This window comes from Acetobacter sp. (genome assembly GCF_047723915.1).
Lineage (GTDB): Bacteria > Pseudomonadota > Alphaproteobacteria > Acetobacterales > Acetobacteraceae > Acetobacter.
Genome location: NZ_JBDOBQ010000004.1, coordinates 1 through 55,826, shown reverse-complemented (window position 1 = coordinate 55,826; position 55,826 = coordinate 1). Strand labels below are relative to the sequence as shown.

Annotated in this window: 48 protein-coding genes and 2 tRNA genes; 36 read left to right on the top strand and 14 right to left on the bottom strand. The window is 60.2% G+C overall.

Features of this window, described 5'->3' with window-relative positions; translation table 11 throughout:
• Nucleotides 1-1,721: DEAD/DEAH box helicase (locus tag ABF990_RS04070; RefSeq protein ID WP_415506480.1), on the bottom strand; the 1,721-nt coding region annotated here is incomplete at its 3' end.
• A 170-nt stretch (nucleotides 1,722-1,891) separates the two neighbouring features.
• Nucleotides 1,892-2,347 carry a hypothetical protein gene (locus ABF990_RS04065; RefSeq protein WP_415499975.1) on the bottom strand — a complete coding sequence of 152 codons (456 nt, stop codon included), beginning with the start codon at nucleotides 2,345-2,347 and terminating at the stop codon, nucleotides 1,892-1,894.
• 170 nt (nucleotides 2,348-2,517) lie between these two features.
• Here ABF990_RS04065 and ABF990_RS04060 point away from each other — a divergent pair, with 170 nt between their 5' ends.
• The 27 genes from ABF990_RS04060 to ABF990_RS03930 all read left to right on the top strand — a co-directional run bounded on the left by ABF990_RS04060 (nucleotide 2,518) and on the right by ABF990_RS03930 (nucleotide 31,133).
• A complete protein-coding gene (locus ABF990_RS04060; RefSeq protein WP_415499974.1) occupies nucleotides 2,518-3,960 on the top strand; it encodes an NAD(P)H-hydrate dehydratase in 1,443 nt (480 codons plus the stop codon).
• A gap of 287 nt (nucleotides 3,961-4,247) precedes the next feature.
• Nucleotides 4,248-4,332: transfer RNA gene (locus tag ABF990_RS04055), tRNA-Leu, on the top strand.
• A 93-nt stretch (nucleotides 4,333-4,425) separates the two neighbouring features.
• Nucleotides 4,426-5,760, top strand: coding sequence for a trigger factor (tig, locus tag ABF990_RS04050; RefSeq protein ID WP_415490292.1), 1,335 nt, complete (start codon nucleotides 4,426-4,428; stop codon nucleotides 5,758-5,760).
• Nucleotides 5,761-5,934: 174 nt separating this feature from the next.
• Complete coding sequence (locus ABF990_RS04045) at nucleotides 5,935-6,597, top strand: ATP-dependent Clp protease proteolytic subunit (protein ID WP_415490293.1); 663 nt, start codon at nucleotides 5,935-5,937, stop codon at nucleotides 6,595-6,597.
• 119 nt (nucleotides 6,598-6,716) lie between these two features.
• A complete protein-coding gene (clpX, locus tag ABF990_RS04040; RefSeq protein ID WP_415490294.1) occupies nucleotides 6,717-7,982 on the top strand; it encodes an ATP-dependent Clp protease ATP-binding subunit ClpX in 1,266 nt (421 codons plus the stop codon).
• Nucleotides 7,983-8,184: 202 nt separating this feature from the next.
• On the top strand, nucleotides 8,185-10,674 hold the full coding sequence (gene lon, locus ABF990_RS04035) for an endopeptidase La (RefSeq protein ID WP_415490295.1): 2,490 nt from the start codon (nucleotides 8,185-8,187) through the stop codon (nucleotides 10,672-10,674).
• Nucleotides 10,675-10,836: 162 nt separating this feature from the next.
• On the top strand, nucleotides 10,837-11,124 hold the full coding sequence (locus ABF990_RS04030; RefSeq protein WP_025860057.1) for an HU family DNA-binding protein: 288 nt from the start codon (nucleotides 10,837-10,839) through the stop codon (nucleotides 11,122-11,124).
• 82 nt (nucleotides 11,125-11,206) lie between these two features.
• Nucleotides 11,207-11,281 (top strand) — tRNA-Val (locus ABF990_RS04025).
• Between the two features lie 232 nt (nucleotides 11,282-11,513).
• Nucleotides 11,514-11,879, top strand: coding sequence for an NADH-quinone oxidoreductase subunit A (locus tag ABF990_RS04020; RefSeq protein WP_415490297.1), 366 nt, complete (start codon nucleotides 11,514-11,516; stop codon nucleotides 11,877-11,879).
• A gap of 12 nt (nucleotides 11,880-11,891) precedes the next feature.
• Nucleotides 11,892-12,455, top strand: coding sequence for a NuoB/complex I 20 kDa subunit family protein (locus tag ABF990_RS04015; RefSeq protein WP_415490298.1), 564 nt, complete (start codon nucleotides 11,892-11,894; stop codon nucleotides 12,453-12,455).
• A complete protein-coding gene (locus ABF990_RS04010) occupies nucleotides 12,448-13,107 on the top strand; it encodes an NADH-quinone oxidoreductase subunit C (RefSeq protein ID WP_415499973.1) in 660 nt (219 codons plus the stop codon). Before ABF990_RS04015 ends, ABF990_RS04010 begins: the two co-directional genes overlap by 8 nt.
• Complete coding sequence (locus ABF990_RS04005) at nucleotides 13,107-14,390, top strand: NADH-quinone oxidoreductase subunit D (protein WP_415490300.1); 1,284 nt, start codon at nucleotides 13,107-13,109, stop codon at nucleotides 14,388-14,390. Before ABF990_RS04010 ends, ABF990_RS04005 begins: the two co-directional genes overlap by 1 nt.
• Complete coding sequence (locus ABF990_RS04000) at nucleotides 14,387-15,022, top strand: complex I 24 kDa subunit family protein (protein ID WP_415499971.1); 636 nt, start codon at nucleotides 14,387-14,389, stop codon at nucleotides 15,020-15,022. The genes ABF990_RS04005 and ABF990_RS04000 overlap by 4 nt, the downstream gene beginning before the upstream one ends.
• Before the next feature lie 15 nt (nucleotides 15,023-15,037).
• Complete coding sequence (nuoF, locus tag ABF990_RS03995) at nucleotides 15,038-16,366, top strand: NADH-quinone oxidoreductase subunit NuoF (RefSeq protein WP_415499970.1); 1,329 nt, start codon at nucleotides 15,038-15,040, stop codon at nucleotides 16,364-16,366.
• 6 nt (nucleotides 16,367-16,372) lie between these two features.
• Nucleotides 16,373-18,445, top strand: coding sequence for an NADH-quinone oxidoreductase subunit NuoG (gene nuoG / locus ABF990_RS03990; protein WP_415490303.1), 2,073 nt, complete (start codon nucleotides 16,373-16,375; stop codon nucleotides 18,443-18,445).
• Between the two features lie 5 nt (nucleotides 18,446-18,450).
• Entirely contained in the window at nucleotides 18,451-19,479 is a 1,029-nt protein-coding gene (gene nuoH, locus ABF990_RS03985) for an NADH-quinone oxidoreductase subunit NuoH (RefSeq protein ID WP_415490304.1), read from the top strand.
• Nucleotides 19,479-19,967, top strand: coding sequence for an NADH-quinone oxidoreductase subunit NuoI (gene nuoI / locus ABF990_RS03980; RefSeq protein WP_415499969.1), 489 nt, complete (start codon nucleotides 19,479-19,481; stop codon nucleotides 19,965-19,967). Before nuoH ends, nuoI begins: the two co-directional genes overlap by 1 nt.
• A 39-nt stretch (nucleotides 19,968-20,006) precedes the next feature.
• On the top strand, nucleotides 20,007-20,717 hold the full coding sequence (locus ABF990_RS03975; RefSeq protein WP_415499991.1) for an NADH-quinone oxidoreductase subunit J: 711 nt from the start codon (nucleotides 20,007-20,009) through the stop codon (nucleotides 20,715-20,717).
• Nucleotides 20,714-21,037 carry an NADH-quinone oxidoreductase subunit NuoK gene (nuoK, locus tag ABF990_RS03970; RefSeq protein WP_415490307.1) on the top strand — a complete coding sequence of 108 codons (324 nt, stop codon included), beginning with the start codon at nucleotides 20,714-20,716 and terminating at the stop codon, nucleotides 21,035-21,037. The genes ABF990_RS03975 and nuoK overlap by 4 nt, the downstream gene beginning before the upstream one ends.
• 7 nt (nucleotides 21,038-21,044) lie before the next feature.
• Entirely contained in the window at nucleotides 21,045-22,985 is a 1,941-nt protein-coding gene (gene nuoL / locus ABF990_RS03965) for an NADH-quinone oxidoreductase subunit L (RefSeq protein ID WP_415499968.1), read from the top strand.
• A gap of 71 nt (nucleotides 22,986-23,056) precedes the next feature.
• Entirely contained in the window at nucleotides 23,057-24,493 is a 1,437-nt protein-coding gene (nuoN, locus tag ABF990_RS03960; protein WP_415490342.1) for an NADH-quinone oxidoreductase subunit NuoN, read from the top strand.
• A gap of 26 nt (nucleotides 24,494-24,519) precedes the next feature.
• Nucleotides 24,520-25,266: a biotin--[acetyl-CoA-carboxylase] ligase gene (locus tag ABF990_RS03955; protein ID WP_415490309.1), complete on the top strand. Its 747-nt coding sequence runs from the start codon at nucleotides 24,520-24,522 to the stop codon at nucleotides 25,264-25,266.
• Nucleotides 25,267-25,268: 2 nt separating this feature from the next.
• Nucleotides 25,269-26,081, top strand: a complete 813-nt coding sequence (locus tag ABF990_RS03950) for a type III pantothenate kinase (protein ID WP_415490310.1) — start codon at nucleotides 25,269-25,271, stop codon at nucleotides 26,079-26,081.
• 9 nt (nucleotides 26,082-26,090) lie between these two features.
• The gene (locus ABF990_RS03945; RefSeq protein WP_415499967.1) at nucleotides 26,091-27,734 is read left to right on the top strand and encodes a ribonuclease J; all 1,644 of its coding nucleotides are present in this window, start codon (nucleotides 26,091-26,093) and stop codon (nucleotides 27,732-27,734) included.
• A gap of 150 nt (nucleotides 27,735-27,884) precedes the next feature.
• Nucleotides 27,885-29,201 carry a proline--tRNA ligase gene (proS, locus tag ABF990_RS03940; RefSeq protein ID WP_415499966.1) on the top strand — a complete coding sequence of 439 codons (1,317 nt, stop codon included), beginning with the start codon at nucleotides 27,885-27,887 and terminating at the stop codon, nucleotides 29,199-29,201.
• A 5-nt stretch (nucleotides 29,202-29,206) separates the two neighbouring features.
• Nucleotides 29,207-30,454: a lipoprotein-releasing ABC transporter permease subunit gene (locus ABF990_RS03935; RefSeq protein ID WP_415499965.1), complete on the top strand. Its 1,248-nt coding sequence runs from the start codon at nucleotides 29,207-29,209 to the stop codon at nucleotides 30,452-30,454.
• On the top strand, nucleotides 30,447-31,133 hold the full coding sequence (locus ABF990_RS03930; RefSeq protein ID WP_415499964.1) for an ABC transporter ATP-binding protein: 687 nt from the start codon (nucleotides 30,447-30,449) through the stop codon (nucleotides 31,131-31,133). The genes ABF990_RS03935 and ABF990_RS03930 overlap by 8 nt, the downstream gene beginning before the upstream one ends.
• A 31-nt stretch (nucleotides 31,134-31,164) precedes the next feature.
• On the opposite strand, the gene ABF990_RS03925 is transcribed toward ABF990_RS03930, so the two are convergent.
• Nucleotides 31,165-31,653: a glutathione peroxidase gene (locus ABF990_RS03925; RefSeq protein WP_415499963.1), complete on the bottom strand. Its 489-nt coding sequence runs from the start codon at nucleotides 31,651-31,653 to the stop codon at nucleotides 31,165-31,167.
• A 257-nt stretch (nucleotides 31,654-31,910) separates the two neighbouring features.
• On the opposite strand from ABF990_RS03925, the gene ABF990_RS03920 reads away from it, so the two are divergent.
• Entirely contained in the window at nucleotides 31,911-32,693 is a 783-nt protein-coding gene (locus tag ABF990_RS03920) for an IclR family transcriptional regulator (RefSeq protein WP_415499962.1), read from the top strand.
• Between the two features lie 17 nt (nucleotides 32,694-32,710).
• Nucleotides 32,711-33,601 carry a hypothetical protein gene (locus tag ABF990_RS03915; RefSeq protein WP_415499961.1) on the top strand — a complete coding sequence of 297 codons (891 nt, stop codon included), beginning with the start codon at nucleotides 32,711-32,713 and terminating at the stop codon, nucleotides 33,599-33,601.
• A 17-nt stretch (nucleotides 33,602-33,618) separates the two neighbouring features.
• On the opposite strand, the gene glmS is transcribed toward ABF990_RS03915, so the two are convergent.
• Nucleotides 33,619-35,442, bottom strand: coding sequence for a glutamine--fructose-6-phosphate transaminase (isomerizing) (glmS, locus tag ABF990_RS03910; RefSeq protein ID WP_415499960.1), 1,824 nt, complete (start codon nucleotides 35,440-35,442; stop codon nucleotides 33,619-33,621).
• Complete coding sequence (glmU, locus tag ABF990_RS03905; RefSeq protein ID WP_415499959.1) at nucleotides 35,442-36,788, bottom strand: bifunctional UDP-N-acetylglucosamine diphosphorylase/glucosamine-1-phosphate N-acetyltransferase GlmU; 1,347 nt, start codon at nucleotides 36,786-36,788, stop codon at nucleotides 35,442-35,444. The genes glmS and glmU overlap by 1 nt, the downstream gene beginning before the upstream one ends.
• A gap of 108 nt (nucleotides 36,789-36,896) precedes the next feature.
• Between glmU and gph the strand changes: the two genes are divergently transcribed.
• Nucleotides 36,897-37,616, top strand: a complete 720-nt coding sequence (gene gph / locus ABF990_RS03900) for a phosphoglycolate phosphatase (protein WP_415499958.1) — start codon at nucleotides 36,897-36,899, stop codon at nucleotides 37,614-37,616.
• Between the two features lie 78 nt (nucleotides 37,617-37,694).
• On the opposite strand, the gene ABF990_RS03895 is transcribed toward gph, so the two are convergent.
• The gene (locus ABF990_RS03895; protein WP_415499957.1) at nucleotides 37,695-39,053 is read right to left on the bottom strand and encodes a lipopolysaccharide biosynthesis protein; all 1,359 of its coding nucleotides are present in this window, start codon (nucleotides 39,051-39,053) and stop codon (nucleotides 37,695-37,697) included.
• A gap of 114 nt (nucleotides 39,054-39,167) precedes the next feature.
• Here ABF990_RS03895 and ABF990_RS03890 point away from each other — a divergent pair, with 114 nt between their 5' ends.
• The 4 genes from ABF990_RS03890 (at nucleotide 39,168) to ABF990_RS03875 (ending at nucleotide 44,415) form a co-directional block, all read left to right on the top strand.
• Nucleotides 39,168-40,211 carry a hypothetical protein gene (locus ABF990_RS03890; protein WP_415490323.1) on the top strand — a complete coding sequence of 348 codons (1,044 nt, stop codon included), beginning with the start codon at nucleotides 39,168-39,170 and terminating at the stop codon, nucleotides 40,209-40,211.
• On the top strand, nucleotides 40,208-41,416 hold the full coding sequence (locus ABF990_RS03885; protein WP_415490324.1) for a hypothetical protein: 1,209 nt from the start codon (nucleotides 40,208-40,210) through the stop codon (nucleotides 41,414-41,416). Before ABF990_RS03890 ends, ABF990_RS03885 begins: the two co-directional genes overlap by 4 nt.
• A gap of 167 nt (nucleotides 41,417-41,583) precedes the next feature.
• Nucleotides 41,584-43,086, top strand: coding sequence for a hypothetical protein (locus tag ABF990_RS03880; protein WP_415490325.1), 1,503 nt, complete (start codon nucleotides 41,584-41,586; stop codon nucleotides 43,084-43,086).
• Nucleotides 43,087-43,314: 228 nt separating this feature from the next.
• Nucleotides 43,315-44,415 (top strand): glycosyltransferase, encoded by a 1,101-nt coding sequence (locus ABF990_RS03875; RefSeq protein ID WP_415499956.1) that lies wholly within the window; start codon nucleotides 43,315-43,317, stop codon nucleotides 44,413-44,415.
• Between the two features lie 56 nt (nucleotides 44,416-44,471).
• Here the strand turns inward: ABF990_RS03875 and ABF990_RS03870 are convergent, their stop codons facing one another.
• The 5 genes from ABF990_RS03870 to ABF990_RS03850 are packed head-to-tail and all read right to left on the bottom strand — an operon-like array spanning nucleotide 44,472 to nucleotide 49,279.
• Nucleotides 44,472-45,269, bottom strand: a complete 798-nt coding sequence (locus ABF990_RS03870; RefSeq protein ID WP_415499955.1) for a nucleotidyltransferase family protein — start codon at nucleotides 45,267-45,269, stop codon at nucleotides 44,472-44,474.
• The gene (locus tag ABF990_RS03865; RefSeq protein WP_415490328.1) at nucleotides 45,266-46,048 is read right to left on the bottom strand and encodes a sterol desaturase family protein; all 783 of its coding nucleotides are present in this window, start codon (nucleotides 46,046-46,048) and stop codon (nucleotides 45,266-45,268) included. Before ABF990_RS03865 ends, ABF990_RS03870 begins: the two co-directional genes overlap by 4 nt.
• Complete coding sequence (locus ABF990_RS03860) at nucleotides 46,045-47,121, bottom strand: LptF/LptG family permease (RefSeq protein ID WP_415499954.1); 1,077 nt, start codon at nucleotides 47,119-47,121, stop codon at nucleotides 46,045-46,047. The genes ABF990_RS03865 and ABF990_RS03860 overlap by 4 nt, the downstream gene beginning before the upstream one ends.
• Before the next feature lie 50 nt (nucleotides 47,122-47,171).
• Nucleotides 47,172-48,356, bottom strand: a complete 1,185-nt coding sequence (locus tag ABF990_RS03855; RefSeq protein WP_415499953.1) for an LptF/LptG family permease — start codon at nucleotides 48,354-48,356, stop codon at nucleotides 47,172-47,174.
• Between the two features lie 8 nt (nucleotides 48,357-48,364).
• A complete protein-coding gene (locus ABF990_RS03850) occupies nucleotides 48,365-49,279 on the bottom strand; it encodes a metallophosphoesterase family protein (RefSeq protein WP_415499952.1) in 915 nt (304 codons plus the stop codon).
• A 129-nt stretch (nucleotides 49,280-49,408) separates the two neighbouring features.
• Here ABF990_RS03850 and ABF990_RS03845 point away from each other — a divergent pair, with 129 nt between their 5' ends.
• Both ABF990_RS03845 and ABF990_RS03840 read left to right on the top strand, forming a co-directional pair.
• Nucleotides 49,409-50,389, top strand: coding sequence for a diacylglycerol/lipid kinase family protein (locus ABF990_RS03845; protein WP_415499951.1), 981 nt, complete (start codon nucleotides 49,409-49,411; stop codon nucleotides 50,387-50,389).
• 35 nt (nucleotides 50,390-50,424) lie between these two features.
• Nucleotides 50,425-51,366 carry a hypothetical protein gene (locus tag ABF990_RS03840; protein WP_415490333.1) on the top strand — a complete coding sequence of 314 codons (942 nt, stop codon included), beginning with the start codon at nucleotides 50,425-50,427 and terminating at the stop codon, nucleotides 51,364-51,366.
• Here the strand turns inward: ABF990_RS03840 and spt are convergent.
• The 3 genes from spt to ABF990_RS03825 all read right to left on the bottom strand — a co-directional run bounded on the left by spt (nucleotide 51,363) and on the right by ABF990_RS03825 (nucleotide 54,734).
• Entirely contained in the window at nucleotides 51,363-52,586 is a 1,224-nt protein-coding gene (gene spt / locus ABF990_RS03835) for a serine palmitoyltransferase (RefSeq protein ID WP_415490334.1), read from the bottom strand. The two genes, ABF990_RS03840 and spt, sit on opposite strands and share 4 nt — an antisense overlap.
• A gap of 7 nt (nucleotides 52,587-52,593) precedes the next feature.
• A complete protein-coding gene (locus ABF990_RS03830; protein WP_207846473.1) occupies nucleotides 52,594-52,845 on the bottom strand; it encodes an acyl carrier protein in 252 nt (83 codons plus the stop codon).
• 122 nt (nucleotides 52,846-52,967) lie between these two features.
• The gene (locus tag ABF990_RS03825; protein ID WP_415490335.1) at nucleotides 52,968-54,734 is read right to left on the bottom strand and encodes a fatty acyl-AMP ligase; all 1,767 of its coding nucleotides are present in this window, start codon (nucleotides 54,732-54,734) and stop codon (nucleotides 52,968-52,970) included.
• Nucleotides 54,735-55,826 lie beyond the last annotated feature (1,092 nt).

Sequence of the window (55,826 nt, the reverse complement as noted above, 5' to 3'; positions counted from 1 at the left end):
CGATCCCGATCCCGATCCCGATCCCGATCCCGATCCCGATCCCGATCCCGATCCCGATCTTTGCCGCGTGCTGCCGGGTTTGCCGGGCGTTTGCCCTCGGCCCAGTCAAGCTGTTCCACCCCGTCCTGCGTCAGGCGGGGGAATTCCTTGCCGGTCAGTTGCTCAATGGCTTCCGCCAGCGCCTTGTCGTATGGGCTGGCCAGCGAATAGGCATGGCCCTCGCGCCCGGCGCGACCGGTACGGCCGATGCGGTGTACGTAGTCTTCGGGGTGGAATGGCAGGTCGAAATTGAAGACATGCGACAGGCCGCCGATATCGATGCCGCGTGCCGCCACATCCGAGCAGACCAGAACCTTCAGTTCACCGTTCTTGAATTTTTCCAGCGTCGCGAAACGGACGGATTGCGGCAGGTCGCCGTGTAGCGCTCCGGCCGAAAAACCGTGCTTGATCAGCGATTTGGTCAGCACATCCACATCGCGCTTGCGGTTGCAGAACACAATGGCGTTCTGCAGGCTGGGGTCGCGCAGGAGCAGGCGCAGTGTCTTGCGCTTGTCGTGCTCGTCCACGATCAGCAGGCCGGTGGTTATGGTAGTCGCGACCGAGGACTGGCGCGCCACCGTAATTTCCTTGGGGTTATGCAGGAACGCATCCGCAAGCTTGCGGATGGTCGGCGCCATGGTGGCGGAAAAGAACAGGGTCTGGCGTGTGGGCGGCAGCAGACCGACAATTTTTTCGATATCGGGAATAAAGCCCATATCGAGCATTCTGTCTGCTTCGTCGATCACCAGAATTTTGGTGTGGCTGAGCAGCAGACCGCCGCGCCCGAACAGGTCGAGCAGGCGGCCAGGGGTGGCGATCAGAACGTCCACGCCGCGATTGAGAACTTCTTTCTGCTCGGCCATGCTTTCGCCACCGATCAGCAGCGCATGGTTGAGCTTGAGATACTTGCCGTAATTGACAAAATTTTCCGCAACCTGCAGCGCCAGTTCACGCGTTGGTTCCAGAATCAGGGAACGTGGCATGCGCGCCCTGGCACGCGAGCCGCTCAGAATTTCGAGCATGGGCAGCGTGAAGGAAGCTGTCTTGCCGGTACCGGTCTGGGCAACGCCAAGCACGTCGCGCGCCATCAGCACAGCGGGAATGGCCTGTGCCTGAATGGGGGTCGGTGTCGTGTACCCCATGTCGGTAATGGCGTGCATGATGGGTTCGGACAGTTCGAGGTCCGCAAACGTTATCGACTCGGGCTGAACAGCGGCCATGGCCTCTGTCGCTTCCGCCTTTTCCAGCGTGGCAGGGGCTGGTGTCTCAACGGGTGCGGGCACAGCCGCCTGTTCATTGTCCTGATTTTCTTCCGGAGCGGCTGCCGCGTCAACGGTGCTTTCGGGCGCAGTCTCGACCACCTTTTTACGACGCGGCGCGGCTTTTTTCTTAGGTGCGGGTTCGACCGCTTCCACCGATTCGGGTTTGGCTGCCCGGGCTGTGCGGGTGGCTTTTGGCTTGGCGGGAGCTTTTTTCGGCGCGGGTTCAGCGCTTTTGACCGACTTCGCCCGGCTTTTGGCAGCAGGCTTGGGGGCTTTCGCCGCTGGGGCGGCGGCTGCAGGGGGCACGGGCTCGTTTTCCGTGCTGCCCGCTTCCACGATCGCAGATGTGTCGGGTGCCGCGGCTTTTTTGGGGCTGCGGGCTGTCGTCTTGCGGGTGCGGGCGGGTGCTTTTGCGGTCAATATGCTCTCGGAACTAAAACAGTCATTATCGGACGGGCTGGCCGGCATCTGTGCTCCGACCGAGACAAAAGCCGTCAGGCGGCAACGTCTCCAGCGCGCGATCAGGCGCTAGCCCGGATAAAGGTCTTTGTGCGTAAAAGCAAGTTTTTGGGGCAGTTGCCCTTGAATTTTCATGCAAACGGATGGCCGAGGCACGCAGACAGCACGGCCAGCATTCCCAGGGCGACAATCGCCAGGATCTGGGTGCGGATCGAGTCGAACACGGAAGCCTGCGGCCTGATCGCTCTGCGGGCTTTCTGGTAGGCGCCAAAATAGAGCCGTGCGAACAGTGCCGCCATCAGGATTCCGGCAAGCTGCATCAGGTTCGTGGTCCATGGCACGTTTGCAAACCCGCCCTCATGGACGATCAGCAGCCAGCCGGTCACCAGTGTGGTGGGAATGGCGTGCGTCAGCCCCTTGAAAAAGCGCGCCATGGTCTGGAGATGGACCGAATTGCGCTGGGTTGCATCCAGCAGGCCAAGGCTGGGCCGCAGCACGACAACCGCATAGATGCCCCCACCCACCCAGTAAATGATGCTGATGAGATGGAGTGCGAGAACAAGGCTCCAGAGAATGGAATGAGGCATGCAGACTCCGCTAGGCTTGCCGGTCGGTCACAGCGCCGGCGACAGGACAGGGGCCGGGGGCGGTAGCGGGGCGCCCGGCTGTTCTTGCTGTCTGATTGCCAATGTGGCGGTGCGGGTGCAAGGGGTATGTTCCGCGCACCGCTCATATTCCCCTGTCATGGAGATGTCCTGTGGAGCCTGTCCGCCCCTCCGTTCTTGGTGTTTACACGCCCGCTGACATGGCGCGGGTGGATACGCTGAGTGCGGCCACGATCCCGGTATCGGTGCTGATGGAGAATGCGGGGCGTGCCGTTGCCCGCGCGATCAGGCGGCATGTCAGGCCGCTGCGCACGCTTGTCCTGTGCGGGCCGGGCAATAATGGTGGAGATGGCTATGTGGCCGCCCGTCTTTTGTCTGATGCCGGGTGGCCAGTCGCGGTGGCGGAGATGGCTCCTCCGGCGCTGAACACCGCGTCCAGCGCCCCGGCCTGCCTGTATACGGGGCCCCGCGTGCCATTTGCCGTGGCCGAAGTCGCGCGGGCTGAGCTTGTGGTGGACGCCCTGTTTGGTGCCGGGCTGAGCCGGGATGTGGAGGGGGCCGCCGCCGATATGCTGCGGGCAGCCGCGCGACTGGTTGCGGTGGATATCCCTTCCGGCGTGGATGGCGCGACCGGGCAGGTGCGGGGCTATGCTCCCCAGGCTGAACTGACAGTGACGTTCCACCGGTTCAAGCCGGGGCATCTGCTCTATCCCGCCCGTGGGCTGATGGGGCGCCTGATTCTGGCCGATATCGGTATTCCCGACCGACTGGTGGAGCAGGTGCCTTTTACAGCATGGCGGAACGAGCCCGGCTTGTGGCGCCTGCCCGTTCCAGGCGCGGAAAGCCATAAATATTCTCGTGGTGTCGTCAGTATCTGTGCGGGGGGCAGTATGCCGGGCGCGGCGCGGTTGTGTGCGTCGGGCGCGCGGGCTGCCGGTGCGGGGTTGGTGCGGGTGGCAGCCGGAGGGGCAGCCCGGGATTACAGGCTCGGGCCCGCAGGTGTGATCGTGGACGACGCGCCGCTTGCCACCTTGCTGGAGGATGCGCGGCGGCATGTCTGGGTATGCGGGCCGGGTCTTGCACCCGATGAGGTCGCGCAAACCCTGCCGGTCTTGCTGGCGGCGGGGCGCTGTGTGCTGGCCGATGCCGGCGCGCTGAGTGCGGCGACTGACCGGCCGGAACAACTGAGGGGTGTTGCGGTCGTTACGCCGCATGTAGGTGAATTTACGCGTGTTTTCGGGCCGGTCGGCGCCAACCCGCCGGAGCGGGTGCGCGAGGCGGCAAGGCTGATTGACGCGGTTGTGGTTCTGAAAGGGGCCACAACCCTGATCGCCGCGCCGGATGGCAGGCTGGCCATCAACACGCATGCGACCCCGGCGCTGGGCACTGCCGGGTCGGGGGATACGCTCTCGGGCGTGATCGCGGCCCTTCTGGCAGCGGGTATGCCCATATGGGATGCCGCATGTGCGGGGGTGTGGCTGCATGGGGAGGCCGGGATAAAAGCCGCGGCCCAGACTGGTGGCTGGCCGCTGGTCGAGGATCTTGACCGCTATCTTGGCCCCGCGCGCCACGACGCCGCCGGCAGCAGAGGCTAATGTGGAGTATGCGGCGGTCCAGGCGGCCCCTGATGCGGGGCATATCATTGGGGGAGGGGTAAAAACCGGACGTGCGGGTTTTTTCGCCTTTTGCACGCCAGATCGTCTCTGCTTCTTGAGGGTTTGCGGCATGGGCGCGTCTGGCTGCCTGTTTGCGGCCTAAAAACCGGGCGATACACTTTTGCGCGCGACTTTTAACGCAGTCGCCACGGGAATAAGGCAGGGTCTCTTGCCGTGAGGCACGCTTTGAGCTAAGTCCACGCTTCTTGCGACGGCGAGCAATGCGCGCGGGCGTGGTGGAATTGGCAGACACGCCAGATTTAGGTTCTGGTGACGCAAGTCGTGGGGGTTCAAGTCCCTCCGCCCGTACCATCCAGGTTCATTCTCCCGTCCTGTTCCGCGACGGCCTTTCGGCATGACGTAGCGGGCTGTCTGAAGTTTTGTACCGAGAGGAAGGCCTGGCCGATGCAGGTAACCGAGACCCTTTCTGAAGGGCTGAAGCGTGGTTTCACCGTTACAGTTCCGGCCACGGAGCTTGAAGGCAAGCGCGATGCGCGCCTCAAGGACGTTGCCGCCAACCTGAACCTGCCGGGCTTCCGTCCGGGCAAGGTGCCGGTGTCCCTGGCCCGCCAGCGCTACGGTGCCGCGGTGTGGGGTGAGGTTCTGGAACAGGCGGTGTCCGACGCGATCCGCGCTGTTTTCGATGAACGTGGTCTCCGCCCGGCCGGGCAGCCGCAGGTCGATCTGGTGTCCGGTCAGGACGATGATGGCAAGGACCTTGAATTCAAGGTCGAAAGCGAAATCCTGCCCGAAATCACGGTGCCTGACCTGTCCGGTCTGACCCTGACGCGCCTGAAGGCCCCCGTCGCGGAAGACGCCATCGACAAGGCGATCGAAGATATTGCCAAGCGTGGTCGCACCTTCGAAGTGGTCGAGGAAGTGCGCCCCGTCGCCAAGGGTGACGTGATCGCGGTCGACTTCGTTGGCAAGCGCGATGGCGTGGCGTTCGACGGCGGCACGGCTGAAGACGTGAACATCGAAATCGGCGGCGAAGGCTTCATTCCCGGGTTTGCCGAACAGATCGAAGGCATGTCTCCGGGTGAGGAAAAAGTCATTACCGTGACTTTCCCCGAAGATTACGGCGCAGCGGAGCTTGCCGGCAAGGAAGCGACGTTCGACATCAAGGCCCGTCAGATCAAGAAGCCGGTGGATGCCGCGATCAACGACGATCTGGCCAAGCAGATCGGCTTTGAAAGCCTCGATCAGCTCAAGGACCTGATCCGCAAGCAGATCGAAGGTGAATACGACCAGCTTTCACGCCTGCGTATCAAGCGTGAACTGCTGGACGAACTGGCCACCAAGACGGATTTCGAAGCACCCGCCAACATGGTGGAAGCCGAATTCCAGCAGATCTGGACCCGTGTCGAAGCCGACCGCAAGGATGGCCAGATCGATGACGAGGACAAGGACAAGGACGAAGCCACCCTGCGCGCGGACTATCGCAAGATTGCCGAACGCCGTGTGAAACTTGGCCTTCTGCTGGCTGAAATCGGCACAAAGAACGGTATTGCCGTCAGTTCCGAGGAGCTGGCACGCGCTGTGCGTGCAGAAGCCATGCGCTACCAGGGGCAGGAGCAGCAGGTTTTCGAATTCTTCCAGAAGAATCCGCAGGCTGCGGAAACCCTGCGGGGACCGATCTTTGAAAACAAGGTCGTGGATTACCTGATCGAGTTGGCCAAGGTCACCGACAAGGAAGTGACCCCCGAAGAGCTTTCAGATATTCCACCCGCGGATATCTGAGAAAAACGGCTCTGTCCCGCCAGTGTGAACTGGCGGGACATTCTTTTTGGGGCATGTTTTTCTTTCGCGGGGGTGGCATCTTGCCACTTTATCTCTATCTTGAAGCTTGGAGCCCGAACCTGTTTTTCGCGTCGCGCGGAAAAGAGGGCAGGGAAGAGACAGTTTTGTACGGGAATGAGTGGTATGAGGGATCGTGATCCCGTTGAGGTTTTCAGCAACGCCCTGGTGCCCATGGTGGTCGAACAGACCTCACGCGGGGAGCGGGCTTTCGACATCTATTCCCGCCTGCTGCAGGAGCGGATCATTTTTCTGACCGGCCCGGTCTACGATCAGGTGGCTTCGCTGATTTCCGCGCAGCTTCTGTATCTGGAAAGCGTGAACCCGAACAAGGAAATCTCGTTCTATATCAACAGCCCCGGGGGCGTTGTCTCCGCCGGGCTCGCGATTTACGACACCATGCAGTATATCCGCAGCCCCGTCAGCACGGTGTGCATCGGCCAGGCGGCATCCATGGGGTCGCTGTTGCTGGCCGGTGGGGAAAAGGGGCGTCGTTTCGCTCTGCCGAACGCGCGTGTCATGGTGCATCAGCCGTCAGGCGGGGCGCAGGGGCAGGCGAGTGATATCGAGATCCAGGCTCGTGAGATCCTGATCATCCGTCAGCGCCTGAACGAGATCTACCGCGAGCATACGGGCCGCACGCTCGAGGAAATCGAGCAGAAGCTGGAGCGTGACACCTACATGTCCGCCGGCGAGGCCCAGTCTTTCGGTATCGTTGACGAAGTCATCAGCCACCACAAGGCGGTGGAAACGGGTAAGAAGGATAAAGACCATCCTTAAGCTGGTATACTATGAACTTCCTGTTACAATAAGGAAGCTCCCGGCTTGCCCGCAGGCGGGAGAAGTCTGGAGCCAGGCTCTCGATGCCGTGGGGCCAGGGATGATCGAGGGAGGGGGCGATGAATACAAAGTCCGGTGATTCCAAAAACACGCTGTATTGCTCGTTCTGCGGTAAATCGCAGCATGAGGTACGCAAGCTTATCGCCGGCCCTACGGTGTTCATCTGCGATGAATGTGTCGAACTCTGCATGGATATCATCCGTGAAGAGAACAAGACCACGCTGGTCAAGTCGCGCGAAGGGGTGCCAACCCCCAAGGAAATCTGCAAGGTTCTGGACGATTATGTCATCGGTCAGGTGCAGGCCAAGAAGGTCCTGTCCGTGGCGGTGCATAATCACTACAAGCGGCTGACGCAGGTTGCCAAGACGGGTGATATTGAAATTGCCAAGTCCAACATCCTGCTGATCGGACCGACAGGCTCGGGCAAGACCCTGCTGGCCCAGACACTTGCGCGCATTCTGGATGTGCCGTTCACCATGGCGGATGCCACCACGCTGACCGAAGCCGGTTACGTGGGTGAGGATGTCGAGAACATCATCCTCAAGCTGCTGCAGGCGTCTGACTATAATGTCGAACGCGCCCAGCGCGGGATTGTCTATATCGACGAGATCGACAAGATTTCCAAGAAATCCGACAATCCGTCCATCACCCGTGATGTCAGCGGTGAAGGCGTGCAGCAGGCGCTGCTCAAGCTGATGGAAGGCACGGTTGCCTCCGTGCCGCCGCAGGGTGGGCGCAAGCATCCGCAGCAGGAATTCCTTCAGGTCGACACCACCAACATGCTCTTTATCTGCGGTGGTGCGTTCGCGGGGCTGGACAAGATCATTTCCGCGCGCGGCAAGGGTACCAGCATCGGTTTCGGGGCGGATGTCCGTTCCCCTGACGAGCGCCGTACGGGTGCGATCCTGCATGACGTCGAGCCTGAGGATCTGATGAAGTTCGGGCTTATCCCCGAGTTTATCGGTCGTCTGCCGGTGCTTGCGACCTTGGGTGATCTGGACGAAGCAGCGCTGATCAAGATCCTGACCGAGCCCAAGAATGCTCTGGTCAAGCAGTATCAACGCCTGTTCCAGATGGAAGACGTGCAGCTTACATTTACCGATGATGCGCTCAAGGCCATCTCGGATCGCGCCATCGTGAGAAAAACCGGTGCGCGCGGCCTGCGGTCGATCATGGAGAGTATCCTCATGTCCACGATGTTCGACCTGCCCGGTCTGGACAATGTGGAAGAGGTGGTGGTTAACCGCGAGGTTGCGGATGGCAAAACCACGCCGGTTTATGTCTATGGCCAGAAAAAAGAGTTGCCCACGGAGCAATCCGCCTGAACCAGGGCAACGCACAGGCAGTACCGGCGGATATGCCGCCGGTACTGTTTTCACGCCCACGCTATTGCGTGGCGCGCTTTGCATTCCAACATAAAATCAAAGACGGGCTTTTTTGCCAGGCGGAAAAGCCGAACAGCGCAACAGTATGCCGCCTGACGGGTGCGTTGCCTGGATCGTCCTTATCGGGAGGTCAATAATCATCATGGCTGAAAACGAAAAACCTGCCACGACACGGCGCAGGCGCAAGACAGACACGGCAGAGTCCCCGGTCGTTGATGCGGCCCAGGTCGCAGTTACGGAAAAACAGGGATCAGGGCGGGTAGCGGTTCTGCCGCTGCGGGACATTGTCGTATTCCCGCACATGATCGTGCCGCTGTTTGTCGGGCGGGAAAAATCCGTTCGTGCGCTGGAATCCGTTACGCGTGACGACCGGCATATCCTGCTCGTGGCGCAGAAAGATGCCGCGCAGGATGACCCCACCGCTGACGATATCTATCGCGTGGGAACGCTGTCCACCATTCTGCAGCTTCTCAAGCTGCCCGACGGCACCGTGAAGGTGCTGGTCGAGGGCGTGAAGCGCGTGCGCGTCAAGGCACTGCTTGATGTCAACGGCCATTTTGAGGCCGAGGTCGAGCCGATTGCCGATGTTCCGGCCCACGGGCCGGAGGCCGAGGCGCTGGGCCGGTCCATTGTGACGCAGTTCGAGCAGTACATGAAGCTCAACAAGAAAATTGCGTCTGAAGTGCTGGTGTCACTGAACCAGATCAGCGACCTGTCTAAGCTGGCCGATACCGTAACCAGCCACCTTAATCTCAAGATTGCGGAAAAGCAGGATATTCTGGAAGCGCCAAGCGTGCAGGCGCAGCTTGAGAAGGTTTTCGGTCATATCGAAGCCGAGATCGATGTTCTGCAGGTCGAAAAGAAAATCCGCAACCGCGTCAAACGCCAGATGGAACGGACCCAGCGCGAGTACTATCTGAATGAGCAGCTCAAGGCTATTCAGAAGGAGCTGGGCGAAGGCGAGGACGGCAAGGACGAAACCTCCGAGATCGAGGAGCGCATCGCCAAGACCAAGCTTTCCAAGGAAGCGCGGGAAAAAGCGCTGGGTGAGCTCAAGAAGCTGCGCGGCATGAGCATGATGTCCGCAGAATCCACTGTGGTGCGCAATTATCTCGACTGGATCCTGAGCATCCCGTGGAAGAAGCGCAGCAAGGTCCGCCACGACCTGCCCGAAGCCGAAAAGATTCTGGATGCCGACCATTACGGGCTGGATAAGGTCAAGGAGCGTATTCTTGAATATCTGGCCGTGCAGAGCCGTTCCCAGAAGCTGAAAGGGCCTATCCTCTGCCTTGTCGGCCCGCCGGGGGTGGGGAAGACCTCTCTTGCGCGCTCGATCGCCAAGGCCACGGGGCGGCATTATGTGCGGATGTCCCTGGGCGGCGTGCGGGACGAAGCTGAAATTCGCGGCCACAGGCGTACCTATATCGGCTCCATGCCGGGCAAGATCATTCAGGGCATGAAGAAGGCTAAGGTTTCCAACCCGCTCTTCCTGCTCGATGAGATCGACAAGCTGGGTGCCGACTGGCGCGGTGACCCGTCATCCGCGCTGCTGGAGGTGCTGGACCCCGAGCAGAACGGGACATTCGCGGATCATTATCTGGAAGTGGATTATGACCTGTCCGATGTCATGTTCGTGACAACGGCCAACAGCCTGAACATGCCCCAGCCCCTGCTGGATCGCATGGAGATCATTCGGCTGTCCGGCTACACGGAAGATGAAAAGGTCCAGATCGCGCGCGGGCATCTGATTTCCAAGCAGATCGAGGCCCATAACCTCAAGCCCGGTGAATGGACCATCAGCGACGAAGGCCTGCGCGATCTGATCCGTTATTACACGCGCGAAGCGGGCGTGCGCAGTCTCGAACGTGAGCTGGCGGGGCTTGCCCGCAAGGCCGTAAAGGAGATCGTGACCGGCAAGGCGGAGTCTGTCAGCGTGACGGCCGATAACCTTGAGAAATACGCTGGCGTGCCACGCTTCCGCTACGGCGAAACCGAGGCCGAGGATATGGTTGGTGTTGTAACCGGCCTGGCCTGGACCGAGGTGGGGGGCGAAATCCTGACCATTGAAAGCGTCATGGTTCCGGGCAAGGGCGGTATTGCCGAGACCGGCAAGCTGGGCGACGTGATGAAGGAGAGCATTTCTGCTGCGTTCTCCTTTGTGCGGAGTCGGTCCACGAGCTTCGGCATTGCGCCGCCCCTGTTTGAAAAGCGCAGCTTTCACGTACATGTGCCTGAAGGCGCGACTCCCAAGGATGGGCCTTCCGCCGGTGTGGCCATGGTGACATCGCTGGTCAGCGTGCTGACTGGCATTCCTGTCCGGCGGGATGTGGCCATGACGGGTGAAATCACCCTGCGGGGTCGTGTGCTGGCTATTGGCGGGCTGAAAGAAAAGCTTCTGGCGGCACTTCGTTCGGGTATCCGCACGGTTTTTATTCCCAAGGAGAATGAAAAAGATCTCGCGGAAATCCCTGATGTTGTGAAAAACAGCCTCGAAATCGTGCCTGTCTCCCATGTGGATGAGGTTCTGGCCCGTGCTCTGGTGCGCCAGCCGCAGCCGATCGAATGGGAGGAAGTGCCCGAAGCCGTGCCCGGTACAGCCGCGGGCAAGGTGCTTCCGGTGCTGCCACACTAAGGAATATGCTGCTTGCGGCACGGTTTGGGCCGCAAAGTTGCAAAGTTTACGCTTGCTTGGTTGACGTAGGAAAAAACGGCTTCATAGTGCGAGCAGGTTGTGGTGGGGGAACCCGTTTCCCCACCACTTCACGAAAACGGAAAAGAAAGAGAAAGGCGTAACATGGAGAAGCCGCTCAACAAGCAGGAACTGGTTTCAGCCGTAGCTGAAGCTGTCGACCTGCCCAAGGCAAAGGCCGGAGAAGTGGTCGACGCCGTATTCGGTGCTATCGAGAAGGCCCTTGCCAAAAAGCAGGAAGTGCGTCTGGTTGGCTTCGGTACGTTCGTCACCGCCACCCGCAAGGCCGCCAAGGGCCGCAACCCCCGCACGGGTGAAGAAATCGATATTCCGGCTTCCACGTCTGTCCGCTTCAAGCCGGGCAAGGCGCTCAAGGACGCTGTCAGCAACTAAGCTGGCATTTTTTTAAGCGGCCGGCCAATCTCCTTAAAAAAGGGGGTTGCCGGCCGTTTCTGTTTGTGGGACAGAAGCTCCCGGGCGATTAGCTCAGCGGTAGAGCGTCTCGTTTACACCGAGAGGGTCGGCGGTTCGATCCCGTCATCGCCCACCATATTCCAGGAACAATTTTATACGCCAACAGGCACACGCATCACATGCGGTGTCCGTTTGTGCGTTGTTGTCCACCGTGGCGGACAGTCTTTCATTTCCTGTATCAATTCCGTCATTCACAGGAAAGTGGCCGCCGAACAACGCGTTCGTGCATGGCCGTAACGAGCAGTCAGGTCTAGGGTGAGCGCATCGGCAAAGCCTCAAGGGCTTTCATAGATGCAGGATCGAGCTCCATGCAGTCTGTTTTGAATGATTATGCGCCAGTCCTTGTTTTTGGCGGCATTTCCGTTGTGATTGCGGCGGCCATGCTGGGCATGGCGCTGCTGTCGGGGCACCAGAAGCCCTACCCCGAGAAGCTGACGGCGTACGAATGCGGGTTTGGTGCATTTGACGATGCACGGCACCGGTTCGATGTCCGGTTTTATCTCGTGGCCATTCTTTTCATCATTTTCGACCTGGAAGTGGCTTTCCTGTTCCCGTGGGCGATCAGCCTGGGGCGGATCGGGCTGTTCGGGTTCCTGTCCATGCTTGGCTTCCTGGCCGTTCTTGGCATCGGCTTCCTGTATGAGTGGCGCAAAGGCGCTTTGGATTGGGATTGAAGGAGCGCGGCCATGAACGCAGAGCATACTGAAAACGCCATCATGTGGAATCGCGAGGCCCTGCCACCCGGCCCCGAACAGGACGCCGTTGTAAGAGGGGTTACAGGCGCCCTGGCGGAGAAGGGCTTTGTGGTTGCGAATCTGGACAAGCTGGTGAACTGGGGGCGTACAGGCAGCCTGTGGCCCATGTCGTTCGGCCTTGCCTGTTGCGCGGTGGAAATGATCCACGCCTACATGCCCCGCTATGACCTGGACCGTATGGGAATTATCCCCCGTGGGTCGCCCAGGCAGTCCGATGTCATGATCGTGGCAGGCACGCTGACCAACAAAATGGCGCCCGTGCTACGTCGCCTTTACGAGCAGATGGCCGAACCCCGCTGGGTAATCTCCATGGGCTCCTGCGCCAATGGCGGTGGGTATTACCACTACTCCTATTCCGTGGTGCGGGGGTGTGACCGGATCGTGCCGGTGGATGTCTATGTGCCGGGTTGCCCTCCTACGGCCGAGGCGCTGATTTACGGCATTCTTCTGCTCCAGAAAAAAATTCGTCGGACAGGGACCATTCTCCGTGGCTGATCTTCCCATCAATCCCCGGCAGGGGCGGCTGGACGGGCAGCTTTGCGCGCTTGCTTTTGCCTTTTCGTCCTCGTTCGCATGCGTGTCGTATTCGGCCGTTGAAAAAGGTGAACTGGTCGTTCGCACTACGCGTGATCATCTGTTCAGCTTCCTGAGCCAGCTGCGTGACGATCCGCGCTATCGTTTCGAGCAGTTGATGGATGTATGCGGCGTGGATTACCCGCAACGGCCTGAACGTTTCGACGTGGTCTATAATCTGCTCTCCGTCACTTATAATCGGCGGGTTCGCGTTATTGTTACAACAGACGAGCAGGCTCCCGTACCTTCGGTGCATGAACTCTGGCCCTGCGCTACATGGTGGGAGCGGGAATGCTACGATCTGTTTGGCGTCCTGTTTTCCGGTCAGGCGGATCTGCGCCGTATCCTGACCGATAACGGGTTTGAAGGGCATCCCCTGCGCAAGGACTTCCCGCTGACGGGATTCGAACAGATGCGCTACGACATCGAACGCAAGCAGGTGGTCAAGGAACCCGTTTCCCTGACACAGGATTTCCGCGACTTCGACTTTGTGTCCCCGTGGGAGGGTATGCTGACCCTGCCCGGCGACGAAAAGGCGCATGAAGTCCGGCAGGGCATGAAGAGGGCGAACTGATGACGGAGTCACAGGACAAGGCATCCCTCGCTTTCGCGCAGACCGTGCTGCGAGAGGATATTCCCGAAAGCCTGCTGCCTGAACGCCAGGCAGAGGTCAGGGAAAACAGGGTTGTTGAAATCGATTCCCACGCCCTGAATTTCGGCCCCCAGCATCCATCGGCCCATGGTGTGCTGCGTCTGGTGCTCGAAATGGAAGGCGAGGTTGTGGCGCGTGCCGTGCCGCATATCGGGCTTTTGCATCGTGGCACGGAAAAACTGATAGAATACAAAACCTATCAGAAAGCGCTGCCGTATTTCGACCGGCTCGATTACGTCTCTCCCATGTGTCAGGAACAGGCTTTTGCCCTGGCGACGGAAAAGCTGCTGGGCATAGACATTCCCGAACGGGCCAAGTGGCTGCGTGTGCTGTTTGCGGAAATTACCCGTATCCTTAACCATATTCTCAACCTGACCTCCATGGGGCTGGATTGCGGTGCGGTAACGCCCGCGTTGTGGGGGTATGAAGAGCGGGAAAAACTGCTCGAATTCTATGAAGCCGCGTCGGGTGCACGGTTTCATGCCAATTATTTCCGCCCCGGAGGTGTAGCGCGTGACGTGCCGGCCGGGCTTGAAGATAAAATTGGTGCCTGGGCAAGGGAGTTTCCGACCTGGATCGATGATCTGGAGGGACTGCTGACCGAAAACCGGATATGGAAACAGCGCACCGTGGGGATTGGTGTTTTCACGGCGGAGCAGGCATTGGCCTGGGGGTTCAGCGGGCCGTGCCTGCGGGCATCGGGCGTGCCGTGGGACCTGCGGCGCAGCCAGCCCTATGACAATTACCACAAGGTCGAATTCAACGTGCCGGTAACCCGTCAGGGCGACTGTTATGACCGTTATCTGGTGCGTGTGGCTGAAATGCGCGAAAGCCTGAAAATTATCGACCAGTGCCTCAACCAGATCAGGCCCGGAGCGGTCAAGATCCAGGACCCCAAGTTTACTCCGCCCCCACGGGCGGAAATGAAACGGTCCATGGAGGCGCTGATCCATCATTTCAAGCTTTTCAGTGAAGGGTATCATGTGCCGCCGGGGGCGACCTATACGGCCGTGGAAAGCCCGAAAGGCGAATTCGGCGTGTATCTGGTGGCCGATGGCAGCAACCGTCCTTACCGGTGCAAGATCCGGCCCACGGGCTTTTCACATCTTCAGGCCATTGATGAAATGTCCCGCCGGGGCATGCTGGCGGACATGGTGGCCATTATCGGATCGCTTGATCTTGTGTTTGGGGAAGTAGATCGATGAACCCTGACTGGACCCCACCCGAACAGCCTGAAGATTTTGTGTTCGACGCGGAATCGGAAGCAGAAATCGCTGTTGTAATCGGCAAATATCCGGCCGAGCGCAAGGCCAGTGCGGTCATGCCGCTGCTCTATATTGCCCAGCGGCAGCTTGGGCGACAGACAGGCAGCGCCTGGGTACCGATTGTCGCCATGGACGATATTGCCCGTCGGCTGGATATGGCGCCGATCCGCGTTTACGAGGTTGCCTCTTTTTACACCATGTACAATACGCGGCCTGTCGGGCGGTACCATTTGCAGGTCTGCACCACCACGCCCTGCTGGCTGCGCGGGTCTGATGATGTGGTGGCGGCCTGCCAGAGGGCGACGGGTATCAGCCATTTCGGCCAGACAAGTGCCGACGGGCTGTTCACCATGACGGAAGTGGAATGTCTGGGGGCGTGCTCGAACGCCCCTATTCTGCAGGTTGATGATGATTTCTACGAAGATATGGACGGCCCCCAGACCGAAAAACTGATAGCCGAACTTCGGGCCGGGCGGCGTCCGACCCCGGGCCCCGTGGTGGACCGGAGCGGGTCTGCCCCGGCTGGCGGACGCAAGACATTGCTGTCAACGCCGGTCGCGGCCGACAAATAACAGGAGAGACGGGACATGCTCGAAGACAAGGACCGGATCTTCACCAATCTTTACGGTCAGGATGACTGGCGGCTTGCCGGTGCGCGCAGGCGTGGTGACTGGGATAATACCGCTGCCATTCTGGCGCGCGGTCGGGATGCCATTGTTGCGGAAATGAAGGCGTCGGGCCTGCGCGGCCGTGGTGGGGCGGGTTTTCCTACCGGGTTGAAATGGTCGTTCATGCCAAAACAGTCCGATGGCAGGCCGCATTATCTGGTTATCAATGGTGATGAATCAGAGCCCGGCACCTGCAAGGACCGTGAGGTGCTGCGCAACGAACCGCACAAGCTGATAGAAAGCGCGCTGATCGCGTCTTTCGCCATGGGGGCGCATGCGTCCTACATTTATATCCGTGGCGAGTTCTGTCGCGAGGCAGAGCGTTTGCAGGCTGCGATCGATGAAGCTTACGAAGCGGGTCTGCTTGGAAAAAATGCAGCAGGCAGCGGGTGGGATTTCGATTTCCGTATTCATCGCGGGGCGGGTGCCTATATCTGTGGCGAGGAAACGGCACTGCTTGAAAGCCTGGAGGGCAAGAAAGGCCAGCCGCGAATGAAGCCGCCTTTCCCTGCTGGCGTCGGGCTGTACGGGTGCCCGACCACAGTGAACAATGTGGAAAGCATTGCGGTAGCATCGACCATTTTGCGGCGTGGTGGCGCCTGGTTCTCCGGTCTGGGGCGGCCCAACAATGCGGGCACGAAACTGATGGCCATTTCAGGCCACGTGAACACGCCCTGTGTTTTCGAGGAAGAACTGGGCGTGCCGCTGAAAGACATTATCGAAAAGCACGGCGGCGGTGTGCGCGGCGGATGGGACAACCTGCTTGCGGTTATTCCCGGCGGGTGTTCGGTCCCGCTACTGCCGAAGGAAATCTGCGAAACCGTGCTGATGGATTATGACAGTTTGCGCGCCGAGCGGTCGGGCCTGGGCACGGCCTGCATGATTGTCATGGACAGGTCGACGGATATCGTAAAAGCAATCGCCCGGTTCTCGAAATTTTTTAAACATGAAAGCTGCGGCCAGTGCACGCCATGCCGGGAAGGTACGGGCTGGATGATGCGCATGATGGACCGCATGGTGGAAGGCCGGGCCGAGATCGAGGAAATCGACCTGCTCGAACAGGTTACCCGGCAGGTGGAAGGCCATACCATCTGCGCGCTAGGTGATGCGGCGGCCTGGCCCATTCAGGGGCTGATCCGGCATTTCAGGCCCGAGATCGAGGCGCGTATCCAGCAATACAAGGTGGCCCATGGTGGCACGGGGCTGGTTCAGGTGCCTGCGGGCATTGTTCCTGTGGCGGCGGAGTAACGGACAATGGTCAGGGTAATTGTTGACGGCACACCGGTCGATGTCGCACCCGGTTCCAGCGCGCTTCAGGCATGCGAGGCGGCCGGCAAGGAAATTCCGCGTTTCTGCTACCATGAGCGGCTGTCCGTGGCGGGTAACTGCCGCATGTGTCTGGTGCAGGTTGCCCGGGCGCCAAAGCCTGTCGCGTCCTGCGGGTTTCCTGTCGCGGATGGCATGGAAATCTTTACCGATACCGAAGTGGTGCGTCGTGCCCGCCGGGCGGTCATGGAATTCCTGCTTATCAACCACCCGCTGGATTGCCCGATCTGCGATCAGGGTGGGGAATGTGACTTGCAGGACCAGGCTTACGGCTACGGTTCCGGCCTGTCTCGGTATAAGGAAGACAAGCGCGCGGTTACGGACAAGGATCTGGGGCCGCTGGTCAAGACGGTCATGACGCGGTGCATCCAGTGCACGCGGTGTGTGCGTTTCAGCACCGAGGTGGCGGGCACACCTGAACTGGGTCTGGTGTCGCGGGGTGAAAACGCCGAGATCACGACCTATGTGGAAAAAGCCCTCACATCCGAACTGTCGGGCAATCTGATCGATGTCTGCCCTGTAGGCGCGCTGACGGCCAAACCATCGGCTTTTCAGGCGCGGTCGTGGGAATACAAGAAAACAGACAGTATCGACGTCATGGACGCATTGGGCACCAATATCCAGGTGCAGGCACGCGGTGGCGAGGTCATGCGGATCGTGCCGCGGGTCAATGACGAGGTTAACGAAGAATGGCTGTCTGACAAAGGGCGTTTCTCGGTTGACGGGCTCAAGCGCAGGCGTCTCGACCGTCCGTGGGTGCGGGTTCATGGCAAGCTTGTGCCCGTGTCGTGGAAAGATGCGCTGGTGGCGCTGGCCCGCAGGCTCGACGGCGTGGCGGGTGAGAAGATCGGCGCTATTGCCGGAGATCTGAGCGATGCGGAAAGCCTTTGCGCGCTCAAGGATCTTTTGACGGCGCTGGGTTCTTCCAACCTCGACTGCAGGCAGGACGGTGCATGGTATGACACCACGACGCGTTCGGGTTACCTGTTCAACAGCGATCTGGCTGGCATTGACGAAGCCGACGCCCTGCTGATCGTTGGCGCCATGCCCCGGCATGAGGCCCCCGTGCTCAATGCCCGTATCCGCAAGCGGTTTCTTGACGCCGGGCGCGGTGGTTTTCCCGTAGGGGTCATCGGGCGGCCCACCAGTGACCTGACCTACACGGTCGATCTGCTGGGCGACGGGCCGGACGTGCTGGCCAGCCTGCTCGATGGCACCCATCCGTTCGCGGAACACCTGCGCAATGCCCGCAAACCGATGATGATCCTGGGGCATGCAGCCCTGACCCGTCGGGATGCTCCGGCCATTTATGCGGCATGCAGGCAACTGGCTGCTGCCACAGGCATGATTGCGGCGGACTGGAACGGCTTTAACATCCTGCATACGGCGGCGTCACGCGTCGGGGCGCTGGATCTTGGCTTTCTGCCGGGGCCGCATGGATGTGCCGCTGGCGGCATGTTGCGCGGCGGGGTGGATGTGCTGTGGCTTCTGGGCGCGGATGATGTTGCCCTGGACACCATTCCGGCGGAAACATTCGTGGTCTATCAGGGTCACCATGGCGACCGGGCGGCGGCACGGGCGGATATCATTCTCCCCGGTGCTGCCTATACGGAAAAGCCGGGCACTTATGTCAATACCGCAGGACGCGTGCAGCGCGCCTGGCGCGCGGTGTTCGCCCCCGGCGAGGCCCGGGAAGACTGGCGGATTATCCGCGCGTTTTCAGAAGTGGTGGGCCATACCCTGCCATATGACACGCTGGAGCAGTTGCGCGCGCGCATGGCCGAGGTCAATCCCGTGTTTGGCCTGTCGGCAGCTCCTGCAGGGTTGCTTGCGGGGCATGGGACAGCACCCGTTCCTGCCAGTATTGCGGAGGCAGGTAGCTTTACGGACGGCCCGTTCCGCCCGCTTATTCGCGATTATTACCAGACAAACGCCATCAGCCGCGCCAGCCAGACCATGGCGGAATGTTCCGCGGTCTATGGTGCGGTGGCGGCGGAGTAATGGGCATGGAGCAGTTTTTCTACCATACGCTTGTCGGTCAGCTTATCCTGATGGTGCTGGAAACGCTGGCCGTGCTGGTGCCGCTGCTGATCGGCGTTGCTTACCTGACCCTGATGGAACGCAAGGTCATGGCCGCCATGCAGCGCCGCCGTGGCCCCAACGTGAACGGGCCTTTCGGCCTGCTTCAGGCCTTTGCCGACGCCATCAAGATGATCGTGAAGGAAACGGTCATTCCTTCCGGCGCCAACAGGGTTCTGTTCCTGTTCGCTCCGTTCCTGACCTTTTCGCTGGCCATGGTGGCGTGGGCCGTCATTCCAACCGGCAACGGTCTGGCGGTGGCCAACATCAATGTGGGTATCCTGTATCTGCTGGCGATTTCGTCGCTGGGGGTTTACGGCATTCTGATCGCGGGCTGGGCGTCGAACTCCAAATACGCCTTTCTCGGCGGGCTGCGCGCCGCTGCCCAGATGGTGTCGTACGAGGTTTCCATCGGGCTGGTGATTGTCTCTGTCCTGCTTGCGGTCGGTAGCCTCAACCTGAACGACATCGTTCTGGCGCAGCGCCATGTGTGGTTCTGCCTGCCGATGTTCCCGATGTTCATCGTGTTCGTCATTTCCGCGCTGGCGGAAACGAACCGCGCGCCGTTCGACCTGCCCGAAGGCGAGAGCGAACTGGTGGCGGGCTTTTTTGTCGAATATTCGTCCCTGGCGTTCGGTCTGTTTTTTCTGGGCGAATACGCGAACATGATCCTGATGTCGTCCATGATCAGCATTCTGTTCCTGGGTGGCTGGCTGCCCCCGCTGGGCATTGCCCCGCTGACCTGGGTGCCGGGTCCGTTGTGGCTGATTTTTAAAATTCTTTTCTGCCTGTTTGTCTTTATCTGGGTGCGGGCGACCTTTCCCCGTTACCGCTACGATCAGCTCATGCGGCTTGGCTGGAAGGTTTTTCTGCCTTTCTCGCTGCTGTGGATGATCGGAACGGCAGGATTCCTGATGGCAACCGGGCTGCTGCCTCATACCGGGGGTGTGAACTGATGACTGCGCTGAATAAGACGTTCAACTCCTTCCTGCTCAGGGAACTGGTGGCGGGCATGGCTTCGACCTTCAGGACGATGTTCAAGCCGAAGGTCACGCTGAACTATCCGTATGAAAAAAGCCCGCTGTCGCACCGGTTCCGGGGCGAGCACGCCCTGCGGCGCTACCCGAACGGGGAAGAGCGCTGCATTGCCTGCAAACTGTGCGAGGCAACCTGCCCGGCGGAGGCCATTACCATCGAGGCTGAAGCGCGCGATGACACATCGCGCCGCACCACGCGCTACGATATCGACATGACCAAGTGCATCTATTGCGGCCTGTGCGAGGAAGCCTGCCCGGTCGATGCCATTGTCGAAGGCCCGAACTACGAATTCGCCACCGAAACCCGCGAAGAGCTGATGTACGACAAGGCAAAGCTTCTGGCGAACGGAGACCGGTGGGAAGCCTTGCTTGCCCGCAGGCTTGAACTTGATGCGCCGTATCGCTGAACAGATGCAAGGCAAGATACGGCAGGAGGTTGGCCCGTGATGGCACAGCTCGTTTTTTATGTTTTCGCGACGGTACTGGTGTTTTCGGCCATCATGGTCATTACGGCACGCAATCCCGTGCATTCCGTACTGTTTCTCATTCTGGCGTTTTTCAACGCATCGGGCCTGTTCCTGATCGCGGGGGCCGAGTTTCTGGCCATGCTGCTGGTCATTGTCTATGTGGGCGCGGTGGCGGTGCTGTTCCTGTTCGTGGTCATGATGCTCGATATCGACTTCAGCCGCCTGCGCGAAGGTTTTCAGAAATACACCCCATTGGGGGCCTGTGTCGGTGGCGTGCTGCTGGCAGAGCTTGTTCTGGCCTTCAGCAACTGGCAGATGGCTCCGGCTGAAATCCGCACACCGCTGGCCGTCGACCCGGGGCTGACCAATACGGCGGCTCTGGGCACGGTTATCTATACCCACTACATCCTGCTGTTCCAGGCCTGCGGGCTGGTGTTGCTGGTTGCCATGATAGGGGCCATTGTCCTGACCCTGCGCGATCAGCCCATGGGCCGCAGGCAGGTGGTGTCCCGCCAGCATGCCCGCACCGTGGCCGATACGCTTGAACTTGTAACCCTGCCCCTGGGTGAAAACGTGTCTGAGCATGGCGGCTTTCTGCGCCCCAAGGGCTCTTATTACGAAATCGCGGTGCCCGGCTCCTACGGTGTTCCCCAGCCACAAACGCAGGAAGATGAGGAGAAGGGCGCATGACCCCCGCTATCGCCGCCATAGGGCTGACCCCCTACCTGATTGTCAGTGCGATATTGCTGGTTCTGGGCGTGTTCGGCATTTTTCTGAACCGCAAGAACATCATCATCCTGCTGATGTCGATGGAACTGATCCTGCTTTCGGCCAACCTGAACCTGGTCGCGTTTTCTTCCGCACTGGGCGATCTGTCGGGGCAGGTCATGGTTTTGTTTGTCCTGACCATAGCCGCGGCGGAGGCGGCGATCGGCCTGGCCATCGTTACGGTCTACTTCCGTAACCGTGGTTCGATCCAGGTCGAAGACGTGACGATGATGAAGGGCTGAACGCGCCATGCCGACTGATCTTTCCATGTTTTCCGTGGCTGTTCTCACCCCTCTGGCGGGTGCCGCCATAGCCGGGCTGGGTGGCCGACTGTTTGGCGATACGCTGGCCAAGGCCGTGACATTGCTGTGCATGGGGGTTGCGACACTCTGCGGTGTGGGTGCCCTGTGCGGTGCATGGGGGGCGGGGTTCCCGCACCTTGGCGTGCATCTGGCCGAATGGGTCCATGCCGGCGGGTTCGAAGCCGACTGGACCTTGCGGTTCGACACCCTGTCCACCACCATGGTTGCCATGGTGCTGTCGGTCTCGCTGCTGGTACACTGCTATAGTGTTGGCTATATGAGCCACGAAAGCATGCCGACCTATCGGTTCTTTTCGTATCTGTCGCTTTTTACCTTCGCCATGCTCATGCTGGTGTCATCGAACGACCTGATCCAGTTGTTTTTTGGCTGGGAAGGGGTTGGTCTCGCCAGTTACCTGCTGATTGGCTACTGGTACGACCGTCCGTCCGCTACGGCGGCGGCCATCAAGGCCTTTGTGGTCAACCGTGTGGCCGACCTCTTTTTTATTGTCGGTATCGGCCTGATCTATGTGCTGTTCCATACGGTGCAGTATGACCAGATCTTTGCCGCCATTCCACAGGTGCTGGATGCGTCCTACACCATCTGCGGTGTGCCTGTGCGGATGCTCGAAGTTATCTGCCTGCTGCTGTTCATTGGCGCCATGGGCAAGTCGGCCCAGCTTTTTCTGCACACATGGCTGCCTGACGCCATGGAAGGGCCTACGCCGGTTTCGGCCCTTATCCATGCCGCCACCATGGTGACGGCGGGCGTGTTCCTGATGGCGCGCATGTCTCCGCTGCTGGAATTTGCGCCCGGCACCCGCACGCTGGTCATTATCATTGGCGCAACCACCTGTTTTTTCGCGGCAACCGTGGGCATGGTCCAGCCCGATATCAAACGCACGATCGCGTATTCCACCTGCTCGCAACTCGGTTACATGTTCGCGGCCGTGGGGGTGGGGGCCTATCAGGCGGCTGTTTTCCACCTGACCACACATGCTTTTTTCAAGGCCCTGCTGTTCCTTGCGGCTGGTTCGGTCATTCATGCCATGCATGACGAACAGGACATGTTCCGCATGGGGGGGCTGTGGAAAAAACTGCCACTGACCTACGCGGTGATCTGGATTGGTAGCCTGGCGCTGGCCGGTGTGTTCCCCTTTGCCGGATACTGGTCGAAAGACGCCATTCTGAACGCCCTGTGGGCGTCGGATGCCAGCTATAGCCATTATGCGTGGGTTCTGGGCACCGTGACCGCGTTCCTGACCGCGTTTTATAGCTGGCGTCTTATTTTTCTGGTGTTTCATGGTCAGGCGGCCGATGCACATGCCGCCGAGGCGGCACATGAGAGCCCCGCTGTCATGAGCGTGCCCCTGGTGCTGCTGGCCGTGGGCGCTGCCGTGGCGGGTATAGTGCTGGCTCCGTTCTATATCGGAGCGCACCAGGCGGCGTTCTGGAACGGAGCGATTTTTAACGCGCATGATAATACGATCATGGAGCGGTTCGAGCATGTGCCAGCCCTGATCGCTCTTCTGCCGTCGGTTGCCGGGGTTGTCGGCATTGCCCTGGCGGTGGTGTTTTATGTCTTGGCCCCGAGCCTGCCGGCAGCTTTGGCAAGCGCGACTGGCCCGCTTTACCGTTTCTGCCTCAATAAATGGTATTTCGACGAACTGTATGACGCCATTTTCGTCCGCCCCTATGCCGCTGTGGCCCGCGCGCTCTGGAAAGAGGGCGATCAGGGCGTGGTGGAAGGGCTGCCGCTGGATGTCGTGCAGGTCACGCGCGACGGGGCGGCGCAGGCCGTCAGGCTCCAGACCGGCTCCATTGCCATTTATGCCTTTACCATGCTGGCGGGACTGGTTGTGCTGCTGACAGTGGCCCTGTGCGGATAAGCCGACATGACACGTGATTTTACTGGCTTCCTGTCTTTTCTTGCTGTGCGGAGTGCTGCGCAATGGGCGTGATGACCACATTCAACTGGGCCGTGGCCCTGCCGGAACTTGTTCTGGCGCTCTCGGGCATTGTTATTCTCGTGGCCGGTGTGCTCCAGCGCAAGGGGGAGGGGTTCTTTCCCTCCGCCATGCTGAGTGTGGCGGCATTCCTGGTCTGTGGCCTGCTGGTGCTGCTGGCCCCGTCGGGGCAGGGTTACGCCGGCACCTTCATCAATGACGGCTTTGCCCGGTTCATGAAAATTCTGATCCTGACGGGTGGTCTGGCGGCGGTGGTGTTGAGCGTGAGCTATCGCACGCGTGACGCGCAGGTGCTGCCGTTCGAAGCCCCGGTGCTGATGCTGTTTTCAACCCTCGGGGCCATGATCATGGCGTCTTCAGCCAACCTGATGACGTTGTTTGTGGGGCTGGAACTGTCTTCGCTGTCCATATACATTCTGTGTGCACTGGAACGTGAGACCGTACTGTCGTCCGAAGCGGGGCTGAAATACTTTATTCTGGGATCGCTTGCCTCCGGTCTGCTGCTTTACGGCATATCCCTTGTGTACGGCTATGCAGGCACGATGGAATATACAGGGCTGGTTGAGGCCGTTCGGGCTGTGGCCATGCCGCCCATGGGGCTTGTGGTCGGTATCGTGTTCGTCGTGGTCGGGCTCAGCTTCAAGTTGTCGGTTGTTCCCTTCCATATGTGGACACCCGATGTCTATCAGGGCTCTCCAACACCTGTGACCGCCTATATGGCTGGTGCGCCCAAATTCGCGGCGTTTGCCCTGTTCCTGCGTGTCATGGCGGGGCCGTTCGGTTCCGTGGCGCCACGCTGGCAGATTCTGGTGGAGGTGGTGTCCATCCTGTCCATGGTTTACGGGGCGTTTGCCGCCATTCCGCAAAGCAATATCAAGCGGCTTATGGCGTATTCTTCCATCGGGCATATGGGTTACGCCATGATGGGGCTGGCGGCGGCGTCTGCCGCCGGGGTGCAGGCCACCCTTATTTACCTCGCGGCCTATCTGGTCATGAATGCGGGTGTGTTTGCCTGTATCGGGGCCATGCGCCGCCAGGGGCGCGAAGTAACCGGCATTGCGGATCTGGCAGGACTTGGAAAAACCAATCCCGGCATGGCGCTGGCGCTGGCCATTTTCATGTTCAGTATGGTTGGTGTGCCGCCGCTTGCGGGCTTTTTTGGCAAGTTTCTTATTTTCGCGTCTGCCTGGCAGGCAGGCCTTTATACGCTGGTCGCTATCGGGGCGCTCTCCAGCGTTGTTGGGGCTTATTATTACCTGCGCGTGGTCAAGGTCATGTATTTCGACGCTCCGGCAGAGCAGTTCGACCGTCCCGCACCCAGCCTACTGTTTATCTCCGGTGGGATGGGGCTGGCAACCGTGCTGTTCATTGCTATGCTGGGGCCGTTGATGGCGTTTGCCCATCAGGCTGCGATAGCACTGGTCGGGTAAGCCGACGTGGATGAGAGTGGGGGTGTATGAACGTTGGGGACGTGTCATGGCGGCTTGAATGCCATGACGAACTGCCTTCCACCTCTGATTACTGCCTGCAGAAATGCAGGCAGGGAGAATCTTCAGGCCTTGCCGTCCTTGCCCTGCGGCAGACCAGGGGCCGTGGCAGCCGCGGCCGCCAGTGGCAGGATGCCGGGCAGAGTCTTGCCCTTTCGGTGTTGCTGGACGCGGGGCTGGCGGGTAGCGACAGCCTGGGCGGCTGGCCCTTTGTGGCCTCTCTCGCTTTTTTCGATGGGCTTGCCGCCAGTGTTCCGCAGGCCCGTGCGCGACTCATGATCAAATGGCCCAACGATATTCTGCTTGATGGCGCGAAGCTGGGTGGTATCCTGATCGAGCGTGATGGCGATCATGTCGTAATCGGGTTGGGCGCCAACCTGCTTGCCGCGCCGGGCCTTGCGCAAATCGGGCGCGCGGCGGCCAGTCTGTCCCAATGCGGTGACGTGCCGTGTGTTCAGAACGTGGCGCAGGCCGTGCTCGACCGGCTTTCTGTCTGGTGCCGGATCTGGCGTGAACAGGGCTTTGCTCCGTTGCGCGGGGCGTGGCTTGAACGGGCCCACCCGGTAGGGACGCCCCTTGTCGTGGCGGGTGGGAGTACTTATGAGGAAGGTCGTTTTGCGGGGCTTGAGGCGGATGGTCGCCTGATGCTGGATACGGATACCGGGATGAAGACAGTCACGACAGGTGAAATTCTGCTGGCTCAAGGGAACGCATAAGGGTGTTGCTTGTTGTCGATGCCGGGAACACCAATGTCGTTTTTGCCGTGCATGATGGCGAAAAATGGCGCGGTGTATGGCGGATTACCATGCAGGCGCAGCGCACTTCGGACGAATACGGCGTGTGGCTGCTGGCCCTGCTCAAAACGCAGGGCATGACCCCGGCCATGATCGAGGGCGCTGTTATCGGAACTGTGGTGCCGGCGGCCCTGTACCACCTGCGCACGCTGTGCCGGCAATGGTTTGCGGTGGAGCCCCTGCTTGCGTCTTCCCGGCTGGACTGGGGTTTTACCATCAAGGTCGATAACCCTGACGAGGTGGGGGTAGACCGGTTGTTGAACGGTCTGGCGGCACATTATGAATATGGCGGTCCGCTGACGGTGATCGATTTTGGTACAGCCACGACATTCGATGTGGTAGATGGTGAAGGAAGTTATTGCGGCGGGGTGATCGCGCCGGGCATCAACCTTTCGGTCGAAGCCCTGCATCAGGCGGCGGCCCGCCTGCCGCGCATTGGTATTGGACGCCCCGTCGGGGAATCCGCAATAGGCCGGAACACGGTTTCGGCCATGCGTTCGGGGGTGTTCTGGGGGTATGTCGGTCTGATTGAGGGGATCGTCGAGAGGATCAGGGGGGAAGTGGGACCTTCGATGAAGGTGCTCGCAACCGGTGGTCTGGCTCCGCTCTTCTCGGAAGGAACGACAGTGTTCGACCAAGTGGATTCAATGTTGACCTTGAATGGACTGCGCTTGCTGGCGGGGCGTAACCCCCTGCCAAAACTGACTGTGGAACGAGATTTTCTGACTGAAGGATAAAACGGCATTATGACAGAACATAACGGCGATCTGGCCTTTCTGCCCTTGGGTGGAACAGGCGAGATCGGCATGAATCTCAACCTGTATCGTCTGGGCGATACATGGCTTGCGATTGACTGTGGTATCGGTTTCAGCGGCAACGACACACCGGAAGCTGAAATTCTGGTGCCCGACCCGGCTTTTATCGTCGAACGGCGCAAAAATCTGGCGGGGCTGGTCGTTACCCACGCGCATGAAGACCATATTGGCGCCATCGCGCATGTCTGGCCCATGCTGGAATGCCCGATCTACGTGACCCCCTTCGCCAACGCGGTGCTGCGGCGCAAGCTGGGTGAAGCACGGCTGAACGATGTGCCCATCCATGTCATCCAGCCCGGCGGGCGGTTTGATGTCGGGCCGTTCGATATCGAATTCGTGCCGGTCACGCATTCCGTGCCGGAGGCCCAGTCCCTGGTGCTGCGCACGCCTGCCGGCGTAGTGGTGCATACGGGGGACTGGAAGTTCGATCCCACCCCGATGGTTGGCCCGCCCACCGATCTGGCCCGGCTGGAGGAAATCGGCAAGGAAGGCGTTCTTGCGCTGGTGTGCGACAGCACCAATGTGATGAAGCCCGGTTTCTCCAGTTCGGAAGCCGAAGTGCGCGTCAGCATGACGGAACTGATCGCCAACCTGAAAGGGCGCGTGGCGGTTACCTGTTTTGCCTCCAACGTCGCCCGGGTCGAAACCATTGCCATGGCGGCACAGGCGGCGGGCCGGACGGTCATGCTGGTTGGCCGTTCGCTGCGTAACCTCGACACCGCCGCGCGTGAATGCGGGTATCTGTCCGGTGTGCTCCCGTTCCTGAGCGAGCAGGATGTCAACGAGGTTCCCGACGACCGGCTGCTGATGATCATTACCGGCAGCCAGGGGGAGCCCCGTTCCGCCCTGTCGCGTATTTCGCTCGATATTCACCCCAATATCTCGCTGGGTGAGGGCGATACGGTCATTTATTCCAGCCGTATGATCCCTGGTAACGAGCAGGCCATCATGGCGGTGCAGGATAACCTGGCCCGTCGGGGTGTGACGGTCCTGACCGATCGTGACCATCTGGTACATGTTTCGGGCCATGCCACGGGGGGGGATGTGCAGAAAATGTACGGTCTGCTCAAGCCCCGGCATGTTGTGCCCGTTCATGGTGAATGGCGTCACCTGACAGCGCAGGCAGCCCTCGCGCAGGAAATGGGAATTACCCCCATTCTGCTCGAAGATGGCGATATCCTGCGTCTGGCGCCCGGCAAGCTGGAAGTGGTGGACACGGCCCCGACAGGCCGGCTGGCGCTGGACGGCAACCGCCTGCTGCCCATGAACGGCGGTGTTCTGGCCGCGCGGCGCAAGATGCTGTTCAACGGTGTGGTGATCGGCAGCTTTGCGGTGGATGACGAAGGGTACGTGATTGGCGAACCCAAGCTGAGCGCGCCCGGCCTGCTTGAACCCGACGATCTGGAAAGCGTGCGTGTGCGCGAAGAATTCGCCAACGCGCTCGACGTCATTCCCGACGAACTGCGTAACGATGACACCGCGTTCCGTGACGCGGCCAAAACGGCGCTGCGGCGCGCTCTGGGGCGCAAGCTGCAGAAGCGCCCGCTGGTTGACGTGCATCTGCTGCGTGTCTGAACGCCATCAAATGCCCCGAGGATAAAGGAAAGCCCGGTTTTGCCGGGTTTTCTTTCGGCCTGCGCTGTTCTAGATCAGCGCAGGACTTCATAACATCGGAACGGGCTGTGCCATGCTTCAGGCCGTTCCCCGCACAAGGCTGAATGGATCATGCGTCTTTCGCGCAGCTTTCTTCCCACGTTAAAGGAAAACCCCGCAGAGGCGCAGATTGTCTCGCACCGGCTCATGCTGCGTGCGGGCCTTGTGCGCCAGACAGCCTCGGGCATTTACGCCTGGCTGCCGGCGGGGCTGAAGGTGCTGCGCAATATCGGCCAGATCGTGCGTGAGGAACAGGACCGGATCGGGGCGCAGGAAGTGCTGATGCCCACCCTGCAATCCGCCGATCTGTGGCGCCGTTCCGGCCGGTATGACGCCTATGGTCCTGAAATGCTGCGTATTCAGGACCGTCACAAGCGTGAACTGCTGTACGGGCCGACCAATGAGGAAATGATTACCGATCTGTTCGGGCAGGCCGTGAAGTCCTACAAGGAACTGCCGCAGGTCCTGTACCATATCCAGTGGAAATTCCGTGACGAAGTGCGCCCCCGTTTTGGCGTCATGCGTGGGCGTGAATTCCTCATGAAGGACGCCTACAGCTTCGACGTTGACTACGCGTCCGCCGTGACCACTTACCGGCGCATGCTGCTGGCCTATCTGCGGACGTTCCAGCGGCTCGGTGTACAGGCTGTTCCCATGCGGGCCGATACAGGGCCCATCGGTGGCGAACTGAGCCACGAATTCCTGATCCTGGCCCCCACCGGCGAAAGCGGCGTGTATTACGACGCCACCCTGGGCGAGCAGGACTGGCTGGACGAACCGGTAGACACCAACAGCCCCGAAGCGCTGGAAGCCTTTTTCAACCGTGTGACGACACCTTACGCCGCCACGGACGAGATGCACGACACCACCGCATGGGAGGCGGTGCCAGCCGAACGGCGGCGCGAAGGTCGTGGGGTGGAAGTGGGGCACATCTTCCACTTCGGCACCAAATACACCCAGGCGCTGGATGTCAGCATTACCGGACCGGATGGCAACAAGCTGTTCCCTGAAATGGGTTCCTACGGCATTGGCGTGTCGCGTCTGGCCGGGGCGATCATTGAAGCCTGCCATGACGAGAACGGCATTATCTGGCCGGATTCCGTGGCCCCCTTCAAGGCTGCTATCCTGAACCTGAAAGCGGGTGACGCGCTGTGTGACGAGGTATGCGAACGCATCTACGCGGCAAACCCCGAGGCGTTCCTGTATGACGACCGCGGCGAGCGCGCAGGTGTGAAGTTCGCCGATGCCGACCTGATGGGCCATCCGTGGCAGATCGTGGTGGGGCCACGTGGCGCCAAGGAAGGCATTGTCGAACTCAAGCGCCGTGCCACGGGCGAGCGGCGTGAAGTCAGCGTGGATGACGCGCTGGCCCTTGTTCTGGCGGGCTGAGAACCATGTTCGGTCCCTTCGAGCGGGCGGTGGCGGGCCGTTACCTCCGTGCGCGCCGGGGGGAACGCTTTGTTTCCATTATCGCCATTTTCTCGTTGATCGGCATTGCGCTGGGTGTGGCTACGCTGATTATCGTCATGGCGGTCATGAACGGTTTTCAGGCCGATCTGATGAGCCGCATTCTCGGGCTGAACGGTGATCTGACCATTTACGGTTCGGGACGAACCATCTCGCATTACGAGGACGCGGCCCGGACAGTCCGGACCGTGCCCGGTGTGGTCAGTGCTACCCCCATGATCGAAGGCCAGGTCCTGCTCAGCGCCGGGCCTTACAGTTCCGGCGGGGTGGTGCATGGTGTCACGCCGCAGGGGCTGCGTGACCTCAGGGCGGTTAGTTCTTCCATTATCGCGGGTTCGCTCGATGCGTTTGGCAGGGACGATTCCATTGTGGTGGGCGTGACGCTGGCGGAGCGGGCAGGGCTGTCCGTGGGGTCGGGACTGACCCTGGTTTCGCCGGACGGGGCGGCGACCGCTTTTGGTACGGTGCCGCGCGTTCGCACCTATCATGTCGTGGCCATTTTCGACGCGGGCGTGAACGACTATAATTCCTCCGTGGTGTTTCTGCCCATGCATGCGGCACAGGTCTATTTCCAGATGCCGGGACAGGTCACCCAGCTTCTGGTCATGACGACCGACGCCCAGCAGGTGCGCCCGGTTTCCATGGCGATCGACAAGGCTCTGGGTAATCCCGGCCTGCGGGTGCTGGACTGGACAAACGCCAATAATGCCCTGTTCGGCGCGGTTCAGGTGGAACAGAATGTCATGTTCCTGATCCTGACCCTTATTATTCTGGTCGCGGCGTTCAACGTCATTTCCTCGCTGATCATGATGGTCAAGGACAAGACGGCCGATATTGCGGTGCTGCGTACCATCGGTGCCAGCCGGGGTGCGATCATGCGCATTTTTCTGATGTGCGGGGCGTTTGTCGGTGTGGCAGGCACGGTCTCGGGTACGGTGCTGGGGGTGGTTTTCTGCCTGAACATCGAGCGTATCCGGCAGTTGCTGCAAAAGCTGACAGGCACCAACCTGTTTAACCCGGAAGTCTATTACCTCGAACATCTGCCAGCCCGTCTGGTCTGGGGGCAGGTGGTGGAGGTCATTGCCATGGCGCTGGTACTGTCCCTTCTGGCAACGCTGTACCCGTCATGGCGGGCGGCCAAGACAGACCCCGTGGAGGCGCTGCGCCATGAATAATCCCACCGTGCTGGCGCTGGAAGGCGTGCAGAAAGCCTATCGCAGCGGGGATGACGGCGTGCTGCCGGTGCTGCGCGGGGCTGATTTTGCCCTGCGCGCAGGAGAGATCGTGGCCCTTGTCGCGCCGTCAGGCACCGGAAAATCAACCCTGCTGCATCTGGCGGGCTTGCTGGATACGCCGGATACGGGCGATATCGTTATTGCGGGCAGGTCGACGAAAGGCATGGCGGAAGCCGGGCGGACCGCCCTGCGCCGCGACCAGATCGGGTTTGTGTACCAGTTCCATCATCTGCTGGGTGAGTTCACGGCGCGTGAGAATGTCATGCTGCCGCAGATGATCGCGGGCGTTCCAAAAAGCCGCGCCCGGGCCGAGGCCGAACGCCTGCTGGGCATGTTCGGTCTCGGTCACAGGCTCGGTCATCTGCCGGGCAAGCTGTCCGGCGGGGAGCAGCAGCGCGTGGCCATTGCCCGTGCCCTGGCCAATGACCCGGCCCTGCTTCTGGCGGATGAGCCGACGGGCAATCTCGACGTTCACACAGCCGATGCGGTGTTTAATGAACTGTTGACAGCCGTGCGGCAGAAGGGGCTGGCCGCGCTGGTCGCGACCCATAACGAGGAACTGCTGCCCCGTATGGATCGGGTCGTGACCCTGCGCGAAGGCAAGCTGGTTCCCCGCTAGACCCGTAGGCGGGCCGCAGGGCCCGGTGTAGTCAGGACTCGGTTTTCAAAGCGCGTTCGACCGCGTTCCTGACGCGCGAGGCGGTAGGGGGTGTCAGGCTGCTGAACCAGGCTACGGGCATGCCCTGCCGGTTCGTGAGGTATTTGAAGAAATTCCAGCGGGGCCGGGCCAGTATGCCCAGTTCGCTGTCCAGCCATTTGAACAGCGGTATGGCGTCACGCCCCTTGACATGGGAGCGGGCCGCCATGGGAAACGTTACCCCGTAATTGCGTTGGCAGAAGGACGCGATTTCATGGGCTGAACCGGGTTCCTGGTGGCCGAAGTCATCGCTGGGAATGCCCACAATGACCAGCCCTGTCTTCTGGAACTGGGTCCACAAAGCCTGCAGGCCTTCATACTGGGGGGTAAACCCGCAAAGGGATGCGGTGTTGACGAGCAGGACTGGCCTGCCGCGATAGGTGCCCAGGTCGATGCTGCCGCCTTCAAGGCCGGGGAGGGTAAAATCATAGACACAGGTCAAGGTGCTGCCCTTTTGCTACTTTTGTGGCAGGAGAGAGAACTGTGTAGCGGATTGATACGGAAGGGGCGAGTGGAATGATGTGTCATGCGGCAGGGTGGAAGCCCGGCGCCCTTTTGCGGGTTCTTGTTCCGGGCTTCCACCATAACTCTGCGCGGGGAGATCGGCTCGTTTATTGTTGTTCATTATATTGAACTCGATCCCGTATGTCGAATATGAAGAGATGAGCCTCCTCTGTCAACAGGAAAATACGTAAACGCATGTCCAATCCGCCGGATACGGTGCCTGCTCTCAGGCGCGCCGTTCGCATTCTCGATCTCGTCAAGGCCGCAAGCCGTCCGCCCCTGGCAGCGGATGTCGCGCGCCAGCTTGAATTGCCGCGCAGTACGGTGCACGGGCTGCTGGCCGTCATGGCCGAGCTTGGCCTGCTGGAAAAAACGTCGTCGCAGGGGTACCGGTTGGGTACACGTTTGCTCGACTGGGCGGGTGACGTGACCGAAAAGCGCGATCTTGTGGCGGAGTTCTACCATGTGCTGGATAACCGCCCGGACCTGGACACCTTCACCATGACGCTGACCATGCTTGAGGGCATACAGGTGGTCTATCTGGCCTGCCGCAACAGTGCGACGGTGCTTGGCGCGTCCTTCAGGGTGGGTATGCGCCTGCCCGCCATATTTACGGCCACGGGTAATGCCATGCTGGCCGGTATGGATGACGAGACATTCGAGGACTGGCTGGCCCAGCACCCTGTCGCGACCTGGCCAAAGCCCCCCACGCCGCATGGCATACGGTCGGTTACGACTCTGGTGCGCGAAATTGCCGAAATACAGGACCGGGGTTACGCGGTGGATGACGAGCAGGTGCTTGACGGGCTCTGGTGCTTTGGCTCAGCCGTCCGGGACCATTCCGGGCAGGCGGTGGCGGGGGTGGGTATCAGCCTCCCGCAGACCGAACTCAGCCAGTATGACGTCAAGGAACTGGGGGCCAGGGCGGTCGATCTGGCGCGCGCCGTTTCTTTCAGGCTCGGTTATCGCGGCCTATAGTGTCACAGGGCACAGACATGAACATAATACGCGCTTTCGTGGTTTTGTGGGGCGGGCGCATGGCGCAGTCCCGGTGCGGGTTGCGTCGCATCGCATCCCGGGTTGTGGCCAGGCGCGTGCTCATGGCCGCCTTGCTGGTGATTGACGTCATCTCGCCCGTCAGGGGGGCTCGTGCAGCCGACACGCTGCCACAGACCGTGGCGCGCTATCACTTATATGCCCACGGACTGGAACTGATGGCGCTGGACACGGCGTACCGGCTGGGGCCAGAGCAGTACAGTGCGTCAGCCGCCGCCCAGACTGGCGGGCTGGTTGGCCTGTTCGTGAAAACCGCGTTGCGCATGTCGGGCGTTGGCACGTTCGCGCCCGATGGGGCGGTGCTGCCCCAGGTCTATAAAAGCGATGGCCGCTCCCATCGTCAGGACTGGGTTCTGAATCTGGGATATTCCAAAGGTGTGGCCGAGGTTACGGAACTGAAGCCGGCCGAGGTCGACCGTGAACCCATCCCGCCGCAGGACATGCCGGGGGCTGTGGACATGCTGGCCACATTCATGGATGTCCTGCATCAGGTGCGGACTGCGCACCATTGCCTGGACACGCCCAGAAAAATTTTTGACGGGCTGCGCCTGAGCACGCTGAACATGACCGACGCCGGCATACAGCGCCTGCCATCCGGGACTCTGCGCAACTGGGGGACAGACGGCCTGCGGTGCAATTTCGTTTTGCAGCAGGTGCAGGGATTCAAGGTTTCAAGCCGTCCGAGCCGGTTGCGCCAGCCGCAGCCAGGGCGGGTCTGGTTCGTGGATGTGCCGCAGGCAGGATTGATGGTGGTGCGGCTGGAGCTGGAGCACCCCAAGCTGGGGCATATTCTCATCCAGCTTGAAGACCCACCCCGGCAGGTGCCCTGAAAAAACAGGGCAGGGGCTTATTCGACGGTGACCGACTTGGCCAGATTGCGCGGCTGATCGACGTCGGTGCCTTTCAGCACCGCGACCTCGTAAGCCAGGATCTGGACTGGAATGGTCTGGAGAATGGGAGCCACGAAGTCATGCACGCTGGGCAGCACCACCATGTGTTCGGCAATGGCCCCGACACGTTCGGCCCCGCGCGTATCCGTAAAGACCAGCAGCCTGCCGCCGCGTGCCTTGGCTTCCTGCAGGTTCGACAGGGTCTTGTCGAACAGCGGGGTGGAGGGTGCGGTGGCGACAATCGGCACGCTGCGGTCGATCAGGGAGATCGGCCCGTGCTTCATTTCCCCCGCGGCATAGGCTTCGGCGTGGATGTAGGAAATTTCCTTGAGTTTAAGGGCTCCTTCCATCGCCACGGGGAACAGGCTGCCCCGACCCAGATACAGTACGTCGCGCGCTTCAGCCACCACGCGGGCCATGGCCCGTATGGCGTCGCCCTGCTTGAACACGTCGGCAGCGCGGCTGGGCAGGTCCAGCAGGGCTCCCACCAGTTCCTCCTCACGCAGGCTGTCCAGCCTGCCGCGTGCGCGTGCCGTGGCAATGCTCAGGCAGGCCAGAACGGTCAGCTGCGCCGTAAAGGCCTTGGTGGACGCGACTGAAATTTCAGGGCCGGCGACGGTTCCCAGCACGGTGTCGCTCTCACGCGCCATGGTGCTGTGTTCGACATTCAGGACCGAAAGGATATGGACGGATTTTTCGCGCAGGCTCCGCAGGGCGGCCAGAGTATCCGCCGTTTCCCCCGACTGGGAGATCAGCAGACCGAGCGATTCCGGTGTCAGCGGCGGGTCGCGATAGCGCATTTCGCTGGCGACATCGATATCGACCGGCAGGCGCGCCAGTTCTTCCAGCCAGTAACGCCCCACCATTCCCGCATAAAAGGCCGACCCGCAGGCTGTTATGACCGCGCGCGGCACGCTGGCCAGGTCGAATGGCAGCTCGGGCAGGCTGACCCTGCGGGTTGCCGGGTCTACCATGCGTTGCAGGGTCTGCCCGATCACCAGCGGGTGTTCGTGCAGTTCCTTTTCCATGTAATGGCGATACCCATCCTTGCCGATGGCTCCCGCCGTCAGTGCTGTGACCTGCACCCTGCGTTCGACCGGTGTGCCATCAAAGGTCATGAAGTCCGCACCCTGCGGTGTCAGGATCACGCAGTCCCCGTTTTCCATATAGGCGATGCGCCGTGTCAGGGGAGCCAGAGCAAGCGAGTCCGAGCCCAGGAACATTTCCTGATCGCCAAAACCCACGGCAAGGGGGGCATTATGGCATGCGCCGATCATCAGCCCTTCATGCCCGGCAAAAATCATGGCCACCGCATAAGCGCCTTCCAGGCGGCGCAGGGTACGCAGGGCGGCATCTTTGGGGGAAAGGCCCTGTTGCAGGTGGTAGTCGACAAGCTGGGCTATGGTTTCACTGTCGGTTTCGGTTTCGAAAACCTGTCCCGCGCCTTCAAGTTCACGGCGCAGGGTTTCAAAGTTTTCGATAATGCCGTTATGCACGATGGAAACGCGGCTGGTGCCATGCGGATGGGCATTGCCGGTGGTGGGCGCGCCATGTGTCGCCCAGCGTGTATGGCCTATGCCCGTGGTGCCTGCCAGCGGGTTGTGCGACAGCAGGTCCGACAGATTATCCAGCTTGCCCGCGGCACGGCGGCGTTCCACGTGGCCGTCGACCAGTGTCGCAATGCCAGCGGAATCGTAACCACGATATTCGAGCCGACGCAGGCCCTCGAACACGATAGGGGTTGCGTGTCGCAGCCCGACTGCGCCGCAGATTCCGCACATCAGCCGTTTTCCTTTTCTGCCCTGCGGGCATCCATGAAGCGTTTGCCGAGTTCTGGCTTGTTGACCTGTCGTGCCCGGCCCAGGGCCAGGGCCTCGGGCGGGACATCGGTGGTGATGATGCTGCCTGCCGCCACAAGGGCGTTATCGCCAACATTGACGGGCGCGACCAGCACCGAGTCAGACCCCACGAACACATTGTTGCCGATTGTCGTCGTGTGTTTGAACACGCCGTCGTAATTGCACAGAATGGTGCCGGCACCGATATTGGTATGCGCCCCGATCCGGGCATTGCCCAGGTAGGTCAGGTGGTTGACCTTGGTGCCTTCACCCAGGGTTGCACTCTTGACCTCGACAAAATTGCCGATACGCGCTCCCGCGCCAATACTGGTTTCGGGGCGCAGGCGGGCATAGGGCCCAATGACGGCGCCTGCATGCACCTCGCATCCTTCAAGGTGGCTGAAGGCGCGGATCACCACGTTTTCATGCACCACGACACCGGGGCCGAACACCACGTTGGGTTCAACCAGCACGTCAGCGGCGAGAACCGTATCCGCGCTGAAAAAGACCGTTTGCGGGGCAACGAGCGTTACGCCGTTGTCCATGGCTCTCTGGCGCAGGCGTTCCTGCAGGCACTGTTCGGCCTGTGCCAGTTCGGCACGGGAGTTCACGCCGCGCAGTTCGTCTTCGGCGGCTTCGACCGCACGCACGCGCGCACCGTCGGCCACGGCCAGGCTGACAACATCCGTCAGGTAGAATTCAGCCTTGGCGTTGTCATTCCCCACACGGTGCAGCCATGCGCGGAAATCAGCCGCACCGGCACACAGAACGCCCGCGTTGCACAGATCGGTCGCGCGCTCGTCCGGTGTTGCGTCGGCCCATTCGACAATATGGGTCACGTCTTCACCCTGGGTCATGACGCGGCCGTAACGGGCCGGGTCGGCCGGACGCATGGCCAGAAGGGCGAGCCCCACGCCGGGCTTGCGCCGCTCGGCCAGCAGCGCGGACAGGGTCTGGGCCGAAATCAGCGGGTTGTCGGCATAGAGCACGGCCACATCGCCGTCGCCAAACCAGGGTTCGGCCTGCAGGGCGGCATGGGCGGTGCCAAGGCGTTCGTGCTGGACAACGACAGGGAAGGGGGCTGCCAGTGCGGAGACATCCTCCATGTCGGGCCCCACGACAATCACAAGCCGGTCGAACACCTCCGCCGCACTGGCGATCAGGTGCGCCAGCATGGGCTGGCCAGCCAGTGTCTGCATGGCTTTGGGGCGGGAGGATTTCATGCGGGTGCCCAGCCCCGCGGCCAGAAGAACCGCTGTTGCCGGACGCGAAGAGGGAAGTGACGTCATGTCAGATGCGGTAAGCCAACCACAGGCAGGTGTCAAACGTCTCGCGGGGCATTGGCTGGCATGTCATATCATAAAATTTCCAATCCTTTTCATGGAGGCAGGCACGATATGACAGCCCGCAGGCTCGCTGTTTTCGACATGGATGGCACCTTGCTGGATTCCCTGCCCGATCTGGCGGAAAGCTGCCGGGAAATGCTGGTGTCGTATGGGCTCCCCCCTGTTTCGGACGCCGAGGTGCGGGGCATGATCGGTCAGGGCGTGCAGGTGCTTGTGACACGCGCCTTGGCGCTGGTGGCGCGCAAACTTGCGGGCCAGCCCGGCGCGCCTGTGGCTCCATTGCCCGAATCGACTGACGCCGCAGAACGTTTCATGGCGTGTTACACGCCGCGTGCGGCCCGGCTGTCGCGTCTTTTTCCCGGCACGGAGGAGGCCCTGCATATTTTGCGTGCCCAGGGGTGGGGGCTTGCGGTCTGCACCAACAAGCCCGAACGCGCGGCGCGCGCCATACTGGATGCGTTGGGGGTGGCGGCGCTGTTTTCCGCCGTGGGGGGTGGTGACAGTTTTACGGCGCGCAAGCCTGATCCTGCTCATCTCCTGGGTACGATTGCCCAGGCGGGTGGGCAGGCAGCGCGCAGTGTCATGGTTGGTGACATGCCCCCCGACTGGCTGGCGGCGCAGGGGGCCGGGTGTTCGTTTGTGTTTGCCGCCTGGGGGTATGGAGGGGCGGCACCTGCACAGGACCTGTCTTGCCCGGTGGCGCTGGCACAGAGCATGGCCGAGGTGCCAGCGATGCTCGATGCGCTTCTGCCCGGCGCTGTGCCGCGATAGATCCCCTGACTGCGCGAGGCTGTCTTGCAGAGCGGAGGGGATATTCCATCCCCTCGATGCCTGCTTGTGGCGTTGCCGTCAGGCCGGATCGGTGGGGGACGACGCGGCACCCGATGGCGGGATAGCCGCATGTTTGCTGGTGGCGACGGCACGCCACACGGTCATGCCGGACAATGCCAGACCCACGGCGGATGAGATCAGCATGCTCCACGCGGCCCCTTTTATGCCAGCATGCGGTATAAGCAGGGCCAGGGCGGCAAACAGCACGCATGTCCGCGCGACGCGCACTTTCAGCGCCTGTCCCGCATGGCCTGTCGCAATCAGTGCGGGTTCGAAGCTGACGCCGATCAGATCCAGCGACGCGGCAATGCCAAGAGCGACAAGGAGCGGGAACGCCACCAGGGAGGCATGCCCGGCCACCAGTTGCAGAACAGGCCGGCCAAACGCGGCCAGCGCCAGCGCCAGCACGAGGGTTGCCCCAATAGCCAGTCCGGTGGATTTGCGCAGCAGCATGCGGATACTGTCCAGCGCCTGACTGGCATGTGCACGTGCCAGTTCAGGGAGGACCGCGCGCGAAAACATTTCCGAGACACGTACCAGAGCCTGGCTGAGCTGGTAGGCCAGGCGGTAATGCCCGGCATCGGCGGCCCCTGTGGCAATGCCCACCACAATCACCACCATGTTGTTGCACCCGGTGCCAATGATCGAGTTCAGGTTGGTCAGCCACGCAAAACGCCAGATACCGGGATTTTCCAATGGTGCGCGCCAGCCCTGTCGCAGTTCGGCCCAAGGGAGTGCGCGCGGCATGACCCGGACAGTGCAGGTCCAGTATGCAATCGCGGTAATGATGTCTGCGACCGCCCATGCGAGCAGAAAGCCCGTTACGGTGCGATCCCACATGACTGCGGCAAGAGCCCCGATAAACCGTGCAATGGGGGTGACCGCGTCGGCCATGGCTCCTACGCCAAAGCGGTCATGCAGGCGCAGCAGCCCTACGGCGGTGGACCGTACGGACAGCAGCATGACAAAGCAGAAGGCCAGTGCAGCATGCGACAGCCCATCCGGCCAGCCCAGCAACGGCGCCAGCAGCGTGACCCCACCCCAGGCGACAAAACACCCCGCCACTGCCCCGCCGACATCCAGCCCGATGCAGAAGCCCGCCAGCCGGGCCAGCGCGCCTTTGTTGTGGGTTGCAACATGGTTGACCCCATAGCGGATGATGATCTGCCAGGTCTGAAAGCTGACAACCGCGGCAATGGCCTGGGCGGTGCCGAAAACAAGGGTGAACTGACCGAAGCCGTGGCTTTTCAATGTCCGCACGGCCAGCCCCAGATAGATCAGGCTCAGAACCGCACCAACTCCCTTGCCAGCCAGAAGCCAGCCCAGGTTCAGCAGGGTCCGTCTGAGCAATCCGTCCTCACGCGGCACGGCTGTCACCAAGACTTGCCCGTCAGACACAATAAAATTATACGGGTATCCACGATGAATGTTGCATTTCTATACATTGCTGAATCTTACCAGTGCTACCATTCGGCCGCAATCGCTTTGGAATTGGCGAAGTGCGATACAATAAATGTAACAAGTTTTTACAACGACCCCGAAACGCCCCATCACCTCGAACGCGTTCGCAACGCTTTCGGGGCGCCTGAAACCGACTATCATGCGCTGCGCCGCTCGCTGCCGACCGCTGCCATGCAGTCGATCCGGCTGCTGGGCATGTTCAAGGACCTTGTCATGCGTGACAACGCGCGGGAACTCAACCGTTACGATGCGATCGTGACGGTGGAGGACACGGTGGCGTCGGCACGGCGGCTTGGAATTTCGCATCCGCGCCTGATCTACCTTCCGCACGGGTGTGGCGACCGCGCACGCGGTTTTACAAGGGAGGTTCGGGCTTTCGACCATGTTCTGCTGCCGGGCGAGAAATCAGCCCGAAGAATGCTGGATGAAGGTCTGATACGCGCGGACAATCATTCGGTCATCGGTGCGGTAAAACTGGAAACCTGCGCAACGCTGCGGCATGCCGGTCAGCCTCTTTTTGCGCAAAAGCGCCCTACGGTCCTGTATAATGCCCACAAGGCACGGGGCCTGTCCTCATGGTCGCGCTTTATCGAGCCCATGCTCGAACAGTTTTCCAGCCAGGATGCGTTCAACCTTATTGTGGCGCCCCATACAAAAATGTTCCGTCGGCGTGCGCAATCGGTGCGGGATCGCTGGCTTGGACGCAGTAATGCCACAATTCGGATCGATCCTGGATCGGACGCATGCGTCGACATGACATATACGATGGCTTCTGACATTTATGTGGGGGACGTCAGCAGCCAGGTGTACGAATTTCTTGTAAAGCCAAGGCCCTGTGTGTTTCTGAACGCCCACAACATCGACTGGCGAGACAACCCGGATTTTGCTCACTGGCATCTGGGCGATGTCATCGATGACCCGCGTGACCTGACTGCGGCGATCCAGGCCGCACCGGCACGGCACGGGCTGTATCGTGCGCGACAGGAGGACATGGCCGCCCGGTCACTGGGGGATACGACGCCAGGGGCCGCATTGCGCGGGGCCTGTGCCATCCAGGATTTTTTGCGCGCATGAAAATCGGCTTTCTTTTCAACCATGATATGTTGCACCAGATCGCGCATACGGCGCCGATCGCTGCTGAACTGGCGGCGGAGGGGGTCGATGTCTCCATTCTATGTTCCAGTCCGGAGCAGGAGCGCAGGGTGCGGGCCCTTGTTCCCGCAGGCTTGCCCGTGCGGTTCGTGCAACTGACGACTTCCCGGCTGGCCAATATCGCCAACAGTCTGACGGGGGGTGTCATTCCGTTCCGGCGCCTGGGTATATTGCGGCAGAATTTATCGCTGTTTGCCGGGTTCGATGCGCTGGTTGTTCCTGAAACGACCTCCACACTGCTCAAAAGCCGCTATGGCCTGAACGGCCTTAAACTGATCTACCTGCCGCATGGCGCGGGTGACAGGTCCATCGGGTTTCGCGGGGTGACGCGCCTGTTCGATTTTGTTCTGCTGTCGGGCAACAAGGTGCGTGACAGAATGCTGCGCAGCGGACTGGTTACGGCAGAGAACTGCAAAATTGTCGGCTACCCCAAGTTCGATACGGTCGATCTCGATCACGTGCCCCGCATTTTCGACAACGACCGGCCGACAGTCCTGTACAATCCACATTTCGACCCCCTGTTGTCCTCCTGGCGTACGATGGGTGAGCAGGTGCTCGATTATTTTGCGCAGCAGGACCGGTTCAATCTGATTTTCGCGCCACATGTCATGTTGTTCCAGCGCCGCCTGCACGCCTCGCTCGAACACCGTCGCCTCTGGTTCCGCAGGAAGATACCGCAGCGTTTTTTTGGCCTGCCGCATATCCGGATCGACACGGGCAGCCCGCTCTCGACCGACATGTCCTACACGCGGGCGGCCGATATCTATCTGGGCGATGTAAGCAGCCAGGTGTATGAATGGATATACCGCCCACGACCCTGTATTTTCCTGAACTCGCACCACGCAGCCTGGCGGGGTAATCCCAATTATGCACATTGGCTGCTGGGCGATGTCATAGACAGCATAGCCGAACTGCCCGCGGCGCTGGAAAGAGCCATGGCCGATCCTACCCGTTTCGCTCACCTTCAGGAGCACGCCTGCAAGGAGACATTCGGCGTGGATGACAACAGACCATCTTCCCAGAGAGCTGCTCAGGCAATTACGAGCTTTCTGCGCAGTTCATCGACGAAGGTTGAGGGCTTTACGCGTAAGCATGTCTTGTGTTCAGAGGCGAGCGGCTTTTATTGATCCAGATGGCGTTCCGCAGGCACAAAAAGTAAAAGCCTTAGCGATTATCCAGTCAAGTATTCATATGTATTAAAGTGTAAAATTATTGAAATGTGTCGTGGCCGGTAAAATATGATAGTCGAGATGGCGCAAGCATTGCCACCGGTCTTGGTCATTCAGAGAATCTTATGTCTTTCATTGTCACCAAAACATCCCTGCAAAACGTGACCGCATTTTACTCTCATTTTTTCAGGAAATATTCTCAGTCTGCTGTGCCGCTCCTGCTGCTGGTCTGGAGCGTGATCAATCGTGCGCAGACATTCGGGAATCCGCTTGTTCATATTGATGAGCAATTCTATCTGTTTGGTGGCGGGCAGGTTCTTGAGGGTGATTTGCCTTACATACAGTTCTGGGACAGGAAACCTGTCGGTTTATTCCTGTTATATGCTTTTTTTCATCTTTTTGGCACGTATCGTGTTCTTGCTTATCAGTTGGGTGCCGTGCTGTCCGTATGGGGTACAGCCTGGCTCCTTTTTCGCATGGCGCTGACCATTGCACCGCGTGCGGGGGCGATGGTCAGCGCCATGCTTTATATTGTTTGGCTGGATCTTTCTGGTGGAGAAGGCGGGCAAAGCCCCGTTTTTTATACTCTTCCCGTAACAGGGGCGATGGCCCTTATACTGTTTCGTATCGTTCTGCCCAAGGAACCCGCTACGTCTTTACGCACAACTGGCACCCAGGCCATGGCACTGATTGGCCTTGCACTTCAGATAAAATATACGGTGGTGTTTGAGGGGGTGGCTTTGGGGCTATACCTGATCTGGAGCAGCCATATAAACGGACGGACATTTCTGCAAATTGCAGCAGACTGCGCATGCTGGATCGGTGCTGCTGTTTTACCCACTGTTCTTGTCGCTGTTTTTTATCAGGTCATCGGATATGGTCATCAATGGGTTTTCGCTAACATCGTATCGATCTTTCTTCGGGGACATCCCTCTCCCAGCGATTTGACACAAATGAAAATGAAAATGCTCAGGGTCGCGGCACCGTTGCTTGTCGGCTTGGGTGTTGCCAGTCGCTTTATTCTTTTAGCTCCGCGCAATCGTGCTGGCGTTTTTCTTGCAATATGGGTTTTTGCAGCATGTGGCGGTGTCATTATCATGGGCGGCTGGTATTATCATTATGCACTTCCGGCCTATGCACCGCTTGCCATCATGTCAGCGCCGTTGTGGCGTTATGATGCTGGACGAATATGGCTCATAGTCCTTGTGTTGGTCGGTGTCTGTGCAAGTCAAAACCGGCTGTATCGCCATCAGTTGCAGGACGGTAACTTGCGTACCTATCGTGCAATGCTAAATGCGATGAAAAATCCGGCAGGCTGCGTGTTTATTTATCAAGGGCCGCCGATACTGTATGACACACCACACTGGTGTGGGGTGACGGACCATCCTTTTCCCGGTCATTTCAATGAAAAAGTTGAGATCAACGCGACCGGCTTTGATCCTCGTGAAGCGATAAAGAGAATATTCCTCAAAAGACCGAGATATATCGTAAGCAAAAGTCCTGCATGGTCAGGGGAAAATATGGAAATACGAAAAATATTATATCAAAAACTGGATTTATCTTATCGCAAGATATTTGTTTTTCACGGGCATAAAACTGATACGGAAATTTTTGAACTGAAAGACTGAATGTAACAGGAACGGTTTCTTGGCCATACCAGCCATTCCTGTCTCAGACTGTCACGCCGGAGCGGGGGCATATCTTCATTATGGTTTCGTGCGAACCGGGTCATTATTGTCTTCTGCTGTTGGCCGACGATACACGATCTTGCAGGGTTTTCTTGGTTATTATGGATCACCGGATCGACAGCCCTTTTTTGAGTGCGATGACAGGCAATCCGTGAAAGAGAGCACACAATGCGTTGCTGTTTGCTGATTCATACTATTGTCGCGCGTGCCGGGACCGAGCGTTCTGTATGTCGTGTGCTCAGCGGTCTTGCTGAACGTGGCCATGGAGCCGATTTCGAGGTTCTGGAGGTGGTGCGTGGCGGTGTTCCGGCGTTTCATCTGGATGAGCGGATCGGTCGAGCGGCCCTGTTCGAGCGGCCCGTGTCGCTGGCGTTATCTGGATGGCGGCTTATGCTGCGGTTTCGTCGGCACGTGCGCCGTGGCCGGTTCGATACTGTGGTTGTGGTTGGCTCCAGCCTTGCGCTGTTCGCGGTTCCCGCCTTGCTGGGGCTGGATGTTCGCATCGTTTTTTGGGAGCATTTCAATTTCAGCGTCGACCTGGGTAAGCGCAAGCGGCGATGGGGCCGTCAGGTAGTTGCGCGTCAGGCCAGCGATATCGTGACATTGACAGAGCGTGACATAGAGCTGTGGCGGGCAGGCGCACCTACTCGCGCAAGGATGACATGCATTCCCAATATTGCGCCTGTGCCGCACTCTGCCCCGCGTGAGGATGCGGCTGTGCGCACGGTTCTTGCGGTGGGGCGCCTGGTGCCGCAAAAAGGGTTCGATCTGTTGCTGGCGGCGTGGGCGAAGGTGTGCGCAGCCCCTCTGGCTGACGGATGGCACCTGCGGATTGTGGGGAACGGTCCGGAGCATGACGTCTTGATACGCCAGATCGATGGCGCGGGTCTGGGTGCGCGCGTGATGCTTGAGCCCGCGCGCTGCGATATTGCAGCCTGTTTCGATAAGGCGGCTCTGTATTGCTGTTCCTCGCGGTTCGAGGGATTGCCCATGGTGCTGCAGGAAGCGATTTCGGCAGGGTTGCCCTGTGTATCCTTTGCCTGTCTGACAGGTCCGGAGGATCTGATTGTCAATGGTGTGTCTGGAACGCTGGTGACGCCCGGTGATATTCAGGGGCTTGCCGATGCCCTGCTGGCGCTGATTGCAGACCCTGTCCGTAGGCAGGCTTATTCGCATGCGGCATTACAACGTGCGGCCGAATTTGGCGCTGACCGCATATTGCCGCGCTGGGAGCACCTGTTTTACGTCGTTCCGACAGAAATTCCGTAGATCGTCTTTTCAGGGATGCAGGCGCGGAGCGACAGGGTGTGTTGCTCCCTGTTGTCTCAACCGTGCTTGAATGGAACAGGGGGCAAATCAGCGGCCAGTTTTTCGGCCAGAATCATATCGGCGGGCTTGTCCACGTCCACAGCTGCACGCCCGTCAGATAACGCGACCAGTTCAGCCCGTGCGCCTGTCAGGGTATTGATGCGCGCGTACAGGGCTTTGCGTGTCAGGCGGCCTGTGAGGGCTCGCAGCAGAATGACGGGGCCAAGGGTCCAGGCTATGCGCAGGGGGTGTTTGCGGTTTTTTTCCACCTCGCGCCACAAGGTGGCGATCTTTGCTGACACGGCAGTTCTGAACAGGAACATGTTGCAGCCCGAAAATGCCATGTCGGCCAGGCGGATATAGGTCCGCCGGGTGTTAGGAACATCGCGCCGTACGGTTTCCTCGGTCGCGACTGCGGCGGCCAGATCGCTGTCGGGGTGGATGAGGCTCAGAAATTCGTCAATCCAGGCAGGTTGCAGCAGCGCGTTGTCGGCTGTGGTGACCAGCAGGGGCGTGCCATACTGCGCCAGAGCGTCCAGAACGCTTGCACTCGGGCCTTCAGGGCTGGAGGGCAACATGACGACATCGGGCGGCAAAAGAGCGGCAAGGCTGTCGGGCGTGTTGGTGCATACGACAATCTGCCCGATAGCGGGTGTTGCTTGCAGTGCGGTGATGACACGCGACAGCATGGGGGTGCCCCCGATGGGGAACAGCGCCTTGTGCGCAACATTGCCCGCCAGCGCGACCGGGTCGGGCTTGCCGGGCCTGCTGCCAGCCAGGATCAGGGCTGTTACAGGCTGCGCGGGGCTGGTCATGCGGCGTGTTTGCTTTCGGGGCGGGCGCCATCGGGCCTGTCCCGCGGGGGGGAGCCTGTCTGCTGCATCACCCATGGGTAGCGGGCCGCCTGCTTGATATCGTACCCCAGATTGAACACGGTGGGGCTACGCCGCCGGGCCTTGGCGTCTGCGTAGTAGGACCCGAAAAGACGGTCGACCACAAAACTGGTAATGCCGAAGTTTCCGTCTTCATCATGGAAGTGGTGCAGGACGTGGCGGGCTTTCATGCGCTGAATCCAGGCTGAACGGGGTTTGTAGTTCAGGTGCTGGATGCAGTGAAAAAACTCATAGATACAGGTAATGGTGATACCGGTGCCGATTGCGGCGGCAGCAGCACCCACGCCACCGATCAGATACCCGATCGGACCCGTGATAAGAATAATGGTCGGCAGTGTCGTAACAGGTGCTCCGAACAGCACGTCCAGCAGATGCGGGTCCTGATGGTGGTCGAAGTGGATGCGTTTCCACAGGCTGGCGGTCCAGCGGTTTTTGTACAGCACATGCCCGTGCAGCACGTAGCGGTGCAGCAGATACCACGCCACAGGATAGACCAGAACCACGGCCACTGCCGCCAGCAGGGTAGGCCCCCACCCGGCAAAGTGTAGGCAGGTCGTGACAAGACTGGCGAGTATGAGCGCAAAATAAAGGAGAATCGTCGGATAGGTCAGGTATGCGACCCAGAGCTGCCGAAGGTTCATTTTACCCAGGTCAAAACTGCGGCCAGTCTTGAGCGACGGGTTGTTTAACGTGCCACTCATCGTGTTTCACTCCTAATGAGTACGCTCAGTCCACCCAGCGTGAAAATAATCAGTCCAGGAACTGTCGCAACTGCGGGTGGCAAAAGTTCGGCATTGCCCATGGCGCGCAAGAGCCCCTGAACGACAATGAACAGCAGCCCGGCCCCCAGGCACCAGACTGGCAGCCAACTGCGTGTGCCTGTCCGGGGAGGGATATAGATCACGGGCATGGCAAGCAAGAGCAATACCAGCAGGGATAGCGGGCGCAGGAAGCGTTCGAGCAGTCCCGCCCGTAAATAGGCGGGGGTGGAATCGGCGGGCAGGTGGCCACGCAGCATGCCAAGGATGGTTGTTGTGGAAAGAGGTGGGGCATCTGCTGCCAGGCGAATGAAATCGGCCGGCCGCAGGTCTGTTGACCAGGGGCATTCTGCCTGCGGGGCGGGGCGCGCGGCCTTGGAGTCCTGAACGTCCACGCCGTTTACATCGTACAATGTCCAGCCCTGCGTGCCGGTATAATGCGCCTGCCGGGCGTGGCGGGCCTGGGTGAGCAGGCCATCTGGCCCGCGCGTGTATATGTCTACGCGCGTAAGGATATTGCCACCGTCAGAGACGTAACCCACCCTAAGCAACCGGCCATTGTCGCGGAACCAGAAAGGGCGCCCCTGCTCGGGCTGGGGGTCTGTCCTGTTCCACCACGCGGCCAGAGCCTGTTCCGATCTGGGGGTGATCTGGTCATCCATGACAACGCCGAGCAGCCCGATGAGCAGCGTTGCGGGAACAAGGCGCGCATACATCCCGAATGTGGACAGGCCACAGGCGCGCAGAATGGCGACTTCACTGCTGAGCGTCAGTTGCGTCAGCATGACCAGCGCGCCGATCAGGAGGCTGAGCGGGAGTGCCCCTGCAAGCAGAAAAGGCAGTCGCATGGCCGCATAGGACAGAATACCCCGCACACCCAGATGACGTTGCAGGATGGGGGTTGTCTGTTCCAGCAGGGCCAGAATTTCCAGCAGACCCACCAGCACCACGCAGCAGAACAGGACACGCATGAACAACGTGCCCGAAAGATAGCGCAGCAAAACGTGGCGGGACATGGGGGGTAATCTGTCCGCAGGGGATGTCGGTGGGGAAGGGGGCGCTTGCATCAGGCTGGCTTTGGTGTGGGCTGGCGGCGCAGGCGCGCGCGGATCGTGGAAAGCGAACCCGCCTGATAGAGCAGGAGTGTTGAACAGATCAGGATGAAAATGAGTGCCGGCGCCCAAATGGCCAGCACGGAGGCTTTCTGCGTTGCGACAAGGCTGTGGCCGAATTGCAGGATGTGGTCGAACCCTACCATGATGAGGAACGCCAGAGGCAGGCCGATATTGCCGCGCTGGCGTTTGCGCGCGATCGCAAGGGCTGCGGCCAGCATGGGAATGAAAGGGACGGTGAGACTACGGGCGAGACGAAAATGCACTTCCGAACGCATATGGGGGCGCGAAATGGCGGGATTATGCGCGATGATGCGCGACACAAGCTCGGGGGACGTCAGTTCACGTTCGTCATCCCCCCGTTGGCGGAACGGGGAAATGTCGGATGCATGGGTCAGAAAGCGGGTCGAATGCTCGAACGTGGTGATCGAGGGCGCATCCTGCGGGCGGTCAGTGATAATGGTGCCATGTTCAAGGTCGATCTGGACCGTACCGCCATCCGGCGCCATGCGGATATGTCCGTGGCGGGCGGTAATATCACGTTCGTAGTGATCGGTCAGATCGCGGATAAAAACATTGTCCAGCTCGGATCCGCCCTGTGTCACCCGATCGGCCGTGATGGTCAGGTCGGAGGACGGGCTGGCGAACATGCGTGACTGCAATCGTGGGGTCCAGCCGGTATGGCTGGCGAAATAGAATACCGCCCGGAATTCGTATCGGGCATGGGGTTGCAGAAAGCCGTATAAAAAGAATGAAATCAGTCCCAGCGCCGCGCCAAGTTGCATGTACGGGCGGATGATCCGTGGAAGGGAAATGCCGATACTGTTGACCGCATCGATTTCCTCATTCTGGCTCATGCGACGGATGACCGAAAAGACCGACACGCATAAGGCCGCGGGAATGGCCAGGCCGAGATAGTGCGGCATAAGCGTCGCTACAAGCTCGAGAAAGACCCCCAGATGGCTGTTGCCCGCCGCAAGCAGGTTGAGCAGGACCAGCAGGCGTTCGAGCAGCAGCGCGATCATGACCACCGACAGGGCGATCAAAAACGGCGGCAGCAATTGTGCCAGCAGGTATCTGTCGAGTGTGCCGGGAGCAAATGCCTTGCTTAACCGGTGCGGAAAAAGCTTTTTCGGCATGGGGCGGGTTATAGCGCGGTCAGCGGCAAAAAGCGATCCGCGGTAAAGGCATGGTGCTCTGCACAGTCTGTCATGGTCCCGGTGGGGGTCAGGGCGCGTCTTTGTATGGCTATGGCCCATTTATCCGCCTGCGCGGTAATGGTGATATGGTTCCAGCCAGCGGCGGTCTGCAGGGTGTCGGGCGTGTGGGAGGCCGAGGTCGTGCCCAGCACATGAATTCCCGAACCTGCAAGCCGGGTGAATGTCGCCCGGTGGGAATGGCCATGCAGCACCAGTTCCGCCCCCTGTTCGCACAGAACGGCCTGGAAAGCGTTCAGGTCGGTCAGGCCTTTCCGTTTGCTGACAAGCCCCGCCACCGGGGGGTGATGCAGGAGAACGACGCGGCATAATCCTGCGGCGCGGGTCTGGCGCAGGCAGTCCGCCAGTTGTGCGGCTTGTGCCTCTCCCACGCTGCCCGTTGCCATAAACGGCAGGGATGGGCGTGCGGTGTTGACCCCGATCAGCGCTACACCGTTCCGCTCAAGCAGGGAAAGAGAGGGGTACCGGGGGTGTGGATGCAGCCACGGCGCCCATAATGCCTGCTTGGCGGCGCTGTTTTCTCGCACCAGAGCCTCATGATTGCCGGGGACAAGCAGGGTCGGTGGCAAAGTCTGTCTGTTCAGCCACTGCCGGGCCTGCCGGAATTCCGCCAGCAGGCCGAGATTGGTCAGGTCTCCGGTCAAGGCCGCCAGATCCGGCCGGGCCTGGGCAATATCGCGCATGACCGCATCGAGCGGCGCCCAGCGGTGCAGCCTGCGGCGCCTTGTCCCCCATGAGAGCAGACTCAGAATACGTTTAAAACCCAGTTCCCGCCACGTGGGAAGGGCTGCCAGGGGCAGGTGCGGGTCCGAAAAATGGGCGATCCGAACACAGGGCAACGACAAGGAGAACTCCCACCATGGTTGCCGAGCGGATACGGCATGTGACAATGATATTAACTATCAGTATACCACCATGACCAGGGCAGAGCAAAAACCCTTGGGTCGTGTGATTTTGCTAGCAAGAGATACTGAGTGCCGGAACATTTTGCCCTTATCTATAACCCGCGCAGTCGGCGGAATCTCAAGGTCGACCGGCAGTATCAGGCGGTTGTGCGCGCCATGCCGTCCGGCATGTGTCATGCCCCCCGATCACATGCCGAATTGCGACGGGTCATAGAAAGCCTGTCCCGCGTCCCGCCAGCCTGTATCGTGGTGGATGGGGGGGATGGGACGGTCGGCAGCGTGCTGAGCGCGCTTTACGCCTCGTCCTGGCCGCATGAAAGCTGGCCTGCCCTGGCAGTTCTGGCGTCGGGCAACACGAACCTGATCGCCGCGGATGTGGGTTTCGGTCTGCGCGGGCCAGAGGCCTTACGCCTTCTGCAGGACCGTCTGGCCAATGGTCAGGCGTCGGTCGGTCTCCGTCGTCGCAGGCCGCTGGTTGTGTCGCGCATGGGGTATGAAGGCGAGGATATTCTTGGCTTTTTCGGCGGTATGGGGGCTTTTGCCCGGGGTATAGAAATCGCGCACCAGCCGGGTGTTCTGCATAACTGGTCGCATGACATGGCCGTTCTGGTCACACTGGTGCTGAGTTTTGCCCAACTGGTTTCTCCCGCGCAGCGGCGGAGCTGGCTTGCCGGCGTTACAGCGGACCTGGCGATCGATGGGCAGGACATGCCCGGCAAGGAGCATTTCATGCTGCTCTGCACCAGCCTGCAACGCCTTCCCTATGGTGCGTGGCCTTTCTGGACCGAAGCGGATCAGGCCGGGAAGGGTGTGAGCTATCTCGACGTCGCGGCCATGCCCAAACGGCTGTTTCCCGCTGCCTGGAACTTGCTGCGCGGGCATGCGCCCGCATGGCTGAAGCGCTCCGACAGCTATGCCAGTGGCCGTGCCGATACGCTGGTGCTGCAGACCGGTCAGCCTTTCGTGCTGGATGGAGAGGTACTGTCCCCCGGGGTCGATGGCCGTATCACCATCAGCGCCGGGCCGCCTGTGTCGTTTCTTCAGGCATGAGTGTCCCGGTGCCCGATACCCCAGGCATCTCCCGCATGGAGGCACAACGCCAGCTTGCCACACTGACGGAACGGGAATTGACAGCGCCGTTGCCGCCGGGGGTTGCCGATTTTGTCGCGCAGATTATCGAAGGAGCAACGCCGCTGGGTGTGCTGTTCTATGGTTCAGGTCTGCGGGGCGGCATTGATGATGACACGCTGCTTGATTTCTACATTATTGTCGAACGCCAGTCGGACTGGCCGCGCCCGTTTCTGGCACGCCTGGGCAATGCCATCCTGCCCCCCAATGTGGAATATCACGAACAAAGCGTGGCCGGGCGCCGTATGCGCGCCAAGGTTGCCATTCTCTCGCTTGAGCAGTTTCGCGCCCTGACGGGCTTTGCGACACTGGATACCACTATATGGGCACGCTTTTCCCAGCCTTCCCGCCTGGTATGGGTGCGCGACAGCGGGGCCGCTCATGCGCTCCAATGCTGCATTATGCGCGCTCTGGTTACAGCCGCGCGCTGGGCTGCCATGCTTGGCCCTGAATCCGCACCAGCCCGTGTGTTCTGGGATGCACTCTACAGTCGGACCTATGGGGCTGAACTGCGTGTGGAAAGCGGTAAACGCCCCAAAAGCCTGGTTGACGCCTGCCCGGACTGGTACGAACAGGCTCTTGAACCCTGCTGGATTATGGCGGGTCTGTCTCCTGTCTGGAACGGGACCGTCATCAGCCCGGGCCTGCCTGTGGCGCGCAGGCAGCGCGCGGCGCGGCAGTGGGCGGTCCGTGCAGGTTTGGGCCGACCGCTGAACATCATGCGGCTTGTCAAGGCGGCCTATACGTTTACGGGGGCTGCACGTTATGTGGCATGGAAGCTGCGCCGCCATAGCGGCATCGAAATTCCTATAACGCCGTTTGTCGAAAAACATCCGCTGCTGGCCGCGCCGCCCGTGTTCTGGTCACTCTGGCGGCGCGGAGCATTTACGCGGCGTTAGGACGCGGTAACGGGCGCCTGAACGATGGAAACTCCGGTTTCAGCCGCAGCCTGCCGGAAAATCTCAATCGCGTCGTCAATCTGCTCGGGTGTATGTGTCGCCATGACCGAGCAGCGAAGCAGCGGGCGGGAATCTGGTGTGGCCGGGGGCAGGCTGAGATTGACGTAAACCCCAAGTTCCAGAAGCCGGTTCCACATGGGAATGGCTTCCTCCACAGTTTCCAGAGTCACGGCAATAACCGGGCTGACCTGTTTGCTGGCATTCAGCCCGATCCGCACGAAGCCCGCATGCAGCCTGGCTGCATTGTCCATCAGGCGCAGGCGCAGTTCCGGGTGTTCCTGCATGTCTTCGAGGGCCGCCGCAGTTGCCGCAATGATTTCAGGCGGGAGGGAGGCGGTGAACATGTAGGGACGGCAGTTCAGCCGGACGAGTTCGAGTTCAGGGTGGTCGGACACACAGTAGCCGCCTACTGTGCCAAGGCTTTTGGAGAATGTGCCAACCACAAAATCCACATCGGCCTCAACCCCGTCGGCCTCGGCCGCGCCGCGCCCGTGTTCCCCCAGTACGCCGAAGGAATGGGCTTCGTCCACAAGCAGGTACGCACCGGTTTCTTTTTTGACGGCGGCAAACTCCTTCACCGGGGCGACATTGCCGGTCATGGAATAAATGCCTTCAACCACGACAAGCTTGGCGCTGTCCGGGGCATCAAGCCGTTTGATGCGCTTGTACAGGTCATCCGGGTCGTTATGGCGGAAACGAATGACTTGTGCGCTGCTCAGGCGGCTGCCGTCATAGATACTGGCATGACTGTCCGCGTCCAGAAGCAGGTAGTCGTCCTTGCCCGCCAGGGCCGAGATCATGCCCAGATTGGCTTGGTAGCCTGTGGAAAAGACAATGGCGTCGCGTCGTTTGAAGAACGCTGCGATCTTGTGTTCCAACTGGCGATGAAGGGACTGTGTTCCGTTGGCAATGCGCGAACCGGTCGTGCCGACGCCACAGGCCTCGGCCGCGTCCTGTGCGGCCTTTATGGCGCGTCGGGACTGGCTCAACCCCAGATAGTTGTTGGTGCCGAACAGCAGGGTGCGTCGGCCTTCTATGATGCCGACCGTCGATGAGACGGGCTTTTCGATAACGACAGCAAAGGGGTTACGTCCGCCAGCAGCAACAACCGCGCCCAGCGCGCTTGCAAGACCCTGATATTTGGCAAACAGTGACGTCATTCCCCGTTTACCCTTTGTTCTTCAGATCGACAATGCAGGCAGCCAGATCGTTGATCGAGCGAATATCGGCCAGTTTGTCGAGCGGGACTGAAACATCGAGGCTGTCTTCCACCTCCATGACAAAGTTCATCACCGCCAGAGAGTCGAAGGCAAGGTCTTCCATGATCTTGCAGTTGCCGTCGATGTCGCGGGGCACCTTCGGGTTGGCAAGCAGCTTCTGGATGATCAGCGCGGAAACGCTTTCAACGGTTTCGCTCATGTAAGATCCTTTTAATTCTGTAAGGCTCATAACCGAGCTTTAGCCCGTAGTGGCGCCTTATGAGAGAAAAAAGCCGGTTTGACCAGTCTTTCTCTCATGGGCGCATAGAAATATCGGAACGCTCAGGCGACCTGGGGTTGCTGCATGAAAGCGCCGCTCAGATACATGTTGCGGGCTTTGGCGCGTGTCAATTTGCCGGATGATGTCTGGGGCAGGGCATGCGGCGGCACCAGCACGACGGACACGTCCACCCCATGCAGGCGGCGGAACAGACTGGCAGCATCGGAGCAGAGAGCTTCCCTGGCCGACGGGTCGGAGGTGCGGCACTGGATCAGGGCCACAATTTCCTCATGATCGCCTTTTTCCAGAGAAAAAACAGCGACATCGCGACTACGCAGCGTGGGTATGTGCGTTTCGGCTGACCATTCCAGATCCTGGGGCCAGATGTTGCGACCGTTGATGATAATCAGATCCTTGGCGCGACCTGTCACGACAATCTGGCCGTCAAGCATATATCCAAGGTCGCCGGTGTTCAGCCAGAGGTCGTTGTCGAGAACCTTGTTCGTTTCGTCTTCCATGCGGAAGTAGCCCGTCATCAGGCTTGGACCGCGCGCATAGATCGTGCCGACCTGCCGGTCGCCCAGTACACGCCCACCAGCGTCACGCACTTCCAGTTCATGGTCGGGCAGTACCTTGCCGCATACGACGAACGTGCGGCTGGGGGTTTCTGGCGTGGCGGGTGGCCGGGCCACGGCATTGCTTTCAAGATAGGGCAGGTCGACCGTATCGGTCTGGATACCGCTATTCAAAGGCACGAAGCTGATGGCCAGCGTCGCTTCGGCCATGCCGTAGCTCGCGACAAATGCTCTGGGGTCGAAACCGACAGGGGCATAACGATCAGCAAATTCCTGAAGAATATGCGCGCGGATCATGTCGCCCCCAATCCCCGCGACACGCCAGCAGGACAGATCCAGATCGGCCGAGGCCGGGCGGCGGGCGCAGAGTTCATACCCGAACGAAGGGCTGTAGGCGATCGTCCCACGATTGCGGTTTATCAGGTCGAGCCATACATGCGGGCGCCGTGCGAATTCGCGGGTAGGCAGAAGGTCCACCGTCAACTGGCATGTCATGGGGGTCAGGAAAAAACCGACCAGCCCCATGTCGTGGTAAAGCGGCAGCCAGGACACGCAACGGTCTCCGGTTTCACGCACCTGCAAGCCGTCGCGTGCAATGGCGGAAACATTGGCCATGCCCGAACGATGGCTGACGCAAACCCCCATGGGAAAGCGCGTGCTGCCCGAGGAGAACTGGAGGTAGGACAGGGCATCCGGCTTGACTGCGGGCAGCGCGACATCCGGCACAGGGCGGGCCATCAGGTCTGCGGGGGAGCCGGCGAATACAAGTCCCAGCCCGGCCACGATCTCGTCGGTCCACCCTTCGATAATGCCGGGAATGACCACCGCGCTGGACTGGGAGCTTTTGATCATGCCGCGCAACGTGGCCAGATAGGCCTCTTTGCCGCCAAAGGCTACGGGCAGGGGCAGGGGGGCCGCGATGAGGCCGGCATACTGGCAGCCAAAGAAAATCCGTGCGAAGTCGCCATCGCTCTCGGCGATAATAGCCACGCGGTCGCCGGGTTGCAGGCCCATGCCAATCAGGCGCCGGCCAGTTTCCACGGCCTGATCCCGCAGAACGCGGTAAGGCAACGCCTCAAGCAGCACGCCCTTGCCGGAATAGATGTTGATGCCTGCATCGCCTTGCGCCGCATAATCGAGCGCATCGGAGAATGTCGCAAAATTTCCGTAACGGCGCGGTTGCCCAGACGCGGTCGAAACCGGCTGAAGCGTCTCTTCCAGGGTGGGTGCAGGGACAGAGTTCATTATGTTCATCAACTGGCCATTCGAAGAAAATCAACAATCGCGTCGGCGCCCCGTGGCGCGGCAGGTTCGCCTCCTGTCAGGTCGAACCTGCCGCGTATATAGTCTTTTTGCGGATTTATGAAAGCGTCATGCGTCGGGAGACCCCGGTTGAGGCCATAGGCAGGCAGGTCAACAAGCCCATGTTCCGGGGCTGATCGCAAGGACTGAGGGGGCTCCCGATACGTCGATTTGGCAGTATTTGCGTTCGAAAAAGAACAGGGCCGAACCCTGATCGACGCTCCGGCATTTGCCGTAGGAACGACGTTCCTGATCCGGGTCGGGGCAGAGTGTCGCCGCAGATCACGTGGCCTGGAGAGGTGGCTGAAAATAAGGCTGTCTTCAAAATTCAGGCCAGATCGGACGGTCTCGCCACCACCATTCTCGAAGAGGGGAGGGCGCAGTAACGTGTGCTTCGGGGGCAGGGGCTGTTGATACGGACCAAACCGTCTCGGGCCGGGCGCCGGAGTGAGCTGAAACGTCGAGAAATAATTTTTGTTAAAGGCGGATTGCGACAACGGGCCCAAAACAGGCCGTTCATCACATGCGCTTCGATAGCGCAGCAGCTCAAGAGCCAATGGAGCAACGAAGCGTGTCGTCGATTCCTTGGTATATGAAGCCCATAAACGCACGAGCCTCTCATGCGTTCGCCAGGAATATGTCAGGGCCACATATGTATGATGCCCGCCTACTGCGTCCATAACCCTTGGCCGGGGGTAGCCTCTGTGGTGCCTACTGGCGATGTGCAGGGATGGAATGCGCATTGGCGGAATGACATCCTTAAATCTATCGCGACGTGAGACCACGGCTGGTCAAACGGTGTTCCATAAACTTCAGATGCGGGGCGTTGCTTCTGCTCTGCCCGTCTTCGAGTAAGATCGTATTCCGGGGAACCGCGTCAAGTCTTGCGGCAAGGCGTGTCCGAAGGCGTGTTGCTGACGTCGTGAGCGGCAGAAGAGTAGGCTGTTTTTTTTCGAAGGCGAAAAAAAATGAATTTAATGAATTTTAGCGTGTTGACGGTTTGGTGTTGGTGGGTATAGAAGCTGCTTCACCGAGGCGCTGAAA

Bases quoted from the DNA above. Each gene is read 5' to 3' on its own strand.
- ABF990_RS04065 (WP_415499975.1), bottom strand. From the start codon at position 2,347: ATGCCTCATTCCATTCTCTGGAGCCTTGTTCTCGCACTCCATCTCATC.
- tig (WP_415490292.1), top strand. From the start codon at position 4,426: ATGCAGGTAACCGAGACCCTTTCTGAAGGGCTGAAGCGTGGTTTCACC.
- ABF990_RS04045 (WP_415490293.1), top strand. From the start codon at position 5,935: ATGAGTGGTATGAGGGATCGTGATCCCGTTGAGGTTTTCAGCAACGCC.
- clpX (WP_415490294.1), top strand. From the start codon at position 6,717: ATGAATACAAAGTCCGGTGATTCCAAAAACACGCTGTATTGCTCGTTC.
- lon (WP_415490295.1), top strand. From the start codon at position 8,185: ATGGCTGAAAACGAAAAACCTGCCACGACACGGCGCAGGCGCAAGACA.
- ABF990_RS04030 (WP_025860057.1), top strand. From the start codon at position 10,837: ATGGAGAAGCCGCTCAACAAGCAGGAACTGGTTTCAGCCGTAGCTGAA.
- ABF990_RS04020 (WP_415490297.1), top strand. From the start codon at position 11,514: ATGCAGTCTGTTTTGAATGATTATGCGCCAGTCCTTGTTTTTGGCGGC.
- ABF990_RS04015 (WP_415490298.1), top strand. From the start codon at position 11,892: ATGAACGCAGAGCATACTGAAAACGCCATCATGTGGAATCGCGAGGCC.
- ABF990_RS04005 (WP_415490300.1), top strand. From the start codon at position 13,107: ATGACGGAGTCACAGGACAAGGCATCCCTCGCTTTCGCGCAGACCGTG.
- ABF990_RS04000 (WP_415499971.1), top strand. From the start codon at position 14,387: ATGAACCCTGACTGGACCCCACCCGAACAGCCTGAAGATTTTGTGTTC.
- nuoF (WP_415499970.1), top strand. From the start codon at position 15,038: ATGCTCGAAGACAAGGACCGGATCTTCACCAATCTTTACGGTCAGGAT.
- nuoG (WP_415490303.1), top strand. From the start codon at position 16,373: ATGGTCAGGGTAATTGTTGACGGCACACCGGTCGATGTCGCACCCGGT.
- nuoH (WP_415490304.1), top strand. From the start codon at position 18,451: ATGGAGCAGTTTTTCTACCATACGCTTGTCGGTCAGCTTATCCTGATG.
- nuoI (WP_415499969.1), top strand. From the start codon at position 19,479: ATGACTGCGCTGAATAAGACGTTCAACTCCTTCCTGCTCAGGGAACTG.
- ABF990_RS03975 (WP_415499991.1), top strand. From the start codon at position 20,007: ATGGCACAGCTCGTTTTTTATGTTTTCGCGACGGTACTGGTGTTTTCG.
- nuoK (WP_415490307.1), top strand. From the start codon at position 20,714: ATGACCCCCGCTATCGCCGCCATAGGGCTGACCCCCTACCTGATTGTC.
- nuoL (WP_415499968.1), top strand. From the start codon at position 21,045: ATGCCGACTGATCTTTCCATGTTTTCCGTGGCTGTTCTCACCCCTCTG.
- nuoN (WP_415490342.1), top strand. From the start codon at position 23,057: ATGACCACATTCAACTGGGCCGTGGCCCTGCCGGAACTTGTTCTGGCG.
- ABF990_RS03955 (WP_415490309.1), top strand. From the start codon at position 24,520: ATGAACGTTGGGGACGTGTCATGGCGGCTTGAATGCCATGACGAACTG.
- ABF990_RS03945 (WP_415499967.1), top strand. From the start codon at position 26,091: ATGACAGAACATAACGGCGATCTGGCCTTTCTGCCCTTGGGTGGAACA.
- proS (WP_415499966.1), top strand. From the start codon at position 27,885: ATGCGTCTTTCGCGCAGCTTTCTTCCCACGTTAAAGGAAAACCCCGCA.
- ABF990_RS03935 (WP_415499965.1), top strand. From the start codon at position 29,207: ATGTTCGGTCCCTTCGAGCGGGCGGTGGCGGGCCGTTACCTCCGTGCG.
- ABF990_RS03930 (WP_415499964.1), top strand. From the start codon at position 30,447: ATGAATAATCCCACCGTGCTGGCGCTGGAAGGCGTGCAGAAAGCCTAT.
- ABF990_RS03920 (WP_415499962.1), top strand. From the start codon at position 31,911: ATGTCCAATCCGCCGGATACGGTGCCTGCTCTCAGGCGCGCCGTTCGC.
- ABF990_RS03915 (WP_415499961.1), top strand. From the start codon at position 32,711: ATGAACATAATACGCGCTTTCGTGGTTTTGTGGGGCGGGCGCATGGCG.
- glmS (WP_415499960.1), bottom strand. From the start codon at position 35,442: ATGTGCGGAATCTGCGGCGCAGTCGGGCTGCGACACGCAACCCCTATC.
- glmU (WP_415499959.1), bottom strand. From the start codon at position 36,788: ATGACGTCACTTCCCTCTTCGCGTCCGGCAACAGCGGTTCTTCTGGCC.
- gph (WP_415499958.1), top strand. From the start codon at position 36,897: ATGACAGCCCGCAGGCTCGCTGTTTTCGACATGGATGGCACCTTGCTG.
- ABF990_RS03885 (WP_415490324.1), top strand. From the start codon at position 40,208: ATGAAAATCGGCTTTCTTTTCAACCATGATATGTTGCACCAGATCGCG.
- ABF990_RS03880 (WP_415490325.1), top strand. From the start codon at position 41,584: ATGTCTTTCATTGTCACCAAAACATCCCTGCAAAACGTGACCGCATTT.
- ABF990_RS03875 (WP_415499956.1), top strand. From the start codon at position 43,315: ATGCGTTGCTGTTTGCTGATTCATACTATTGTCGCGCGTGCCGGGACC.
- ABF990_RS03870 (WP_415499955.1), bottom strand. From the start codon at position 45,269: ATGACCAGCCCCGCGCAGCCTGTAACAGCCCTGATCCTGGCTGGCAGC.
- ABF990_RS03865 (WP_415490328.1), bottom strand. From the start codon at position 46,048: ATGAGTGGCACGTTAAACAACCCGTCGCTCAAGACTGGCCGCAGTTTT.
- ABF990_RS03860 (WP_415499954.1), bottom strand. From the start codon at position 47,121: ATGTCCCGCCACGTTTTGCTGCGCTATCTTTCGGGCACGTTGTTCATG.
- ABF990_RS03855 (WP_415499953.1), bottom strand. From the start codon at position 48,356: ATGCCGAAAAAGCTTTTTCCGCACCGGTTAAGCAAGGCATTTGCTCCC.
- ABF990_RS03840 (WP_415490333.1), top strand. From the start codon at position 50,425: ATGGAGGCACAACGCCAGCTTGCCACACTGACGGAACGGGAATTGACA.
- spt (WP_415490334.1), bottom strand. From the start codon at position 52,586: ATGACGTCACTGTTTGCCAAATATCAGGGTCTTGCAAGCGCGCTGGGC.
- ABF990_RS03830 (WP_207846473.1), bottom strand. From the start codon at position 52,845: ATGAGCGAAACCGTTGAAAGCGTTTCCGCGCTGATCATCCAGAAGCTG.
- ABF990_RS03825 (WP_415490335.1), bottom strand. From the start codon at position 54,734: ATGAACATAATGAACTCTGTCCCTGCACCCACCCTGGAAGAGACGCTT.